We start from the raw sequence: 57,671 nt of genomic DNA on the forward strand, positions 1-57,671 counted from the left end.
TAACCAGATTCTAACCAATAAATATTATTTGATATAAAACCTATGCTACTTACAGCATGTTTGGCTAGGGATTTATAATCCACAGGGGAAAGATAAAACCAGCCAAATATTAACAAAACTATACACAAAATGGCTAAAGCGGGAATGATTCTGTTAGCACGAGCAATGTAGAATTTTATTATTGAGAAGTTTTGTTGTTCTAATCCTTTAAATATTATTCCTGTCATTAAAAAACCAGAGATGACAAAAAAAACATCTACACCAGCAAAACCACCAGGCATCCAACTAGGGTTAAAATGAAATAATACTACAGCTATAACGGCGATGGCTCTTAAGCCGTTAATATCTTCTCTGAAATGCACTTTGACTCTCCATATCAATTTATCTTTTATTGTATATTAATCAATTGTTATTACAACTATGTAGTCTTATTAGCGGCTTCTGATTTTTAAATTTATTTGTAAAAAAGCTTCATATCGTAAAGGTAGGAAATATTTATCCAAACAGAATAATTTCATAAAGAGGTGTAAATTAGAAAACACTAAGAATTCAACTAAAGCTTTTTATTTTGTCATTAGATCACTTTTCTAAAGCGCAGTTCCTATTAACCATTTTGTGAATATTTAATTAATTATTAATAACTTGAGTGAGCAAGCTTCACGCTTACGGTGTGAAATTGACTTTGCTTTGTAGACGTAGAGCTTGCTCACGTTAGAAGCGCAGCTTCTTTTTAAAAGATCATTTGCACAAAGAGAAGTAAATGAGGAGACATTAAAACACAAATTATGATTTCCTTACTTTATCACTAGATCACTAGATCACTTCTCTATAGCGCAGCGTCTCTTAACCTCTTTGTGAATATTTAATTATTTTTTAATAACTTGCGTGAGCAAGCTTCACGCCTACGGTGTAAAGTTTAAGTTAGTTTTGTAGACGTTGAGCTTGCTAACGTTAGAAGCGCAGCTTCTTTTTAAAAGTTCATTTGCACAAAGAGAAGTAATTAGGAGCAAATGAGAAGTCATTAAAACGCTTAATATGGTTTGCTACCTTTATTACTAGATCACTTCTCTAAAGCGCAGCGTCTCTTAACCTCTTTGTGAATTTTTATTTCATTTCACTGGTGAATTAAAGTAGACAAAAAAATGCCCAGAGTGATTTAGGGAAACTACTGGGCTATAACGGGCTCTTTTGAGCCTTGCGCTAACTAAAAACTTTCTAATTCATAGGGAGAAGTTGAAAGTATTTTAAGTATAGCCAAAGCTCTTAAAATTACACATTTTTAGGTTGTTTTTTATACTGCAATTAATACAAACACTTAAGTGTGTTGTACACATTTTATACGTGATTTAAGTATGTTTACTCCCAGTTTATTAACTGGGTATTTTGCACTAGATCGCGCGGTAGTGAGTTTTTGATCTTATTTTTTTGCCATTTACCTAGCCCAATTGGGCAGCCGCATAAAGTTAATACCACTTCGCCTAGCTCTTTTGTGGACTCGGCTAATCGAACATCTTTACCATTAAAGTAGTCGTTTGCTTGTTCGCTATTTAGCGCATACGTGTTGGTTTTACACGCACTGCCTAAAACTGTAGCAAACTCGTGGGTTAGCCTTACGCCATTTTTATGAATAATGCCTATTTGAATACCTAAGCGTGCGTATTTAATTTTGTTTTGAATGGCATCAAACCCCTGCGGGAATAACCACAGTTCTTTGTCGCGCTGCATTAATGTGCCGGGTAAGTTTGTTAAACCAAAGTGTTTTTTAAGCTCGCTCATAAATGCAGTTGTTGGTTTTTTATCAAACTCAACAAACGGAAATGCGCCTTTTTTAACTGTTTGGTTTGGGTTGTTACAACTTGCATGCTTTTTAAACTTAGCAATAAAAAAGCCTTCGCTGTCGTAGGTTTGCGGCCATACATGCAAATAGCCCTCGGCCGTTGTTGCTTTATCGGCGCCCGGAAATAAATCGCTAAGCGACTCGGGCGTTATAAACTCGCCAAATTCAGCAAGCAAATATTCGCATACTTGCTGGTTTTCGAGCGGGGTGAGCGTACAGGTTGAATAAACAAGCGTGCCGCCAGGTTTTAACGCGTAAAATGCGCTTTTTATTAAGTCTTTTTGTACTTGGGCTATTTGAATGTTTGATTCGATTGACCAATTTTTTAATGCGTCTGCGTCTTTACGCACGGTGCCTTCGCCAGAGCAGGGCGCGTCTAGCAATATGCTATCGAAACATTCATACATGTAGTTACCAAATATAACGCCATCAAAGTGTGAAAGCGCACAGTTACCCACACCCATACGTTTTAAGGTGGCACTCAATACTTTTAAACGCGACGACGAAAGCTCATTAGCAACCAACACGCCTTGGTTGTTCATTAGTGCTGCTAGCTGCGATGTTTTAGAACCTGGCGCCGACGCCATATCAAGTACGGTGCTACTTGTTTGTATACTTTGCTTAAGCGCAATAGGCGGCAGCATTGAGCTTGCCTCTTGCACGTACATGGCGCCGCTTAAATGCAAGTCGGTATTACCCAGGGCTAGATTTTGTTCTTCATTACTTGGGCGCTCCAGCCAAAAGCCTTCGCTGCACCAAGGAATTGGCGTAAGTTGCCAATTTTTTTGCTCCGCTTTTTTAATAAAGTCTTCAACGGTTATTTTTAATGTATTAACGCGGATAGATTTTCTGAGTGGGCGACGACACGCATTTATAAAGTCATCTAACTTTAAATGATTAGGCAGGTAGGTTTTTACGTCGTCGATAAAGTGCTCAGGAATAAAAGTATTGGCGTTCACGCGCTAGCTCGTACATTAAAAATAAAGCGCGATTTTAGCATTTAAATAACTAAATTTCAGTGATAAAAACGCGCCACCTAATTAACTGGCGCTGTCGACACTTTGTGGTTTTTAGGTATTTATAAACTATTTTGATCATACTTTAGACTAATAGTGTCGACAATGAGGCTGTTTTTTAGCTTTTATGTTGGGTTTTAGGGTTGACATGTTTTTTTAATGCGCCCATTATGGCGATACAAATTGTCGACAATCTAAAAAATAACTTATGACAGACTCATTTTCAAACGAAGCGCCCGTTACCACAGCATCCGATCAGGTATTTGTAAATATGCGCCGTGAGATTGTTGAGGGCACTATTGCCCAAGGTAGTAAAATTTCGGAGCCTGAGCTTGCAAAGCGTTACGGCGTAAGCCGCGCAACATTGCGTGAGGCGCTAAACCGCCTTGAAAGCTGTTATTTAGTTGAGCGCAAAGCCAATGTAGGTTGCCGTGTTGTAGCGCTAACAGCTGAGCGTTTAATTGAGGTTTACCAAGTACGTAGCTCGCTTGAGGGCTTGGCGTGCCGCTTAGCTGCCGACAATATGGAGCCTGATGAAATTAAAGGCTTAAAGCAATTGCTTAATCAACATTTACAAACGCAGCGCGTTAAAGAAGGCGAGTCGTACTACCAAGAGGCGGGCGATTTAGATTTTCATTATCGCATTATCAAAGGCAGTAAAAACGCGCATTTGATTCACTTGCTTTGTAACGACCTGTATCAATTAATACGCATGTACCGCGTGCAAATGGGCATGGTGGGGCCGCGTGTATCAAAAGCGTTTGACGAACACTTAGCCATTATTAACGCGATTGAAAACCACGACGGCGAACTGGCCGAAATGCTAATGAAGCGCCATATAAGTGCGTCGCAAGCGAATATTCAAACCAAATTTGATTTATACCAATCTGAATAATTGTTTACTCACACAGATTGGTATTGGCCGCTAAAAGCTAAAAGTTAAGCAAAATAGTTAAAGCGTCATATAGAAAGATTAAAAATATAAGTTACTCCATGTAGCCACCGTTCAAAGAGAGGAAATGACATGTCAGCAGGATATAAGTTTAAACAAGCTATTGCTAATAACCGCCCATTACAAGTAGTGGGCACTATTAATGCCTACACAGCGATGATGGCTGAAAAAATGGGTCATCAAGCTATTTACCTTTCGGGTGCGGGTGTTGCTAACGCTTCTTTCGGTATGCCTGATTTAGGTATGACTAGCCTAGACAACGTACTTGAAGATATTCGCCGTATTACCGGTGCAAGCGATTTACCTTTACTTGTTGATGCCGATACCGGTTGGGGCGGGGCGTTTAATATTGCACGTACCGTTAAAGAAATGACCAAAGCAGGCGCGGCGGGTTTTCATATAGAAGATCAAGTGGCGCAAAAGCGTTGTGGCCATCGCCCAAATAAAGAAATTGTAAGCCAGGGCGAAATGGTTGACCGTATTAAAGCCGCGGTAGATGCCAAAACCGATAGCGATTTTTACATTATGGCGCGCACCGATGCGTTTCAAAAAGAAGGCTTAAATGCGGCCATTGACCGCGCAGCAGCCTGTGTTGAAGCTGGTGCCGATGCTATTTTTGCTGAAGCTGTGCACGACCTTGCCGATTACCAAGCATTTGCCAATGCGTTAAATGTGCCTATTTTGGCTAACATTACTGAGTTTGGCCAAACGCCAATTTATACCAAAGAGCAGCTAAGTGATGTGGGCGTTGAAATGGTGCTTTACCCACTCAGTGCGTTTAGAGCGATGAATAAAGCGGCACTTAACGTTTACTCGGCTATTTTAAATGAAGGCTCGCAACAAAGCGAAATTGAAAACATGCAAACCCGAGCTGAGCTTTATGACTTTTTAGATTACCACACATACGAAAACACACTCGATAACCTTTTTTCATCAAAATCTGACAAATAATAATTATTAAATTAGACAACACACAAATTTAAGATAGGAGAAGATCATGGTAGATAAAGCATTAGGTGGCGCAGGTTTACGCGGACAAGTAGCAGGCCAAACGGCATTATGTACAGTTGGCCAAAGTGGCTCGGGCTTAACGTATTGTGGTTACGACATCAGCGAGCTGGCTGAAAAAGCGCAGTTTGAAGAAGTGTCGTTTTTACTTTCACGCGGTGAGTTACCTACATCTAGCGAGTTGGCTGAGTACAAAGCAAAACTAAAAAGCTTACGTGGCTTGCCAGATGCACTTAAAACCGTGCTTGAAAATATTCCTAAAGACGCGCACCCAATGGACGTAATGCGTACAGGTTGCTCTATGTTGGGTAACCTTGAAATGGAACTTGATTTCAGCCAAGCAAACGATGCGATTGACCGCATGGTTGCAGTGTTCCCAAGTATTATTTGTTACTGGTACCGCTTTTCACACGATGGTGTTCGTATTGAAACACAAACAGACGACGATTCAGTAGGCGCACACTTTTTAACGTTATTACACGACAAAGCACCAAGCGAGTTGTTTGCGCAAGTAATGAATGTGTCGCTTATTTTATACGCAGAGCACGAATTTAATGCCTCTACATTTACAGGGCGCGTATGTGCTTCTACCTTGTCTGATATTCATTCGTGTGTAACGGGTGCGATTGGTACGTTACGCGGGCCATTACATGGTGGTGCAAACGAAGCTGCAATGGACATGATTGAAGGCTTTACTAGCGCAGAACATGCTGAGCAAGAAGTAATGGGTATGCTTGAGCGTAAAGATAAAATTATGGGCTTTGGCCATGCTATTTACCGTGAGTCTGACCCGCGTAATGTAATTATTAAAAAGTGGTCTGAAAAATTAGCAGCAGAGGTGGGCGATGATGTACTTTACCCGGTTTCTGTTCGTTGTGAAGAAGTAATGTGGCGCGAGAAAAAGTTATTTTGTAATGCTGATTTTTTCCATGCATCGGCTTATCACTTTATGGATATTCCCACTAAGCTGTTTACGCCAATATTTGTAATGAGCCGCGTTACTGGTTGGACAGCACATGTTAAAGAACAACGTGCTAATAACCGTATTATTCGCCCAAGTGCAGATTACACAGGGCCAGACGCACGCAGCTATACGCCAATTGAATCAAGAGGCTAATTAGTTAGCATGTAAGGTGAGCCTAGCTCACCTTTTTGCCTTTTTATTTCCCGTCACTTATTAGCGAATTTTTATTATGACCATAATTAATAACACTCAGTACCGCAAACCGCTTGCGGGCTCAAATGTAGATTACTACGATACCCAAGCCGCTGTTGATGCCATTAAACCAGGCGCTTATGCTACTCTCCCTTACAGCTCTCGTGTATTTGCAGAAAACTTAGTACGCCGCTGCGACCCTGCCATGCTTACCGATGCACTTAGCCAAATAATTGAGCGTAAACAAGATTTAGATTTTCCGTGGTATCCGGCGCGTGTGGTGTGCCACGATATTTTAGGCCAAACGGCCCTTGTTGATTTAGCAGGCTTGCGCGATGCCATTGCGGCTAAAGGTGGCGATCCGTCTAAAGTTAACCCAGTGGTACCAACGCAGCTAATTGTTGACCATTCGTTAGCGGTTGAACATGCAGGGTTTGATCCTGAGGCATTTGAAAAAAACCGTGCCATTGAAGACCGCCGAAACGATGACCGTTTTCATTTTATAAACTGGACTAAAACCGCGTTTAAAAATATTGATGTGATCCCGCCTGGTAACGGCATTATGCATCAAATTAACCTTGAAAAAATGTCGCCTGTTATTCAAAACCGCGATGGTATTGCATTCCCCGATACGCTAGTAGGTACCGACAGCCACACCCCGCATGTTGATGCATTAGGTGTTATTGCAGTGGGTGTAGGCGGGCTTGAAGCTGAAAGCGTTATGCTTGGCCGCGCGTCGTACATTCGTTTACCCGATATTGTAGGCGTAGAGCTTACGGGTACTCGCCAGCCTGGTATTACCGCTACCGATATTGTGTTGGCGATTACTGAGTTTTTACGCGAGCAGCGTGTTGTATCGACCTATTTAGAATTTTACGGCGAAGGCGCCGATGCTTTAACGCTTGGCGACAGAGCAACTATTTCGAACATGACGCCAGAATTTGGTGCGACTGCGGCGATGTTTTATATCGACGATAAAACAATAGACTATTTACGTTTAACAGGGCGCGATGAAGAGCAAATAGCCCTTGTAGAAAACTACGCTAAAACGGTTGGCCTTTGGAGCGATAGCTTAAAAACCGCAAAATACGAGCGTGTTTTGACTTTTGATTTATCAAGTGTTGGCCGCAATATTGCGGGGCCTTCTAATCCACATCGTCGTGTTTCAACCAGCGATTTAGCGAAAGAAGGTATTTCGGGCGTTATTGAAAACGAAGAAGGCTTAATGCCAGACGGTGCGTGTATTATTGCGGCAATTACCAGTTGTACTAATACCAGCAACCCGCGCAATGTAATAGCTGCAGGTTTGTTAGCGCGTAATGCCAATGCAAAAGGGTTAATGCGCAAACCTTGGGTTAAAACGTCGTTAGCGCCGGGCTCAAAAGCCGTGCAATCGTACCTTGAAGACGCAAACCTATTGCCAGAGCTTGAGCAGCTTGGTTTTGGTATTGTTGGCTTTGCGTGCACTACCTGTAACGGTATGAGTGGGGCGCTTGACCCTGTGATTCAAAAAGAAGTAATAGATCGCGATTTATACACAACGGCTGTGCTTTCGGGTAATCGTAACTTTGACGGGCGTATTCACCCTTATGCAAAACAAGCCTTTTTGGCATCACCGCCTTTGGTTGTAGCTTATGCTATTGCGGGTACGATTCGTTTTGATATTGAAAAAGATATTTTAGGACAAGATCAACAAGGTAATGATGTAACGCTTAAAGATTTATGGCCAACCGATGAAGAAATAGATGCGGTAATTCAGCAAAGCGTTAAGCCTGAGCAATTTAAAAAAGTGTACGAGCCTATGTTTGACTTAACCGTAGATTACGGTGAAGACAACGACCCACTTTACGATTGGCGAGCGCAAAGTACCTATATTCGCCGCCCGCCTTATTGGGAAGGAGCACTTGCTGGTGAGCGTACCATGAGTGGTATGCGTGCATTAGCGGTATTGGGCGACAATATTACAACGGATCATTTATCACCTTCTAACGCAATTATGGCAAGCAGTGCTGCGGGCGAATACCTCACTAAAATGAATGTGCCAGAAGAAGACTTTAACTCGTATGCAACGCACCGCGGCGACCATTTAACGGCCCAGCGTGCCACGTTTGCAAACCCTAAATTACTTAACGAAATGGTACTTGATGAAAACGGTGACGTTAAGCAAGGGTCTTACGCACGTTTAGAGCCCGAGGGTGAAAACACGCGCATGTGGGAAGCAATCGAAACCTACATGCAACGTAAACAACCACTTATTATTGTGGCCGGTGCTGATTACGGGCAAGGATCGTCGCGCGATTGGGCGGCAAAAGGGGTAAGGCTTGCCGGTGTTGAAGTTATAGCTGCTGAAGGCTTTGAGCGTATTCATCGTACTAATTTAATTGGTATGGGCGTTTTACCACTTGAGTTTGCACCAGGCACGACACGTAAAACACTAAATCTTGATGGTAGTGAAAGCTACGATGTAAAAGGCGCACCAGCACCGGGCGCCACTTTAGAGCTTGTGATCACCCGTAAAAATGGTGAAGTGCTAACTGCAGCAATGAAATGCCGATTAGATACGCAAGAAGAGCTTTCTATTTATGCTGCTGGTGGTGTATTACAGCGTTTTGCTCAAGACTTTTTAGAAGCGACAAACGCGTAATAAGGATTTAAAAATATGTTTAAACCACAAATAAAAGTGCCCGCGACTTACATGCGTGGCGGCACGAGTAAAGGTGTGTTTTTTAATTTAACCGATTTGCCAAAGCCTGCCCAAGTGGCAGGTGAGGCGCGCGATAATTTATTACTTCGTGTTATTGGTAGCCCCGATCCATATGGTAAACAAACCGACGGCATGGGCGGTGCAACATCAAGCACCAGCAAAACGGTTATTTTAAGTAAAAGTGAGCAAACAAATCACGATGTAGATTATTTGTTTGGGCAAGTAGCTATTGATAAAGCGTTTGTTGATTGGAGCGGTAACTGCGGTAATTTAACCTCTGCCGTGGGGGCTTTTGCAATTAGTAATGGCTTAGTTGATAAAAACCGTGTGCCCGATAATGGCATAGCTATTGTGCGTGTTTGGCAGGCTAATATTAAAAAAAGCATTTTAGTGCATGTACCTATGACTAATGGCGAAGTGCAAGAAACCGGTGACTTTGAGCTTGACGGCGTGACGTTTCCTGCAGCAGAAGTAAAGCTTGAGTTTGTAGACCCTGCTGATGGGGATGGGGCTTTATTTCCAACGGGTAATGTTGTTGACGATTTAGAGGTGCCAGATGTTGGTACGTTAAAGGCGACGATGATTAATGCGGGTATTCCAACTATTTTTATTAATGCTGAAGATATTGGTTATACCGGCACTGAGCTGCAAGACGACATTAATAACGATGACGCTGCGCTTGAAAAGCTTGAAACAATACGTGCTTATGGCGCTGTTAAAATGGGCTTAATTACTAATATAAATGAAGCACAAGCGCGCCAGCATACACCTAAAGTTGCGTTTGTTGCTAAGCCTGTGGCGTATAACGCATCAAGCGGTAAACACATTGTTGCTGGCAGTATTAATTTATTAGTACGTGCTATGTCGATGGGTAAATTACATCATGCCATGATGGGAACAGCCGCCGTTGCAATTGGCACCGCAGCAGCAATTGACGGTACGTTAGTAAATATGGCTGCTGGTGGTGGCGCATTGAGTGAAGTGAATTTTGGTCACCCCTCGGGCACGTTAAAAGTAGGCGCTGAAGCTAAAAAGATTAATGGAGACTGGCAAGTTACTAAAGCGAGTATGAGCCGAAGCGCCAGAGTATTGATGGAAGGGGTTGTGAGAGTTCCTCAAAGCTAGATAATTACCACCATGGGCTACTTGGTATTTTAAAGGATATAAAAGGCTCTATCTTAAATTAGTTTTTGTTAAAGCTAGGCTATTAATAGCCTAGCTTTTTACTATTTCAGTAGTTCTATTTCAACAGTTTCGCCTTGTGCAATGTTTCCGCTTTGTGCAAGGACTACAATTAAACAGTTAGCTTTACTAAGAGACGACAGTACGCCTGAGCCTTGTTTTTCAACAGGTGCGACAACAAGGTTATTGTTTTCGTCGTTACTGGCAATACCACGTTGAAAGTCTGTTCGGCCTGGGCGCTTTTTAATTTGTTGAGTTGTGACTGCTTTTAAACGAAGTGTGGGTTTAGACTCATTGCCAGATAGTTTAGTCAATGCTGGTTTTACAAGTCGCTCAAGCGTAACGGCTGCAGAAACTGGATTACCAGGTAAACCAAAAAAGTAGCTGTTAGGCAATTTACCAAAGGCAAATGGTTTGCCTGGTTTCATGGCTATTTTCCAGAAGTGTATATCGCCAATGTCGTTTAGTACTTCTTTTGTGAAGTCGGCTTCACCAACCGATACACCACCAGAGCTAATAACGGCATCGGCTTGCTCGTCCGCTTTTAAAAAGGTATTTTGAATAAGTGTTTTGTCATCGGGAATAATACCAAAATCAATCACCTCTATATTTGGATTATTAAGCTCGCTAATAATTACAGCACGATTACTTTCATAAATAGTGCCTGCAGGAAGTGCATTACCCGGCTCTATTAGTTCGTCTCCAGTTGAGAACACGGCTACTTTGAGTGTTTGGTAAACGTTTACTTCGTTAATACCAATAGAGGCTAATAATCCAACGTCTACGCCTTTAAGTTTTCTGCCTGCTTTTAATACCACACTGTTTTTTGCAATATCTTCACCTGCAAAACGGACATTGTTATTGTGCTCAATAGTGCCTGTAAACGTAATTTCATCGTTATTTACAGTGGCGTTTTCTTGCATAACAACCGCGTTAGCACCTGGCGGAAGTGCTGCACCGGTCATGATTCTTACGCATTGACCGGGCGTTAGCGTTTTGTCGAAGGTTTGACCCGCAAATACACTGCCTATTTGCGTGTAGGTGGTTAGGCCGTCGCTAATACACAATGCATAGCCGTCCATCGCAGAGTTGTCATGTGCGGGCACATTAATTGTTGATTGAACATCAGTAGCCAAAATTCGGCCAACACTACTCATTACAGGTATTGTTTCGGGATGCTTATTAAAGCTAATTGCATCTAACATATTACTGATTGCGGTTTCTATTGGTAATAAACCGGGTGCATTGCAAACATCGTTCATATATATTGCTTACTTAATTCATTTTTTAAAACAATACTTACAATGTCAAAGCTTTACAATACATGGCTGGGTTATTTTTTGTTTGGTATTTGCGTGTTTTCAAGCTCGTTAAACGCAAAAGAAACAATACATGTTGCGGTGGCAAGTAATTTTAAAACCGTGTTACAAACTTTACTGCAAGACTCCCCAATACCGGGTATACAAGTAAAAATATCAGCGGCTTCTAGCGGTGTTTTATATTCTCAAATTGTACATGGAGCGCCGTTTGATGTGTTTTTATCGGCTGATAATGTACGCCCGCAAGCTTTAATAAAAGAAGGGTTTGCTAGTCACAGTAGCTTAATTACCTATGCACTTGGTGAACTTGCTGTGTGGCAGCCCAATGCTAATAAAGTAAATAATAAAGTGGCGATAGCTAATCCGCGTTTTTCACCTTATGGGCAGGCGTCTGAGTTTTACGCGAATGCCAATTTTAAAAAGCCAATAAATTATGTGTATGGTAATAATATTACGCAAGCTTTTCAGTTTGTTCAAAGTGGGAATGCATCTGTAGGGGTCGTGGCTGTCTCTACATTAAAAATGGCGTTTAATAATAGTCAGGACCCACAGTATTTGTCGTACAGGTTAATACCACCTAGCGAGTATCCCGAAATTATTCAACAGGGGGTTATTATTAAATCGAGTAAAAAACTGGCAAGCGCTCAAAAGCTTATGGACTTTTTAATGACCAGTGACACTCAACTTAAGCTTGTCGAATTAGGATATAGAACGAAGGACAGCAATGCTTCAAAGTGATTTAACTGCACTGTGGTTAACAATTAAACTAGCCTTTATAACCGCTATATTACTACTGGCTTTTTGTATTCCTGTTGCATATAAACTAGCGGGGTACAAAGGTAAATTTAAACCGTTTTTAGAAGCGCTTATTGCAATGCCTTTAGTATTGCCACCGACCTTACTTGGTTTTTATTTACTTGTTTTATTTTCACCCACACATGCTTTTGGGCAATTTTGGTTTTGGCTAACAGGCACCCAGCTTGCGTTTAGTTTTCAGGGTGTTGTTATTGGTTCGCTTTTTTATTCTTTGCCGTTTGTAATGCAACCCTTAGTGGCAGGGTTTAAGCAGATTAACCACACCTATAACGAGGCTGCAATTGCCTTGGGTTTGAGTCACTTTAAGCGTTTTTTTTACTTAATATTGCCGTTGTTAAAACCTAGTATTGGTAGTGCATTTGCACTGGGGTTTGCGCATACGCTCGGGGAGTTTGGCTTAGTGCTGATGATTGGTGGCAATATACAAGGAGAAACACAGGTTGTTTCTATTGCTTTGTACGACCATGTAGAGTCGTTAAACTATGCAGCGGCGCATCAGCTTTCGCTTATTTTACTCGCTATTTCATTTGCGTGTTTAGTGCTGTTATTTAAATTTAATAAAAGCATAGTGGGGGTTAAGCAATAATATGATTAAGTTAGCCCTTTATAAATCGCTAAATAGCTTTGATTTAGACATAAACCTTCACCTTGAATCTTTTACTATTGCGGGAATTTTTGGCCCATCGGGCTCGGGTAAGTCCACCTTGCTACGTTGTATCAGTGGCCTTGAAGGTGAGCAGAGTGTTTATATAAATGATAAATCGGTACATCATTTACCAACTGAACAACGCGGTGTTACGTTGCAAGTTCAATCTTGCCCATTATTTCCGCATTTGGATGTAGCAGGTAATTTAGCGTTTACACAAAAGCATTGTTTTAATAGGCAAACTGACTTAACTGAACAAAAAGTTATTGATGCTCTTGAGTTACACCCCTTACTTAAACGCAACGTTCAAAGCTTGTCTGGCGGGGAGCGCCAACGGGTGGTGTTTGCACGGACGTTGTTGGCAGGTCAAAAATTAATTATTTTAGATGAGCCATTTAGCGCACTTGATTGGCCGCTGCGCTTTAAAACACTCTCAACATTAAGTGAATTGGCGGCAACGTTTACTATTAAATTTATTATAGTGAGCCACTCGTTAAAAGAACTATTATTTTGTTGCGATACCCTGGTGCAGCTTAATAAGGGTAAAGTAATTAACCATGGCCCGAGTGCGCAGGTGGCTAAAGCTATTTACGCTAATAATAAACAAGCACCGCTGAGCTTAATTAACTTTAAAATCATTACATTTGATGAAAAATACGGTGTGTATTTGCTTAAACTCCACAAAAGCGAGCAGCAGCTGTTTGCATTACCCAGCGCTGTAGAGCAAGGAAATAAACTTATATTAGAGTGTGAGCAAATATCGGTAAGTGCAGAAATGCCATTAAACACAAATAACAGCAATGTTTTAATATCTACGCTGCACAGTGCAGAACTTATAGATAAAACATGGCAACTTACGCTAGATGTAGACGGGCAAAGCTTGTATTGCTTACTTTCACCAAGAGTATGGGATCAAAAAAACTATAAAGTAGGCGATACACTTTATGCGACTATTCATAATCTAGAGTAATGTAAAGTGGGTTTTAGCTGCACGTAGCACAATGACTGTTTTTTGTGATTTTAAAGCGACTAAACTCCATACTTAAACCATCAACCAGCAGTAAATGTTCGCTCAACCCGCTTGGTAATCCAGCAAGCATTTTTAACGCTTCAGTGGCCTGAATACTGCCAATTAATCCTACAATGGGCGATAGCACGCCTGATTCTGAGCAGCTTTGTGTTTGATCAGACATAAACTGCGATAAACACTCATAACAGTGGCTATTTTCTTGCATTGTAAAACAGGCAACTTGGCCTTCCATTCTAATTGCAGCGCCCGATACTAGTGGGGTTTTTGTTTTATAACAGGCTGTGTTTAATACATTACGTGTAGTTAAGTTATCAGAGCAATCAATGACTATATCAATATTTTTTAATAGCTCGTCAAGCTTTGACTTTTCATCTAAAAATACATCGATTGTATGTATATCTATTTCATCATTTAAGCTAGTTAACTGCGCTTTGGCGGCGTGAGTTTTTAAGCACCCTACATCCGTTTGTTTATAAAGCACCTGCCTTTGCAAGTTAGTAGCATCAACCACGTCGTTATCTACAAGCGTTAACGTACCCACACCAGAGGCAGCTAAATACTGAGCAACCGGGCAGCCTAAGCCACCTAAACCGACTATAAGCGCATGAGATTGCCATATTTTTTCTTGTCCCTCTATATCTAATTTAGGAAGCATTATGTGGCGCGAGTAACGTAGTTGTTGTTGGTAAGTCAGGGCTGGTTTAGTCATTAGCGGCTTCTCATTATTTTTATACACAATAGCAATTTTTAGAATATGTGGGCAAGAACGCGGTTAAAAGTAATTGCACTGTTAGTGCTCACTTTGATTACCTTAACAGTGCAAATGAAAATTATAACGAATTAGAAAAAACATAAGTTAATGATTTTTAAATAAATAAATTATTGGCTCACTAATTGCTCAGCATGGTTAACGTGAAATTAACAAATGCAGCGGTTTAATTAATAACAAAGTAGTAACTGCTATAAATAACTACAAACGTAACTAAGGAAAAATAACATGCAACCGAGTACTGGGTTTAATCTCATATCGTTTAGCGGAAAAATGAAAATATTGCATTTAAGCTGGATGGTGTTTTTTATCTCATTTTTTGTCTGGTTTAACCATGCGCCATTATTAGGCGCTATAGCGGGTTCGCTAGGTATTACTATGGCACAAGTAAAAACGCTGCTTATTTTAAATGTGGCACTAACCATTCCTGCTCGCGTGGTTGTGGGCATGTTAACTGATAAATTTGGGCCTCGCATCGTTTATGCATCATTACTGATTTTATGTAGCATCCCATGTTTTATGTTTGCGATGGCCACCACGTTTGAGCAAGCCGCTATCGCGCGTTTTGCACTTGGCTTTATTGGTGCGGGTTTTGTTGTGGGCATTCGCATGGTGAGCGAGTGGTTCCCGGCAAACGAGTTGGGTACAGCAGAAGGTATTTACGGTGGCTGGGGTAACTTTGGCTCGGCAGCTGCTGCAATGCTATTGCCTGTATTAGCGCTTATGTTTGGCGGTGACGATGGCTGGCGTTATGCGATAGGCCTAACCGGTGTATTAAGTGTCATTTTTGGTGTTATTTGGTACATCAGCGTAACTGACACGCCAAAAGGTGGCACTTACTTTAAACCAAAAAAAGTAGGAGCAATGGAAGTAACCAGCAAAGGCGACTTTGTACTACTTCTTATAATGAAGCTACCTATGTACGGTGCTTTAGCACTACTTACTTGGAAGCTTTCTCCTACTGGTGCAAATTTACTTTCTGAAAATTTTGTTATTGGTACATATGTATTTTTGGTGCTGCTTTATCTTTACGAAGTTTATAAAACGTACGACATAAACGGCCATATTTTTAAGCAACCTGTTCCTGAATCACACCGTTACGAATTTAAACAAGTTGCCGTTTTAAATATTCTTTATTTTACAACGTTTGGCTCAGAGCTTGCCGTTGTATCTATGTTGCCATTATTTTTTAGTGAGGTGTTTGGCCTTGATATGGTATACGCAGGCTTACTTGCATCAGCGTATGCGTTCATGAATTTAGCTTCTCGCCCGGGTGGTGGTTGGATCTCAGATAGAATGGGTCGTCGTAAAACACTTATTGTACTTACCACAGGCTTAGCTGTAGGTTATTTTGTTATGGGCTTAGTTGACGCTAGTTGGCCGCTTTGGCTTGCAGTTGCTGCTGCCATGGCGTGTTCGTTTTTTGTGCAAGCGGGGGAAGGCGCTGTATTTGCCGCTGTGCCACTTATTAAACGCCGTTTAACGGGTCAAATTGCAGGTATGACGGGCGCCTACGGCAATGTAGGAGCTGTCGTGTATTTAACGGCGCTCTCATTAGTTGATTACCAAACATTCTTTATGATTATTGCGGCAAGTGCATTATTAGGCTTAGGTGCATTACTTTTCATGAAAGAACCCGATGGCCACATCACAGAAGTAAACGAAGATGGCACCGTTGAACTTATTTCTGTGACTTAAGGCATACATATGTTTGATGAAACCCAAAAAGCCAGCGCACTTACAAACGAACTTAACGTTGAGTTTGGTGGGCACAGTAGCAAAGGTATAAAAACCGAAAACCAAGATGCGTTTGCTGCTCTTAATACTCAAGCGCAAGAAAAAGAGTCAAAAGGGGTTATTGCCTGCTTGGCCGATGGGTGTTCATCAGCAAGAAATGCTAAACAAGCGTCGCAGTTATCGGTAACGCACTTTATAAATGAGTATTTAAATACACCACCAAGTTGGGCCGTTAAAAAGTCGGTATCTAAGGTATTGGCCAGTTTAAATCAGTGGCTTTATTCGCAATCGGTTAACTACAATCACCTTGGCCAGCGCCAAGCAGATTGGATGACCACGTTTACAGCGCTTATTTTAAAATCGGCCACGGGTTATATTTTTCATTTAGGTGATACCCGAATTACGCGGTTACGTGCAAAAAGTATGGAGGCGATAACACGCGACCATAAAGTAAACGATACTCTAACGCGAGCTTTAGGCGCGCAGCTTCATCAAGAAATTGATGTATACGAAGTTGAACTTAAAGCTGATGATATTTATATACTTACCTGCGATGGTGTACACGATGTGTTGCCATACAGTGATATACAAAAGCTAATTGATGAGCATACTAATTTAGAGCACGCAGCAAAAGCAGTCACAGAGCTTGCCATAGCAAGAGGCAGTGACGACAACGTAAGCTGCTTACTTGTAAAAGTTAATAGTATTGCAAAACAAAATTTAGACGAGTTATATCACTCTTTAACTAGGCGAAAAATTCCGCCACCGTTAAAAGTTGGCCAAAAAATTGATGACTTTACTGTTATCCGTGAATTACACGCTAGTAGCCGCTCGCATATTTATTTAGTGCAACAAACACCCGATACGCCGCCGGTTGTATTAAAAGCGCCTTCGGTAAATTTTGAAGACGATGTGCACTACCTACAAGGCTTTATAAGAGAAGGCTGGGTAGGGCAGCGTATTAATCATCCCAATGTAATGAAGGTTTTAAATACGCAATCGCAAAGCCGATTTTTATATCATATTTGCGAATACATGGACGGGCAAACATTGAGTGATTGGAAGCATGATGTGCCGCATCCAGAAATTACCCAAGTGCGTAGTATTATTGAACAAATAGTACAAGCACTCAGAGCATTTCAGCGTTTGGATATGGTGCATCGCGATTTAAAACTCGATAACGTGATGATAGACGCTCACGGCAAAGTAACATTAATCGATTACGGCACGGTAAGTGTTGCGGCTATGGATGAGTCGGTAAAGCAAATTGCAGATGATTGCCCGCAAGGTACGGTAGATTACACCGCACCAGAGACGCTTATCACTATGCACGCCGATTTTAAGAGTGATTTATTTTCGCTAGGCGTTGTTGCGTACGAATTATTATGTTCAAAATTGCCGTATCAGCCACTCGCGCATAATCATGTACCAAAAGATTATAGTCACTGGCAATACACTAGTATTCGTAAACACAGAGCAGATATCCCGTTTTGGTTAGATCAGGCTTTAATGAAAGCATTGGCTCCCAAACCTGAATTCAGATACCACGCATTTTCTGAATTTATAAGCGATATCAATAAACCTAATCCACATTTAAAAAGTACCGCCCCGAAAGACTCAATAATGAAACGCGATCCGGTTTTAGTCTGGAAAAGTATTTCGTTGTGTTTATTTATAGCCTTGGTGTGTGTACTCATAATTAAAAACTAAGAGATAAACATGTTAAATCATAAAAAAAACTTACCTATTATTTTTATACTGGGTAGCTTAACTGCGCCTTCAATTAGTGTTGCAGCGCAAACCGATCTTAACTTTAGACTGCGTTTTGAAAGCGCAGAGCAAGATAACGCGTTAAAAGATGCAAGTAGCTTAACGCTGCGTACACGCCTTACTCATAAAACAGATGAAGTGAATGGTTTTTCTGCACTTATTGAAGTTGAAGACAGCAGAAGCCTGTTAGGTGTAGACGATTACAACAATACACTGGGTAAAAATACTAATTACTCAGTAATAGCCGACCCAGAAACCACAGAAGTAGATCAAGGTTTTATAAAATACGCGAAAGATTCGTTATCATTTAAAGTGGGTAGGCAAGTAATAGCGCTTGATGGACAACGATTTGTGGGCCACGTTGGCTTTAGACAAGACAGGCAAACTTTTGATGCAGCAACAGTCAATTACACGTTTAATGATATTAATTTGCACTATAGCTACATAAGCAAGCGCAACCGTATATTTGCCGAAAGCAAAGATATTGATTCATCCGATCACCTTATCAATGCAAGTTTTAAAACAAGCTTGGGTAAAGTGGTTTTATACAGTTACTTATTAAGTAACGACGCAGTAGATGATGACAGCTTAGATACCTATGGTGTTTCTTTTAATGGTAATAAAACGCTCAGCAATACTAAGGTTTACTATAAAGCAGAGTATGCCACGCAATCTGCATCAACGAGCATGAGTGATTTTGATGCTGATTATTATGCATTTGAAGGCGGCGTTGATTTAGCCGGTTTAGGTATTAAAAACGTGACACTAAAAGCCGGTATTGAGTCACTGGGCTCTGATAATGGCGATTATGGCTTTGCTACGCCACTTGCCACAATGCATAAATTTAATGGTTGGGCTGATACGTTTTTAGCAACGCCTGCACAAGGGCTTGATGACACTTATGTAAGCTTAAATGGTAAAGCCTTTGACGGTAAATGGTTAGTGGCTTATCACAGCTTTGATGCAAACGATAATGCAAACGGTGTTGATGATTTAGGCTCAGAGCTTAATGTGCAATACGTTAAGCCTATTAATAAAACCTATGCCGTAGGCGCTAAATATGCCGATTATTCAGCAGGCGATAGCGCTGCAGGCAAAGTTGATACCCAAAAACTATGGGTGTGGGTGAGCGCTAAATTTTAAGTATTTAACCAGAACTCTGGTTATTTAATTTGAAGCGTTACAAGTTGGTGCAATAGCGCCAGCTTGTGGTGCTTCCACTTCTTTTTTACTGCACCAATTTGGTTAAGTCACTGTAATATATTGATTATATATCTGGCTTGCATATTGCTATAACAACTACATAACAAATTATACGTTTGAAGTACTCATTTATGCATTGAGTACTTTGAACAAAACAGGTGATTTTAATGCCAAGCAAGCAGCGTGTTGTCGTCGTAGGAAACGGGATGGTTGGGCATCATTTTGTACAGCAGCTAGTATCGCAGCAAGGTGATAACAAAAATGTTGATATTACCGTGCTCAGTGGTGAAGACCGCCTCGCTTATGACCGCGTTCAGCTCTCGTCATTTTTTAACGGCAAAACCGAAGACGATTTAGCACTTACCTGCAGTAAAACCTATCAAGATTGGCAAGTGTGTTTCCATACTCATTCTAAAGTGGTTGATATAAACCGAGATGCAAAAACGGTTACTACTGCAAAAGGCGAGTTATTTGAATACGACAAGCTAATACTGGCAACGGGTTCGTTTGCATTTGTGCCACCCATTCCAGGTAAAGATCGTGAGCATTGCCTCGTTTACAGAACCATTAACGATTTACACGCTATAAAAAAATCAGCACAAGATAGTAAAGTAGGCGTTGTTATTGGTGGTGGTTTACTAGGGCTTGAAGCAGCCAACGCATTAAAGCAGCTTGGCTTGCAAACCCATGTAATAGAATTTGCACCACAACTTATGGGCGTACAAATAGATGGGGCTGGTGGGCGATTACTTAAAAATAAAATTACTGAACTTGGCGTTAAAGTGCATACCTCAGTGGCGACAGAGCAAATTATAGAAGGTGAAAACAGCCGTTATAAAATGTGCTTTAAGGGTGGTCAAACCCTAGAAACCGACATGATAGTATTTTCGGCCGGTATTCGCCCATACGATAACCTAGCTCGCGAGTTTAATTTAGAAATAGGTGAGCGCGGCGGCATCGTAATAAACAACCATTGCCAAACGACTGATAAAAATATATACGCTATAGGTGAATGCGCGCTTTGGAATAACTTTATTTTTGGTCTTGTAGCACCGGGCTACGCGATGGCAAAAGTAGCGGCGGGGCATGTTTTAAAACATCTCTCTTCAAGTACAGCTTCAAACACACCTTTAAGCAACTATTCAAACAAAACTGATGAATTTAGCGGCGCCGATATGAGCACTAAGCTTAAATTAATGGGTGTTGAAGTGGGCTCAATTGGTGATGCCCATGCACGCAGTGAAGGCGCAATTAGCTATTACTTTGAAGATCAGCCAAACGGTATTTACAAAAAAGTAGTCACTAATGAGCAAGGCAATAAACTCATAGGTGCTGTACTGGTTGGCGATACCAGTGATTACGATAATTTATTGCAGTATCACTTAAATAGTATAGACCTTAGTGTGCCCGCAGAGTCTTTAATAATGCCGCTTGCAGGTGACGCGGGCGAGCTAAGCGCTGATGATTTACCAAGTGATGCCATTATTTGTGCGTGCCATAAAGTGACAAAACACACTATCGAACAAGCGGTTATACAAGGTTGTAGCGATTTAAATAAAGTGCAGCAAGCTACTAAAGCAAGTACGGGGTGTGGAGGCTGTGAAAAACTAGTGCAAAGCGTTATTAGCAGTGCACTTAATAATAAAATAGCCACGCTAACCCCAGTAGATGAACCTGTATCACAGAGCGCTTAACACTCACAATAAGAGAGCAGTATGGAAACTTTAAACACTTGTTCAAACACGCCTTTGCTTAAACAAACTACCTGCGCTTATTGTGGTGTAGGCTGTGGGGTTGATATTTCATTATTAAATAATACCCCAACAAAACTTGAAGGCACGCGCGAGCACCCCGCTAATTTTGGCCGTTTATGTGTTAAAGGCACGCATTTGCTTGACACAACCGGCAGTGATAACCGCTTAACATTGCCCCTTATTGATAACGAACCCGCTAGCTGGGATATGGCAACTGATTACGTTGCAAATAAATTTAACGCCATTATTAAAGAACATGGGCCGGAATCGGTTGCGTTTTATGTATCGGGGCAGTTACTCACTGAGGATTACTACGTTGCCAATAAATTAATGAAAGGCTACATAGGCTCAGGCAATATAGATACAAACTCAAGGCTGTGTATGTCATCGGCGGTTGCCGGTTATAAACGTGCGTTTGGTGAGGACGTAGTACCATGTACCTACGACGATTTAGAGCAAACTGAGCTACTTATTTTAATTGGCTCAAATGCAGCTTGGACTCATCCGGTGCTTTACCAGCGTATGGAGCGCGCAAAAAAGCTTAATCTAAACATGAAAGTTGTGGTTATCGACCCGCGAAAAACCGATACAGCCGAACTTGCCGATACCTTTTTAAATATAAAACCAGGCAGCGACGCAGCACTTTATAACGGCTTACTTAATTATTTAAGTGAACATAACTATTTAGATACGCAATTTATAAACGAGCATACAAACGGCTTTGAAACAGCGCTTGCAGAGGCTAAAAAGTGGAGTATTAAAGCGGTCAGTGACTTTTGTGATATCGATGCGCAGCTAGTCAGTGACTTTTACGCCTTATTTGCACAAAGCCCAACCGCCATTAGTTTTTATTCAATGGGTATTAACCAATCAAGCTCAGGGGTTGATAAGTGTAATGCCATTATAAATGCGCATTTAGCGTCGGGCAAATTGTTAAAACCTGGATGTGGCCCGTTTTCAATAACTGGGCAACCTAATGCAATGGGTGGGCGTGAAGTAGGTGGCTTGGCAAATCAATTAGCAGCACATTTAGACATTGAAAACGAAGCGCATCAACAGTTAGTGCAGCGTTTTTGGCAATCACCAACAATAGCTAAAAAAGTAGGTTGCAATGCTATTGATATGTTTGATGAAATCGCCAAAGGAAAAATAAAAGCTATTTGGGTAATGGCAACCAATCCAATGGTAAGCCTACCTAATAACGCAGCAATACAACATGCACTTGAGCAATGTGAGCTGGTGGTTGTGTCTGACTGTATAGCCAAAAGTGATACGCTAAAATTTGCTAATGTGGCGTTTCCCTCAACCGGATGGGGCGAAAAAAACGGCACAGTAACTAACTCAGAGCGCAGAATATCGAGGCAGCGCCCGCTAGTTGAGCCATTTTCGGGGGCTAAAAACGATTGGCAAATAATGTGCCTAGTTGCCAAAAAAATGGGCTTTGAAGGATTTGATTTTACAGACCCCAGTGGCATTTTTGAAGAATGGGCACAACTTACTGATTTCGAAAATAACGGTGATAGGCTATTAAACTTATCAGCTTTAGTAGGGCTTTCGCAGCAGCAGTACGATAACTTAAAACCAGTTATGTGGCCGGTACTAAAAAATGAACCATATAAAAACGGGCAGGTTTTTGTTAATAAACAATTTAGCACCGCAGATAAAAAAGCCCGCTTTATACCTATAACGCCTAGGCTTCCTGTGCAGCAAACATCAAGCGATTACCCGTTTGTAATGAACTCAGGGCGAATACGCGACCAATGGCATACAATGAGCCGCACTGGGAAAAGTACAGCGCTTTCTACTCATATAACCCGCCCATACATTGAAATAAACCCCATTGATGCCAGCAGACTAAATATAAAAGCAAACGATTTAATAACTGCCAATGCTAAAACTGGGCAGGTTACAGCTCATGCAAAAATAACGGATGCCGTGCGTAAAGGTGAGTGTTTTATGCCTATTCACTGGAACAAGCAATTTGCCTCATCCGCTACGGTAAGTAGGCTTTATCAATCGGTTGTTGACCCTATTTCGGGCCAGGCTGAGTGTAAGCATGGTGCTGTTGATTTAGTTAAAGCGCAGTTTGCTCAGTACATGCAAGTTTTTAGCAAAACAGAGCTTAAAATAACCAGTGATTTTTGGCTTAAAGTTAACGCAAGTAATTGTGTTAACTATCAGTTAGCGCTCAATGAGCCACAAAATGATTTGCTTTATTATTGCCAAACACTGACAGGGTTACAAGGGCAGTGGTCGGCAATGGGCAGTGCAAAAGCAATGCATGTTCAATGTATTCAAAACCAGCAGTTAGTGTTTGTTGCGGTCATTTCGTCGGCTCAAAAAGACATATCACTTGAGTGGATAAATCATTTATTTGCAAAGCCTTTAATAACCTTTAGCCAATTACAGTCATTGTTGTATGCCACGCCTGATGAAGAATTTACTCAAGGCGCACAAGTATGTAGTTGCTTTAAAGTACGTGAACAACCCATTATAAACGCCATTAAAAGTGGTGAAAATACAGTAGAACAATTGGGGTCTAAACTAAAATGCGGCACTAACTGTGGGTCGTGTAAAACCCAGTTAAGCCAATTAATAAAGCAGCATACTACGCAAAACGCTAACAGTATTGATGTTGCAGTTGAAATGTAAATAAACAAGGAAGCATATGCTTAATGATCAATTTGGTCGGCAGTTTAACTATTTGCGCCTCTCAATTACCGATGTGTGTAATTTTAGTTGCACCTATTGTTTACCAAACGGGTATCAGTGCGATACCCCGCGTAACTTTTTAAATAAAAACGAAATAAACACTTTAGTAAATGCGTTTGCGCAATTAGGCACAAAAAAAGTGCGCATTACGGGCGGTGAGCCGTGTTTACGCAGTGACGTAACCGACATTATAAAGCAATGTAAAAACATTCCAGGCATAGAAAAAGTCGCCATAACAACTAATGGTTTTAACTTATTTAATAAAATTGATGAGTTTTACAGGGCTGGCCTAGATGCCCTAAACATTAGTATAGATAGCTTAAACCCGAGCATGTTTAAATTAATTACAGGACACGACAAGCTAACTCATATTTTAAAAGGAATAGACCGGGCAATTGAGCTGGGTATAAAAGACATAAAAATAAATGCAGTGCTGGCTAAGCAATTTAATAAAAACCAATTAAATGATTTTTTAGACTGGGTAAAACATAAAAAAGTAACGGTACGCTTTATCGAATTAATGGAAACAGGTAATGGTGCCACCTTTTTTGAACAAAACCATTTAAGCGGGCAAAGTGTTAAAACGCAGCTTTTAGCACAAGGTTGGTTACAGGTAGTAAGAGGTAAATTAAACGGCCCTGCAGAGGAGTTTTGTCACCCCGATTTTGAGGGGCGCATTGGCTTAATTATGCCCTACAGTAAAGATTTTTGTAAAAGCTGTAACCGATTAAGAGTATCGCCATTAGGCAAATTACATTTGTGCTTGTTTGCCGAGCAGGGAATAGACTTACGCCCGCATTTAAATGCGCAAGATATGCCAGCCACTGTAAATGCGATTCAAGCGGCAATGGGCAATAAAACCATTAGCCATGAGCTTGATAAGCGCTTAACGGGCGCCACAACCCATTTAGCTATGTTGGGCGGCTAAAATGAGCAATAAAGCCGTGTTTACAGGGGTTGTACTCGCTGGTGGGCAATCATCCAGAATGGGCAGCGACAAAGCCAACCTCATTTTAAAAAATAAAACATTACTGCAAAATGCATGTGAGTTATTAACAGCTGCAGGGGCAAGTGATGTACTTATAAGCCGTAACGTACAAAGTGCTACTGCGCAATACATAGCTGATATATACCCAGGCTCTGGCCCGCTTGGAGGGATTTATTCAACCTTAATGGCAACAGAGCAAGATATACTTGTAACCGCTGTTGATATGCCATTGCTTACTTGCACGTTATTATCGCAAATTGCATCTGCAGCAAGCGATAACCCTTACTTTCAAACAAATCAGCCACAAATACATGCGTGGCACTTTGAAAATGAACCGTTACCCCTGTATATTCGTAACACCCAAAGCGTTAAACGTCATTTAAAACAATTACTCATAAACGTAAATAGTCATAAATCAATTAAACAGTTTACCCGTAGTATTGGTGTGCAAACGTTAAAATGTAATAAAGCGCATGCACTTGTTAATACCAATACACCGGCGCAATTTAAAGCTGTTAACGAACAATTTGACCAACACAAACCTAATTTATTGAGAAGAACCCTATGAGCCACACAACTGAGTCACAAATCGCATTAAACATTGCCGTAATGACAGTAAGCGATACACGCGATGAAATTACGGATACGTCAGGCCATTATTTAATTAAAGCCCTTACTGAAGCAGGCCATCACTTAGCGGATAAAGACATCGTTAAAGATGATGTTTATCAAATGCGAGCAGTTGCATCGCAGTGGATTGCCGATGACACCATTCACGCCATTTTAGTAACCGGTGGTACGGGCTTTACCGAGCGCGACTCAACACCAGAGGCATTTGCACCGCTGTTTGATAAAAGCGTAGATGGATTTGGTGAGCTATTTAGACATATTTCGTACGGTGAAATTGGTAACTCAACTATTCAATCACGTGCGTTGGCGGGCCTTGCCAATAACACCGTTATTTTTTGTATGCCTGGCTCTACGGGCGCATGTAAAACAGCCTGGACAGGTATTATAAAAGATCAGTTAGACTCAATGCATAAGCCATGTAACTTTGCCCCGCATATTACTATTGGTAAAAAATGCGAATCGCGAGAGCAATAATATGCTGAGCCACGTAGATGAAAACGGCCAAGCAAACATGGTTGATGTATCGTTAAAAGAGGTCACTCTGCGCGATGCATCCGCCGAGGCCTACATTAAAATGAGCAAACAGGCTTTTGAGCAAGTGTTGCTTAATCAAAATAAAAAAGGTGACGTGCTAGGCGTTGCCCGAATTGCGGGTATTCAGGGTGCTAAAAAATGCGCCGATTTAATTCCGCTTTGTCATCCGCTGGCACTGAGTAAAGTAGCCGTTGATTTTGAGCTTGATGAAGCACATAGCCAAATTAAAGTCACCAGCTACTGTAAATTAGCAGGTAAAACGGGCGTTGAAATGGAAGCACTCACCGCTGTATCTGTGGCGACCCTAACATTATTTGATATGTGTAAAGCCGCCGACCCGCTTATGGAAATACACGGTATGCGTGTAACGCAAAAAGCAGGGGGCAAGCATGGCAGCTGGCAGCGAGACTAATTTAAATAATACGAATGCAGCTGCAGGGCATGTTATCGTACTGTTTTTTGGCCAACTAAAAGAGCGGCTAAAGTGCGACAAGTTAACCGTTGATATAGCGCATACCCTTAGCATTAAAGCGTTTAAACACATGCTGGTTGAGCAAAATCCACATTGGCAAGCATGGCTTGAAGAGCGTGATGTATTGTGTGCGCTTAATCAAACTATGTCATCAAGCGATGAGCTTGTAAAAGCAGGGGATGAACTTGCTTTTTTCCCACCAGTGACAGGTGGCTAATGAGTATAAGCATTAACGTACAAACGCAGGATTTTTCAGTAGGCAAGCAACATGACGCACTTTGCAGTAATAACAAAAGTGATGGTGCCGTAGTGACGTTTACAGGGCTGGTGCGAGAATTTAGCAGCGGCGATAACGTAATCGCCCTTGAGCTTGAACACTACCCAGGGATGACTGAGCAACTACTGCAATCGATAGCCGAACAAGCACAAACACGCTGGCAACTTGCTCGTATAAGTATTATTCATCGAGTCGGTTATTTAGCCCTTGGTGAGCAGATTGTATTTGTTGGGGTAACCTCCCGCCACCGCCAAGCCGCGTTTGAAGGCGCACAATTTATAATGGATTACTTAAAAAACCACGCTACGTTCTGGAAAAAAGAGCATTTTAAAGACTCATCAAATTGGGTCGAGTTTAAACAGAGCGACAAGCAAGCACTAAATAAATGGCAAAGTATCGAACAGGATGCAATTAAGTAAATGCATATAATCTCTACCAATATTTCTAAAATAAAAACGGTCGTGCATAACGGCAAAGAGGTCAAAACCGGTATATTTAAAACGCCAACCAATGAGCCGGTTATTATTGAAAAACTAAATATAATAGGTGATGAACAAGCCGATTTAGTTAATCACGGCGGTATTGATAAGGCGGTTTATGCGTTTTCGCACAATCATTATGATTACTGGAAACGCACCCTTAAAAAATGATGATTTAGCAGTCGGTGCCTTTGGCGAAAACTTCACAATTTCAGAGCTTGATGAGAAAAATATTCATATAGGCGATCGTATTCGTGTAGGTACAGCACTACTTGAAGTAAGCCAGCCGCGAGTGCCGTGCTTTAAGCTTGCCATTGCACTTAATAATAAACAAAGCCTAAAACTGTTTACCCAGTATTACCACACGGGTGTTTATTTTAGAGTGCTTGAGCAAGGTGTTGCTAAAAGTGGCGATGCCGTGACTATTGAACATAAAGCCAAACACAACATTTCGGTTAAAACGTTGTTTCAGGCGTTTTTTGATAAACAATACCCAGATTATGAAAGCGTATTATTAGCAGCACTTGAACTCCCCGAGCTTGCACTTGAGTGGCAAACTAAAATTAAAAAGAAGCTTTCATTAGAACTTCACCAATAATTTATTTTAAAATTAAAAGGTGACTATGCGTGTTTGGCTCATTAGCCTTTTATTTTTACTCACACTCACTCAATTCAATTATTTTTTTAGCCACTGCATACAGTGAACTATGCGATTCCATTGCCTGTTTTTGAAGCTGTTTATGAGCGTGCTCTTCACTTATTTTTAACTGTTCTATTAAAATATATTTAGCTTGATGAATGACTTTTTGTTCGCTTATTAGCTGTTTGGCATCTAATAAAGCTTGGTTTATTTGTTTTATATGTTGTGCTTGCTCAAGTATTAAATCGTACATTGTTTTATTACTACTCAGCTTACTTACCGCCGAATTTGAAGGCTCACCTATTTTAAGAGCGAGTTGTCCATCTGAAACAGGAATATACTCTTGTTCTAGTGAGCTTAATATTTGCTTGTTTGAGTTAAGCTTTCGTTGAGCGCCAGCAATCCGCATCGCTGCGCTATCAATTAAATGGTCGCTAATATTTTGCTCAATTTTATGCATTATATCGATGCGAGTAGTCGTTACCTCATACCACACTTCACTTAACTGAGATAAAGGTTGTGCATTTTGGTCGTCTAGTTTTTGTAGCAGGCTTCTTAGTTGATCAACTTGTTTATTAACCGGGTGCTCTATAAGTGATGAGTAACATTTTAATAAATGATTGTCGGCGTATTCACTAAAGAAGGAAAAACGGTTTTCTTGTTCTTGCATAAAATGAGCAAGTTGCTGTTTTTGTTCGCATGAAAACTTACTTTCGGCAAAGGCTTGAGCGCCACAGGCACGCTCTTGTCCTGCATACTCTTTGCCTTGCATAAAGTTAAAATAAGCCACTAAAAGGCGAATAACTTGCGGATCGTTTGCACCATCGGCTGCTTCTAAAATTATATTTAACAAGCCGGCAATTAGGTTTGTAAATGACTGGGTAGCATGAACGGGTGTAATGTTTTGATTCGCTATTTGATAACGAAGCGAGGGTAATGCGTCGAGTGATTGCAAGCTATGAGAAATTAAATTATACAGCCTCGAATGACCATTCAAGGAGGTGTCGGTAATAAAAGTTGTTTTTAAAGAGTCATAAAAATAACGTTGGGTCGTTTGCGTTACCGTTATTTGCTCTTTAAGCTCGCAATTAAATTGTAGGCTTTTAGATGCTAAAAATATATTGCTCATAGCACGTTCTTTTTGCAATTGATGAACAAAGTCGCCTAATTTTGTTAACGACGCACAGCTATTTTGTAATTGTTTTAGCGCGTCTATTTCTTGATATTTAGCCGCAAGTAAAAATTGTTTTGTGAGAGGGTTTGCTGTTTGCATGGAGTTATTTCCGCACTTTTTTGTTTATGAAGTGCAACCTCTATTCCATATATGTAAAGATTTTATTATTCAAATTAAAATCAATTTAAAACAGCTGCTTGTGTATTACTTTAAACTAATAAAGTAAAAACAGATTTATTTTAGCAACACGAAAAGCCCCTTTTTGGTGCATTAAAAAAGAGTTTTGCCACACGGTGTACCGGTATTAAAAAACGCGCTTATTCCTGGGGAAGAATAAGCACGGATAGTGCGTTAAGCGTTAACATGTTGCACTAAAAGCGCTGGGTCAATATTCATTGTATGATTAACTACTTCACCAATGATAATGAGCGTTGGCCCCATTAACGTAGCTACTGATTCATTATTCGATATATCGTTAATAGACCCTGTTATTATTTTTTGGTTAGTTGTTGTTGCATTTTCTATTAAGGCAATAGAAGTGTTGTCGGGCCAACCTACTGATTTTAAGCCTTCACATAATTCGTTAAGCCTACTCAGCCCCATGTAAACAACAAGTGTTGGGTTGTTTTTACCTTGCATAAATGTGTAATTTTGCCAATTAGGTAACTTTTTAGGATCGGCAAATTGAGCGGTTAAAAAAGTTACACTGCGAGCTACATCACGAGCAGTTAAGGGAATACCTGTATATGCCGATGCAGCGCAAGCGGTTGTCACACCAGGAACAATTGCAAAACTAATATTATTTTGTGTTAGCGCGTCAGCTTCTTCATTTATACGAGCAAAAATGCTCGGGTCGCCGCCTTTTAAGCGCACTACATTTAACCCTTGTTGAGCATACTTAACTAAAAGATCACAAATATTCGCTTGCGACATAGAGTGTTTACCAGCGCGTTTGCCTACGAATACTCGCTGTGCTTTTTTAGGTAGTGTGTTTAGTAAATCTTCACTTACTAGCCAGTCATACAAAATAATATCGGCAGATTGAATTAATCGCTGAGCCTTAACCGTAATGAGTTCGGCATCGCCTGGGCCCGCACCAATAATATAAACATGGCCATTTTTAGCTTTTTTGTCGGTAAACTTAACCACACTGGTTAGCTTGTTAATTACTTTGTTTAACCAGATGTTTTCAACATCCGAAAAATAAGAGAGCACACTCATAATTATTCCTCTAAGCTACAGCTGCTATTGCTTTAGGCTCAGCGTTTATAAATACGTTGCCGTCTTCAATTTTAATATCAAACACGGGGACTTGAATTGACTCATCTTCAAGACATTGGCCTGTTTCTAAACAAAAATGCTGTTTATATAAAGGTGAAGCCACAACAAATTTATTACTGAAAGAGCCTATAATTCCGCGCGATAACACATTCGCTTTACCGATAGGATCATAGTTACCGACTGCGAATAAAGGGCATTCATTTTGTGGTAGGTAAAAAATAGCCACTTGTTGGTTTTTAACTAGTGCGCATACGCCGCTGTTAGCAACAAGGCAATCGGTTGCTCCAATATTATGCCAAGACATCAGCTTGCTCCTCTTGTATTTCTGTTACTGCAATTCGGTTTTGAGTTATCTGTTGTTCGCGTTTTTCAGCGTCTGTGGCTGGGCGAATTTGATTACGTTCTTGCACAAACAAAATGTTGTCATCGGTTTGTGGGCTATTAACAAATTGGCGAAAGCGTTTTGTTGCTTCTGGATTGTCTACTGTTTTTTTCCACTCACATGCGTATGTATTCGCTACCAAATCCATTTGTTCTTCAAGCTCTTGGCAAATACCTAAACTGTCGTCAATCACTACACTTTTGAGATAATCAAGGCCGCCCTCTAAGTTCTCCATCCATACTGAAGTACGCTGTAACTTGTCGGCGGTTTTTATGTAAAACATCAATACACGGTCAATGTATTTTATAAGCGTGGTTGTATCTAAGTCGGTAGCAAATAAGTCTGCATGGCGAGGGCGCATGCCACCGTTACCACACACGTATAAGTTCCATCCATTTTCAGTTGCTATGATACCAATGTCTTTACTTTGTGCTTCAGCACATTCGCGGGTACAGCCTGACACTGCCATTTTTATTTTATGAGGAGAGCGCAATCCTTTATAACGGTTTTCGATATCGATGGCATGACCTACACTGTCTTGTACGCCATAACGACACCATGTACTTCCTACGCAAGACTTAACCGTTCTCAGAGATTTACCATAAGCGTGACCTGTCTCAAAGCCAGCATCAATCAGTCTTTCCCAAATAACAGGCAGCTCTTCTAAACGTGCACCAAATAAATCGATGCGTTGTCCGCCAGTCACTTTACAATAAAGATTAAAGTCTTTAGCTACTTGACCGATGACAATGAGTTTGTCGGGTGTAATTTCACCACCAGCAATACGCGGTACAACAGAGTAAGAGCCGTCTTTTTGCATATTGGCAAGGAAGGTGTCGTTTGTATCTTGAAGACCTACATGTGTTGGCTCTAGGATAAAATCGTTCCATGTTGAGGCTAAAATAGAGGCCACTGCGGGTTTACATATTTCACAGCCATGGCCGCTGCCATGTTTAGCTATTAAATCATCAAAAGTTTTGATGCTTTCTACTTTAACCACATGGAGTAATTCTTGACGCGAATACGCGAAGTGCTCACAGAGGTGATTATTTACTTCAACGCCTCGACTTGCCAGTTCGTCGTCAACTACCGATTTAAGTAACGCTGCACAACCACCGCAACCGCTGGCAGCTTTGGTGCATGATTTAACTGAGGCTAAATCGCATGAGCCACCATCAATAGCTCCAACAATGTCGCCTTTACTCACGTTATGACACGAACAAATAGTGGCTGTATCGGGTAGGGCGCTGCCCGCAAGAGAAGGGGCGCCGGCGCTATCTGGTAAAATTAAACATTCAGGGTGCTCTGGTAAGTCCATGTCGTTTAACATGTATTGAAGTAGCGTATCGTAATCACTGGTATCGCCAACAAGGACAGCGCCTAAAAGCTTATCGCCAGTTTCATTTAATATAATTTTTTTGTAGCAATCTCTAATTGGATCTTGATAAATGAGCTCTTTGCAGTTGGGCGTTTTTGCATGCGCATCACCAATAGATCCTACTTCTACACCTAATAGTTTTAATTTAGTGCTCATATCTGCACCTAAAAACTCAAGCTCGCCGCCACTTAGCTGGCTTGCTGCAACGCGAGCCATGTTGTAACCCGGCGCCACTAAGCCAAATAACTTTTTGTCCCATAGGGCACATTCGCCAATAGCCAAAATATCAGGGTCTGATGTTTGGCACTGGTTATTGATAACTATACCGCCACGCTCCCCAAGCTCTAGATCAGCCACTTTACCTAGCTGATCATAAGGACGAATACCGGCAGAGAATAGAATTAAGTCGGTTTCTAAATAAGTGTCGTCTGAAAAGTTTAATCTAAAGCGGCTAGTTTCACCTTTAACTATTTCGCTGGTCGCTTTTGATGTATGAACAGTCACACCCAGTTTTTCTATTTTATTTTTTAATAGCGTGCCGCCTTGCTCGTCTAGCTGGACAGCCATAAGCTGCGGCGCAAATTCAACAACATGTGTATCAAGTCCTAATTGTTTAATGGCGTTCGCGGCTTCAAGTCCTAATAAACCACCACCAATAACTACACCACTTTTACTGGCTGCGGCACTGGCTTTTATTTGCTCTAAATCCTCTAGGGTGCGATAAACTAAACAATGTGGTTGATCGTTTCCCTTAATTGGCGGGACAAACGGGAACGAGCCCGTAGCAAGTACAAGCTTATCGTACGGGTATTGATCGCCTGTTTGAGTATTAACAACTTTGTTTACTCTATCTATGCCTTCAACCCATTGGTTAGTGAATACATTAATATTGAGTTGTTGATAATTTTCTAAAGTTGTTAGCGCTAAATCGTTTGCTGTTTTACCATCAAATACGCTTGATAAATAAACACGGTCGTAAGCTAAATTTGCTTCACCACACAAAACGGTGATGTTTGCGTTAGCATCGCTTTGGCGCATTTTTTCTACAAAATGATGTCCGACCATACCATTGCCAATTATTAGTATTTTTTGCGCGGTTTGCATTAGGCATTCCTTCAGTGACGGTTTAAATTTTACACACAAAAAAGCCCGTCACAATTGTAATTAAATACAATTGTGTACGGGCCTCTTTGCCTCTGGTTGCTTTTTCAACCAATATGTATGCCGTTAATTAACGTGCTTAGTGTTCAATAAAGCAATAACCTAGCCATAACTTTAAGCTGTTGATTAATAGTTATATTAATGTGCTTTTAGGATTTAGAGATTTAAAAACGAACACTTTAGGTGCAAGGTTAGTACTAATTAGTGCAGTAAAAAATATATTTAATGTTTTGAAAATGAGTGAGAGTTATCCCCATTGTTTTGTTAAATTGTGGGAGCTACTCATATGGGTGTGTTGCGTGCAACATCCATTTAACCAGTGATAAGCGCTAACGTGTTTTTTAGCTATGTAGTTAACTATTAATGAAAGCGAGCAGGGTAATCATAGTTATATAGAAGCCAACGCCTAGCGCAATAACCGGCACTACTTTATTGGATTTCCTTTGTTTAAAACTAGCATAATCTTTAAATTCCATTTTATAGCTTCCAAACGTTGTCACTTTTAACAGCATACAACCTGTTGCATAAAACAAGAAACCGAAGGCTGTTTCAATTAAAAGCCATAAAAATATATCTGTAACAATGCTCATTTTTCCCCCTTAATCAAAAGCTCAGCTAATTAGCGTAAACCAATAATAGTAAAGCATAGTTATTGGTAAAAAATAATACTTAAATTGTAAGTAAACATGCGAGTGTATTCTCTCACATTTTGCAAAATGCAAACTTGTCAATTGCAAACTGCATTAGGATTATACTGAATTTATTTTATTTATAATAAATTCATAAAGTTAAGTTTTGGAATAGACCCTGCAACAGTTTAATTACTTAACTTTTTAAGGGCTAAATTATGAAACTAAATAAACTTGCAACAGCATGCTTAGTTATATTTCCATGCGCTGTGCTCAGTCAACCATTCGAGTCCTGCCCTAGCCAGGCATTTTTAATGCAAGATGCTAACGCGCAACTATACGGAATAGATTTAGTTTCAGCTAAACCTACCGTTTTAGCATCGCAGCTAACGTTCGCTAACGAATTAAATACTAACAGCGTTAATGCAGTCGGTTTTAATTATAAAGATCAATACATGTACGGTTACAGTAAGCAAACGCCTGGTAGCGTAGTGCAGCTTGGCAGCAACTACGAAATGAAGCGGCTAAACGTACAAGGTTTACCTGCCACTAATTTTTATGTAGGTGATATACAAGTTGTAGGTGAGGGCAATGACCAACGAGCTACCTATTATGTTTATCATCCTAACTTTGGCCTATATGGTATTAATTTAGATGGTGACTTAGATGCATCTATTACGGCAAGTTTGTTAACCAATACAAATACTTGGAAATTGTCTATTTATGACTTTGCCTTTCACCCAACTAGTAACCTTTTATACGCGGTTGAGCCAAATGGCAATTTATACGAAATAGATATTGCAGCAAATACCCATACGTTAATTACTCAAGTTGATGTAGGCGATGATACTGGCGCATTTGGCGCGGCTTATTTTGATGTGAAGGGCCAGTTTTATTTTAGTAACAATAAAAGCGGTAAAATCCATAAAGTTGATTTAAGTGTTAGCCCAGTCGTTGGCTACACCCCGGTGGCAAATGTGTTTACATCGGGGCCTAAATCAAGTCAAAACGACGGTGCGCGCTGTGCCATTGCCGAAGTAAAAGTAACTGATAGCTCAATTGATTTTGGTGACGCGCCAGCGCCTTACAACACAAGCCTTGAGCAAAGTGGCGCAAGGCATTTATTTGACCCGAATAGTACCGGCTCAGATTTAATTTATTTGGGAAGCTCGGTGGATGGTGAAAACATTAATACCAATTCCGATTTACTATTGTCTCCTATTGACGATTCAGACGATGGCGTAAGTTTTGTAACGGCGATTTCGGCAGGGCAAGACTCGCAAATTATTGTTAACGCGTCTACTTCTGGCTTTTTATATGCGTGGTTTGATTGGGACCAAAATGGCCGTTTTACTGAAGACGAAAGAATGGTAACTAAACGTGCCATAAATGAAGGCGATAACAGCATTTTAATCACGGTGCCAAGTAACACTAAAGCGGGCCAAACATGGGCTCGATTCAGAGTCACCGATGGCACAGAGGCGTCGCTGATCACGGCAACAGGCGGTGTGCTGGGCGGCGAAGTAGAAGATTACGAAATTACCACTTATGCAAGCGCTGTTTACCCTGGCGAAAATGACTGGGTAACCCTTGCATTTGAGGATAGATGGCCGTTTGCAGGTGATTACGACTTTAATGATCTAGTGCTCAATTACAGAACCACACAGCTTATGGAAGGGAGTAATGTGGTTGGCTATAAAATAGATGGTCAACTAATTGGTATTGGAGCCACATACCATAATGGCTTTGCTGTGAGATTAAAAGAAACTGTCAATAATACCACTCACACTATTTTACGAGACGAAGTAGATGAAGATGCAATTAGCTTTATTATTGACGGGCAACCGCAAACAGCGAGTCCTTTGGAGGCAGGTAGAAACGAAGCCATCCTCATTTTCATGCAAGATACCTGGGCTCACGTTTCAAAAGAGTCGGGCTGTAGTTACTTTAGAACAGAAGATAATTGCGATGAAAACGTTAAAGTTACCTTTAGCATGAGTATTCCTTTAAAAGAACCAAAAGCGAAAAGTGCATCTCCCGGTACGCTGCTTGATCCGTTTATTTTTGCAACTGATGGCTTTTACCACGGCGATTTTTTAGTCGGTAAAAACGCCCGAGGCTGGGAAGTACACATTAAAAACCAAGCACCAACTGAAGCGTTTGATACATCACTCTACAGCGTTACAAACGCAGATGATGCCAGCGTACAAAGCAATGGCTTGTATTTTCTTAACGAAAACGGTTTACCGTGGGCAATGGAGGTCGGTATGCAATGGCTGCATCCCCTTGAAGGGGTAGACATAACCGACGCTTACGGAAGTTTTGCAGAGTTTGCTCAATCATCGGGTAAACAAAAGCCAACGTGGTTTAACGATTACAGTATTAGTAATGTTGTTGTAAGAGGGGAACAATAATGAAAAATACACTATTAATTTTATCACTATCAATAGGGTTAACAGCATGTGGCGGCGGTGGTTCAGAAGAGACAAAAGCACCAGCAGTCGCGACGGTATCTTCTACCTCTACACCAGCAAATAATCCAACTGGGATTAACGCAATTACTGTTGATAACGAATTTAATTTATCTACTAAATATTCACTTGATGTTGATGTTGACCTGGGGATGGGCGATGTAAGAGCTTACTTAAATGTGTGCCAAACAAAGATGGCATCTCAACGAGCAGATTATAACAACTGTATTTACAGAGGGCCTCTTAGTAATACCGCTCTCGATACGCAATTAGTGTTAAGCAATCAAGATATTGAACTGATTGCTGAAATTTGGTTTTACGATGAGTCGACCGAGCCGCTTTTATTCACTTGGCAGTACGAACCTGCTCAAGCACAACAACAGTTTGTTATCCGATAATAATTATTAAAATGGTTAGGTTTAAAAAGTAATGTCAAATATCCCAGAAAGTAATAATCCGCACTATTTAGTTTTGCGGATTATTTTTATATGTGCAGCAGCCGTATTTATCTTACTCGCGTTTAATCCCTTCACTAGCTTTTATGCCGATGTGTTTTCATCTTTACGAATACAGATGTTAATTGCGGCGTTGATGTGTGGGTGCGCACTTATGTTGTTAAAGCTGTACAAATTATCTGCAGTGGTGATCCTACTTTGCGCGCTGGGGCTAGGCCCTATTTTGGTGTCTTTTCCCGTAACATCGCCTGTTAATTCAGAGGCTTTATCAATCAAGCAAATTAATGTTAATTATAGTAATAAATACCTTTCAACACATTTACTGAGTTTGCGTGATGAAAATTGGGATGTGCTTATTTTACAGGAGTTTAGTGATAAAAATCGCCACCTGTTAACTCAATTTATAACCACTACCGACATGTTTGGCTATGAGGAGGTTGAGGGAATACCCTATGGTATGGTTGTTTTATCGCGAATACCTATGGTTTATAAGCAACAAGTTAAATTAGATGGCGACAAGTTAGGGTATTTAAAACTAAAGTTTATGGTGGGTAATACGGTGTTGACTACGTTTATTGCGCACCCGCCTTCACCGCGCTCTAAACGTCATTGGCAAAATAGAAATACGCTATTAGCGGCTTTAAAGCTTTCAACACAAAATGAAAAGGGCGCATGGCTCGTTGCAGGGGATTTAAATGTAGTACCTTGGTCTTCATATTTTGAGTGGCAGCAAGCTCAAACCTGCTTTGGGCAACATCGATACTCAAGCTTTATGCCTTTTAAAAAAGGGCACTCTATTTTGACTGGCTTACCTATAGATCACTGTGTAATGAGCGAACAAGTTTTATTACAAAGCCTATTAGTCACGGACTTTAAAGGCAGTGATCACAAAATGTTAAGCTATAAAATAAGTCTAAAATAAAAGGCGCTCAATATAATAAGCGCCTTTTTAACCTTAGTGTTTTACATGTATTTTAAATTTATTTAATAGACTGTTTTATGTCATGTACTAAGTGTTGAAGATTTCGCCTATGGGGAAACAATAAAAATGCAGCAGTGGCTAAGCAAAAAGCTTTAAACTTATAACCTATTTCTCGGTAGTATTCGCTATAACATTCGAGCATTCTGGCTTTGGCTTTAAACCGAGAAACCACGCCAATATCGTTTTTACAGCGATCTATTATTATTTGCATCGCAGTTAAACGGTTTTGTCTGTTGGCAGTAATAGAGCCTGCTCTCATTAAATAGCCCATTGATACCTGATTCGTAAAAGCCACATTACCAATACGTGCTAATTTAAGCCAACAATCCCAATCGCTTGCGCTATTGAGTGATTTATCAAACTTACCTACATAACAAATGGCTGATTTTTTCACCACAACAGACGAGGTACCTATAACGTTTGCAAACAGCAGTAAATCCATTGGTGATTTAAGGTTTTGGTAACCCTCAGTGTTCCAATTAATAAATTTTGTAAACTCAGGCCAATAGGAAAAACAATCAATAATGGGTTCGTACTGCTCATTAACATGCATGTAATTGGTAAAGCTCAGCACACAATCACGATTATTTTGCATGTAGGTAACCTGGTTAAATAATTTATCTTCAGTCCAGTAATCGTCAGCATCTAAAAAAGCAATATAGTCGCCTTTGGCAAGTTCAATGGCTTTATTTCTGACACTAACAACCCCGCAGTTTTGCTGCTTTATAACACGCATATTAGGAAGTGATTGTTGTAACTTATTTAACCATTCAACGCTTCCATCAGTTGACCCATCATCAATAATAAGTATTTCACACTCAATATTATGCTGCCTAACAACGCTTGAAATAGCCTTTGCCAAATACTGCTTACAGTTAAAGTTAGGAATAATAACGCTTACCTGAATACTCATAGTACTCACCTTTTGTGTTTTTCATTAACGTTAACTACGCAAGATAAGCGCCAACCGTTAATAGGCATTTGCGGGCTGTTTTTTGTTTTATGATTTGCAAATTGCGATAAGCCTTCGCAAATTGACTTTTTATAAGGGGTTTTTAGCGTTTTATGCCGGGCACAGATTTTGCGATGTAATCGTTAAGTTTATTAGGAGTTTTAACTATGAAACATATTGGTATCGTTGTCCCTAGCTTCCACATACCTTCAGAAACGTTTGTTGTAACTGAAATTAACGCGCTGGTGAATGCAGGGCATAGAGTGACCGTACTGACGTTTGAAAATTTAAATTACTGTGTTCATTTAAATAAAAATGTGCAGGTGATTGTTATTAAAAAATCAACACCATCGGCAGTTAATACACTACTTAAAAGCCCACTAATGGCGGTAAAAGGCGGTGTTATTGCAAGTCGTTTTAAGTCTATTTCGGTCATGTCTTTAATGGGCTATGGGTTAAATATTGCTGAAATTATTCGTACAAAAAAAATCTCTCATATCCATTGTCATTTTATGCATGCACCACTGGCTTACTCCATTATCGCTAGCAAAATAGCCGGCGTGAGTGTGTCATCCATTGGCCACGGTCACGATGTTTATGTGAATGATGATGATTTAAAGCTTAAATTATCGTTGTGCGACTTTTCAGTTGCGGTATGTAAAGACATGGCTGTAAAACTCAGTAAATACAGCGCAGGAAAAATACAGCTACTGCATTGTGGTATTGATTTGAGCTTGTTTAATAATAAACCAAATCGATTAACAGAATCGGTTAACCTATTTTTGTTGGTCGGTTAATTGAGAAAAAAGGGATTACAATTTTTTACTTCCGGCAATCAAAAAAAATTAGCAAAAAAACATTCAATCACACTGGATATAGTAGGCGATGGCCCTTTACTTAATGACCTAAAATATTTTTGCGAACAGCTAGGCATTACGAATGAGGTCAACTTTTTAGGCTCGAAAAGTCCACAGTGGTTAGCAATAAACACCAGCAATTATTCGGCTTTAATTGCGCCGTTTTGCGTGTCTAAAAATGGCGATCGCGACACGGGGCCGGTTGTACTTAAAGAAGCCATGGCCAGCGGTATACCTGTTTTAACTACTGAGCTAATGGGTGCAAAAGAAATTGTAAATGACGATGTTGGCGCTAAATGTGCGCCTTCAAGCATTACTGGTATTGAGCAAATGCTTAATGACTTTTGTGCACTAACGCCTTACCAGCGCTACGAAAAAGGGCTAAATGCAAAAAGGTTAGCGACAAAACGCTTTAATGCAAATTCGCAAGCCAAAAAGTTATCTCACTGGGTTCAAGGGATATAGGTGTTGCTATGAATGGGATTAAGCAAATTGCATACTTTGGTATATCCACTTTATTTCTTAAAGTATTAGGGTTTGCTTTATTACCTATAACTACGCGTATTTTAAGTCAGGCAGAATTTGGTGAGCTAAATTTTTTGGTGTCTATTTCGGCAGTTATGTCGTTGTTATTGTGTTTAGGTTTACCCGATTTATTGTTCAAGCAACAAATGAACAACCCACAACATAAACGTGCCTTATTCAGAGATGCATTACTGGTGTGTGCCATTGTTAGTGGTGTATTTGTGTGCTTGGTTTTTTACTGTATTGATTATTTAAGCGCGTTATTACCGGTAACACTAAATACACTAGATATTAAATTGTTAGCTATTAACTTAGCGCTCTCGTCTCTACTTTCTATTTTATTTTGTTATTTTAGATATTACGAAATGGCAAAACAATTTTGTATATTGGCTGTGCTTCAAGGTATGGGGCAAACACTTCTAACCGTTGTTTTACTTTACTTAGGCCATGGTGTTAATGGGGTAATGGCATCGGGAGTGGTGTCGAGCGCTTTAGTGTTATGCATTGCTATCGTTTTGGTATTGAAGCCGCTGGGTATCAGTTTTAAACATATTTCATGGAAAATAAGTTATAAAAACGGGCTTTTTTTAATCAGTATTGTTACCTCGTCTTTATTTGTGTATGCAAATAATGGGGCCGAAAACTGGTTTATAGTTGCCAGTGAGGGCAAAGAAAAACTGGCTCAATATTATGTCGCTTTACAGTTTGCCGTTATGACCTCGTTCGCTTTTGAACCTATTAGAATGTGGTGGTTCTCACGTCGTTTTGATGAATTGGCTAAAAACCGAGAACGTTATGTAGACCTGTGCACGCTGTGTTTAGATTCGGCCATTTTACTGTGCGCGTTAATGCTTATCATCACCCCGTCTATTTTTAGTTTAGTGTTATCACAAAATTATCAGTTGCATACTTGGTTGTTACCAAGCCTTATTTTTATTGTGGTTATTAAGCACCATAGTGATTTACTCAATATAGGGTGTTATATCCATTACAATGGTGTGTTTGTTACCGTGGTAAATGCAATTAGCGCATTTGCTGTACTGGTTTTGTTAGCCGTTTTAGTTCCTCGGTATAACGTATACGGCGTAGTGGTTGCACTTTGCATTGCGCAGTTAATTAAAACCAGTTTACTTATTGTTATTAGCCAACAATTAGAAAGTTTAGCGTTTAGTGTTACGCGTTTGCTGCCCAGCTGGGTGTGTTTTTCTTTAATATACTTTTTAAGCATTACACAAACTGCCTATTTTGAGCTTATTCAATGCATTGTTTTTATCTGCTTTTTAATTGCTTTGTTTTATAAATACAAATCCGCAATTTTAGCACTGACCCAGCAAACAATGCGGGGTAAAGTGTATGATTAGTTGGTATAAAAAATATTGTCTGATGATCAACGGGTTATTTGTAATGACATTAACATTAATGCTTTACATGCGCTTTGGTCCAATTGCAGCCTTTGCCTTATTACTGTTACCTTTTGCAGGGTTTTTAGCCGTTAAAATAAGCACAGTATTTATTATTCTTTTTATACTGTTTAGCTACTTTAGGCTACATGAAGTCTTTGTTGTATTAATGCCCCTTAAAATTCCTAAAATGTTGGCCTTAGCTTCATTACTAGCTATTGCATGGCATTTATTCATTTCAAAATCGTTAAAACCTCATTGGAGCTCAACACACTTAGTGTTTGTAATTTGGTTTGTTTGGCTTACCGTTTGCGTATTTAGTGCCTCCAATAAAGGTATGGCCATAGAGTATTGGACCGGTGTGCTGGTAAAAGTATTTATTATGGTATTTGCCATTAGCTGGTGGTTAACCCGATTTTCGCATTTTAGTTTAGTGCGAATGGGCATAATGATTTCGGGTATTTCGGTGGCGTTGGTTGCATTAAGTAACAAAATGAATGGTATTGGCTTAGTTGAGGGCACGCGTGTCACTATTTCTCGTGAGTACCGCTCGCAATTAGGAGACCCTAACGCTCTATCTTAGTGTTGATGTTTCCGGTGTCTTTTTTGGCAGCAGAGTTATTTGATAAAGGTGCGAATAAATATCGTCGTCTATTTGCAGCCGTAGGATTGTTGTTAGCTATTTCTGGTGTGATAGCTACACAAAGCCGAGGTGGTTTATTGGGTATTGCTGCTATTTTAAGTTTCTTTTTATATCAAAAAGTAAAAAATACCTTTAGTAGTCGGGCTGTGTGCAGCTGTTGCCATGCTAGCAATGATGGTGTTTGCAGGTATTGGTGATAGGCAAAGTGGAGGCGCAGCAGAAGACGGGGTTGATGCGTCTGCAATGGGGCGAATATATGCATGGCAAGTGGCAATTAATATGGCGCTTTCTAATCCGCTAACGGGTGTGGGAGTCGATAACTTTTACGTAAATTATTATTTTTACAGTCCGCATTGGGATGGCAAGAATCATGCAGTACACAGTACATGGTTTCAGGTATTAGGCGAAACAGGCTTTGTAGGTATAGGTATATTTGTATTATTAATTGCCAGTATATATCGCAGCCTATCACGCGTTTATTGCATCAATGCACTTAACCCTAACGACCAAGTTGCAGTTAATGCAAATGCATTAAAAGCAGGTTTAATAGGCTTTATGGTTGCAGGTACTTTCCTAACACAGGCTTTTACTTGGCCGCTTTACATTATTTTAGCGCTAACAATCGCACTCGAAAAAATCACTGTTGAGAGCAATAAGGAATAAAACTATGATCATACACGTTAAACATTGGCTTAAATGTAGCCCTCATCCTTTTGCAAAATCACTTTTTCAATTTGCAAAAACGATTCGCAATCCACAAATGATTGTTATCCCGTTTTTTCTATTCATTGCTTTATTTTGTTCATCAATTTTTAAAACAATTTATACACGAATTTTTACGTATCACTTATTTTACGCCCCTTTTCAAAAGCCAAATTAAAGGCAGTAAAAAGCAGCTTTATTTATATTCAGGTATGCCGCAAGTGTTGGGGGAGCTTAATGTTGTGTGCAAAGACAACGTGAGAATGTCGGGTATTTCTACTTTTTGCGGGCGGGTAGGAGGGCAAACAACACCCACTTTAACCATTGGTAACAATGTTGATATTGGTTGGCAAAATGCGTTTTCGGTAGGACGTACCATAACCCTTGAAGACGACGTTAGGTTAGCAGGGCGTGTATTTTTAGCGGGTTTTCCTGGGCACCCGATTGATTGTGAACGAAGAGCACAGGGGCAAAGTGATGATGAAAACCAAATTGGCGACATTATTATAAAGCGCGGAGCATGGCTTGGCACCGGAGTGACTGTGCTTGGGGGCGTTACCATAGGTGAAGGGGCGATTATTGGCGCAGGTAGTGTTGTGACTAAAAACATACCCGCCTTTAGTATTGCTGCGGGCAATCCAGCAAAAGTAGTTAAATACATAAAGGAATCATAATATGAGATTTGTTGTTTTTGCAGAGGATTGGGCAAGCCACCCGAGTAGCACACAGCACTTATTTGCTGAACTGGCTAAAAATCATGAAGTACATTGGGTTAATTCAATTGGTATGCGAAAGCCAAGCCTTAAATTAAACGATTTAAAACGTCTATTTAATAAATTAAAACAATTATTTAGCGAATCAAATAGCGCAACGATTGAAACGCCAGAAGCACTGCACGTTTATAAGCTCCCCGTATTGCCTTGGCATGACAACGCATTAGTAAAACGTTTCAATAAGTGGGTGTATTCTCAATACTTTAAAAATATTGATGATGAGCCTGTTACTTACTGGTTAAGCGTGCCCACAGCCGAATATTTAATTACAAAACAAAAACGCGATAGGTTAATTTATTACTGCGGTGACGATTTTAGTGCATTGGCCGGCGTTGATGCGTCACTTGTTGCCCCTTGTGAAAATAGCTTGATACAAAACGCTGATTTAATTTATGTCATTAGCGCGTTTTTAATGAACAAAATGCCTAACCACAAAACAAAAATGTTAAGCCATGGTGTTAGTTACGATTTGTTCACCTCTAAAAGTGAAATTGCACCAGAGATAAATCACTTAAATGGCCCCATTATTGGTTTCTATGGCAGTATTAATGCCTGGTTAGATATCGCATTACTCACTGCGTTAGTCGCGCAGCGACCCAGTTATCAGTTAGTGCTTGTTGGCGATATTGTGGGGCCTACAGCGCATTTGCTGCAATTTAAAAATGTAACGCACATTCCTGCAATTGAGCATGCTCGGTTAGCGAGTTTTTCCACACATTGGAACGTGTCTGTTTTACCGTTTGTTAATAACGAGCAAATTAGAGCATGTGACCCATTAAAGCTTAAAGAATATTTAGCGGCAGGTAAGCCTATTGTTGCTACCGATTTTCCCGCAGTAAAACAATATAAAACTGAAATTTTTATTGGCAAAACGCATGATCAATTTATTAATAAAATTGATGAAGCCGTTAGTTTAAACACCATTCAACGTAGCACCCTAAAATTATCGCAACAACAATTAGCAAAGAACCACAGTTGGGAGTCAAAAGCGCTAAAAGTGCAACAAGACTTATTTATTTTAAATCACGCTGTGTAGCGTGATTTTTTAAACCAAAACCCTCTAACATGTCATTTAATTAGGCCTTTGAGAGCTGAGTCTCAAAAGCCTGATCCCCGCTAATAAACTGCTTATTTTTATTAAATTCACAACAGTTGGCGCACCCTGTGCAACACCTTATGTATAGCGCGATATTTGCAGTTTAAATTATTAATTTGCAAACAAACGCCACATTTCGCATAGCAATATGCAAATAGATAGGTAGGGATTATGTTAGTTAGAGAGCAAATAAAACGATTACTTTACTTAACCTTGTACGCTGTATACACACGTGCAAAGTTATTTGTGATCCCACTTTTAGTGGTGCCTTTTGTCATTATATTGCTCACAGTGACTGCACAAAAAAAATATATCAATCATGCCACTATTTTAATAGAGGAGTCTGCATTACTTAACCCGTATCTTGATGATTTATCTTTTTCATTTGATTTATCTAATCGGATGGCAGCACTTCGTACACTCGTTATAAGCAGGAAGGTACTTATTGCAGTAGCAAAAGAAACGCAATTAGTGCCAGAAAATGCGACGCCTGCGCAAATAGAAAAAATTCACCAAGAGTTATCTCAGGCATTGTCTTTGTCGTTGGTAGGGGATGAGCTGGTACGGGTTAATTTTATATGGCATGAGCAAAGTAAAATGAAACTGGTGCTTGAAAAAGTAGTCGAGAAGTTTATTGAACGTTTACTTGCGCCCACCCGAGCATCGCTTGATAGCTCTGAGCAGTTTTTTTATCAGCAGCTGAACAGCATTCGTGATGAGCTTGAATTATCTGAAGAGGCACTTGCTGCCTTTAAATCAACAAACAGCAATACCTTGCCGGCTGTGCTGCACAGTAACCGTCAAACGTTTGATAAATTACTGAGCGATCAACAACAAAAAACAATTGTGTTATCTGGTGCGCAAGCAAAATTAAAAGCACTGGCTACTAAAATGGGCCAAGCAAACCCAATTTTAGGGCGCATTGAAGAAAAAATTATTGTTGCGGAGTCAGAGTTAAGCTTTTTAAAAACACGATATACCGAAAAACACAGTAAGGTTATTTCAAAAAAACGAGAGCTACAAAGTATACGTAATCGCCAGCAATCACTATTAGAGAGCGCAGAAGACTTAGACCCTACCAATATTGAACAGCTATGGCAAATGGCAAACACACTGCCTAGTGGTAAAGACAATGAAAGCAGTGTTCTGGTTTCGCAAATTCTAAAATTAGAAGAGGCCAAAAATGAAGTAGCTCAACACCAACAAGAGTACGACATGCTAGAGCAACAAGTAAAACTCGTTGGTGAAAGGCTATTAGTAACCAGTGATGTAGAAAAGCAGTTAAGAAAACTAGAGCGAGATTACGATGTTAAACAATCGCTTTATAAAGATATGTTAAGCCGTTATGAAATGGCAAAAGTGACAGGCAAATTGGTTAAGTACGAAGGGCCAGATAAAGTAAAAACCATTGAACGCGCATACAGTCCAACGCAGCCAATTAATACGTCGTTAGTCGCATCCATTATTGTGGGTATTATTTTAGGTGTGTTTACAAGTAGCACGATAGTGTTTGTAGCGACCTTGTTTGACAGCCACTTAAAAGATATTCAAACCATAGAAAAACTATCTTCTTTAGAGGTAGTTACCATTTTACCTATTGTTAAAAATACACCTGTAGATTTGGTGTTTAGCTCAGCGATTAACTCTATTGAACAGGGGAAATAATATGAACGTTTTACATCTAGTTCAGCACTTTAAAATAGGTGGTCTTGAAAAAATGGCCGTCACGCTAATGCAAAAAAGTCAATTTGCAGACTCAAGTGTGGTTGTATCACTTGAAGGAACGTTGGACGAGGCTGTTGAAGGTTGGCCACAATTAGCGTTGTTTGAAGGGCGGTTAATTTGTCTAAATAAGCCTGCAAAATTTGATATGAATACGGTAAGTAAACTGACCGAGGTTATTAAAAAGTTCAATATTGATGTAATACACAGCCATCACATAGGGCCAATGCTTTATGCAAGTATGGCATGTATACGCAATAGACGCGTTAAGCATGTATCGACTATTCATGACGCCTGGTATTTAAAAAGTTTTAAGCAGCGTTTAATTACTAAAGTGCTTAACAAATTGACAAAAATTAGTTGGGTTGCTGATGCACAGGTAGTCGCTAACGATTTTTATAACGAAACAGCTATTCAAACCGATAAAACAATACTCAATGGTATCGATTTTAAACAATTTGTTTGCGGGGATGAACCAAACGCCCGTAAAGAACTGCACTTACCGCAAGATATTAACTTAATTGGCTGTTCAGCACGGCTAGAGCCAGGTAAAGGGCACTTTGCATTATTAAGAATTCTTAATTCATTGCCCATTTATACAGAACTTGTATTTGCTGGTAGCGGTAGTTTACATACTGAATTGCTGGATTATGCCACTAAGCTTGGCATTAAAGATCGCGTTCATTTTTTAGGTAATGTACAAAATATGCCGCTATTTTATTCAGCAATTAATGTGATGTGTCTGTATTCGCAGCGTGAAGGGTTACCGCTATCTATTTTGGAATCAATGGCGTGCGGAAAAAGCATTGTTGCCACCGATGTTGGCGGAATTAAAGAGGTACTAACCAGCGAGCAAGGCGTGCTCGTAAAGCCTGGTGATGAGGTTGGGCTCAAAAAAGCGCTGATTGAAGCCATTTATATAAAACATGGAGAGTGCATTCGTCAGCACGTATTTTCAATCGCAAGTGCTACAAAAATGAGTGCAGAGTACGACCACTTTTACAACGTTATTACATCGTGAGGAAAATATAATGACTTATTTATTAATAATATTAGCGGTGTTAATTGCGTTAGTTATATACCACCACGTGGGCTATGTAGCACTTTTAAAGTTATTTAGTCATGGTAAGCGTAAGCGATTAATTAGTGCAAAAAATACCAAAGCAACCACCCATTTTGGTATTTTGATTTGTGCCTACAATGAGCAAGATCACATTAAAGAAAAGTTACATAATTTGGGCGCCATGCTTTACAACACTGATATGTATGCGATTCATGTATACCTTGATGGTTGTACAGACAAAACATACGAAGAGGCGATGCTTGCCCAGGCTCATTTAGCAACACAACACGTTGAGTGCCATTTACACTTTAATAAGTATAATCGTGGCAAAGCACATGGTATTAACGAATTAATTAAGCTAACCAAAACGAATTACGATGTTTTATTGTTTACTGATGTAAGCGCGTTATTAAGTATTGATGTACTGACTAATATTGATGCTGATTTTAAAGATAAAAAAATTAATGTGATTACCGGGGTGTATGTTTTAGACGAGAAAGCCACACAAGCGCAAAAGCATTACTGGCACTATCAAAACAACGTTAAAAGTATGGAGTCATCTTTAGGGGCGGTGATTGGTGTGCCAGGTGCGATGTTTGCCATTCGTTCACAGTACACAGATTTACTGGATGAAAGTGCCATTAACGATGACTTTATTTTATCAATGAACGCATTAAAAAATGGCGGTAAAGCAATTGTAGATAAAAACATTAATATTGTTGAAAGAGAGTGTGATGAACAAAGTCACGACTATGCAAGACGCGTAAGGTTAGGCGCAGGTAATTGGCAGCAAATAAAGGTGCTGTTAACGCTTTTTAACCCTAAGTTGGGCTGGGTGAGTTTTAACTTTATTTCGCACAAAGTACTACGCGGTATTATGCCGTTGTTGCTGGCTTTAATTTATGTTTTGCTTTTTTCAATGGCGCTGTTTTCAAATGTTATGCTGGCAAAGTTAGGTTGTGGGGCTATTGCGTTATTTCATGGTATTGAACTGACTAAAAGGGTTTTTAATATCACGGCTACAATACCTGTTGTAGATAAGGTTAACTATATTCTTAATGCCTACTTTTTAGCGTTATGGGGCATTATTAAATATGAAAAAGGCGATTACAAAAGCCACTGGCAGCGGGTGCATACAGGCAATAGCGAACAAAATGGTGCCATTAAGTGTGTTAAACGCGGTATTGATATAATTGGCTCCGCTTTAGGTTTAATTGTGTTGTCGCCTGTTATGTTAATAGTTGCACTAACAATAAAACTAACTTCACGCGGGCCTGTGTTATTTAATCAGCTAAGAGTGGGTGAGAGCAGTGACAGCTTTGTTGCATTGTTTAATGTGCTTAAATTTCGTTCTATGGTTGTCGATGCTGAAGTAAAAAGCGGTGCAGTATGGGCATCTAAGGACGATCCTAGAATAACGCCAGTGGGTAGGTTTATTCGTAAAACACGGCTAGATGAATTACCGCAGCTGTGGAATGTGTTAGTAGGGGATATGTCACTGATTGGGCCGCGCCCAGAACGCCCCGTATTTTATTCAAAACTAGAAAAAGATATTCCTTATTTTTCACAACGCACTTATGGCATAAAACCCGGCATTTCAGGGCTTGCACAAGTAATGAATGGTTACGATGAAAGCATTGATGATGCAAGAAACAAAATAGGCTGGGATTATGCCTATATGCTAAGTACGTCATCACCTCGTAGCTGGTGTTACATGGAATTGACCATACTATTTAAAACCCTTGTTGTTATTTTTACTGGTAAAGGCCAGTAATCATGCATTGCATAATGCAATAGGATGTTTCAGTCTTAATTGCATTATGCTCTAACTTCCCTTTCAACTATATACTTCCCATTAAAACCTATTAATTATCAGTGATTTAAAGTTGGTTCATTTCTTGTATTAGTAATAGAGAACTTTACTGATTAATAGGTAACTACCATGACTAATTTAGCCAATTCACAAGAACAAACCGTAATTTCGCTTCCTGCTGATTTTTCAGGCTTTACTGTTGACGGATTTAAAGATGAATTTGAAGGGTTGGTGGGAACAGACACTAATTTTATTATTTTAGACTTTTCAAAAACAGAGTTTATAGATTCGTCTGGTATTGGCGCAATTGTGTTTTTATACAAACGAATTGAAAAGAAAAACCATCAACTTTCTTTACTTAATGTGACGGGTCAGCCTTTCAAGTTAATGAACTTGTTAAGAGTAGATAAAACAATTCCATTTATTGATTCAATCTAACAGTTTAAGGAGAGGGATATGAAAGCACACATTTTTATTATCATTACTTTATTTTTAAGTGGGTGTGCTTCTTGGCCTGATGAAGGACAAGGAGGTTGGGCAGAAAAGTACCAAAACTACCCGTTAGATGATGAGCAAAAAGATTTAAATTACACACAGCCCGAAGAGGTGGTTCGCAGTGAATTTGAGCATTTAGTGCTAAAGCTTGAGCTGTTAAAGTCTCAAGACATTAAAGCCTGTATGCCAGCACAATTGTTAAAGGCACAAATATACGAAAACCGTATTCGCAGACTTATTGCAGCTCAAATGTGGGAAGATGCAGAGCACGACTTACTTATTCATTATCATGGGCTTAACCAGTTAACGCAGCATTTTGATACTGTACAGCAGTTAACTCAATGTGCGGTGGTTAAAGAAGATAAACCTGCTTTATTTAGCGTTAAAAAGCAAATTACCGATTTACTCAATAGTGATAATCAATTTGCGTTCAAGGCGTTTGAGATCACACCTAAATACGCAGTCAGGCTTGCTCAAGCAGCTGATTTAGTTAAAGAGCTTGAAAGCATTTCTATATTGCTCGTAGGTCATACCGACTCGATGGGAGAAATGGCCAGCAATTATGAACTTGCTTTAAAACGCGCTGAAACGGTTAAGCATTGGTTAGTGGTTTATGGTGTGCCAGTGCAAAGTATTACAACGCTTACTCAGGGCAGCTTAAAACCTTACAGCGATGAGCCACAAACCGACTCAGTGCGTCATTCAGACCGCCGCGTAGAGGCCATAGTACTTGACGCCAACACCAATAATTTACAGGACAATAAAGCTAAATCGTTAGTGAGTTGGACCAAAATTATTAAAAGTAAGCAGGAGTAAGTTATGAGATATTTACTAACAATCGCATTATTACTTTTTTCGTTTCATGCTTTCTCAGCGACTAACGCTGATGACGATACGGTGCAGGTAGGCAATAAATTATTTTTGTATATTCCTGGTGAAGTCGATTTTGATAAAACCTTTGAAGTTGACAACAAAGGGCAAATTAATTTGCCCGAGGTTGGGCAATTTGTTGTAGCTAACAAAACGATATCACAAGTTGAGCTAGAGCTTACTCCAGTGTTAGGTGGCTTATTTGTAGCAATGGATGACTTTTATGTAGAGATACGTAGCAGAGATATTTTTATTAATGTTATGGGCTACGTTAATACGCCATCGCAAGTGAGCATTCCTGCAAATGGTAATATTCAAATGGTGATTTCGAAAGCAGACGGTTTAAGGCCAGGGGCTCAGCTAGATAGATTGCAAATAAGACGTGGCGAAGAAATTATTGAGTTTGATTACAAAGCGTACCTAGATTCGGGCAATATTAGCTTATTACCTGCGCTTAAAAGCCAAGATACCGTATTTGTGCCCGTTTCACCGTTACTGGGTAATGTACAAATAGACTTTGATGCCCAAACACTCAGTGCAACTGGAGATGCCAACGACGGTAATGCAGTGACTATTTTAGGCGAAGTACATAACCCGGGAAGTTTTTCATACAAAGAAGAAATGACTATTTTAGATGCGCTTATGCGCGCTGAAGGGGTTACGCGTTATGCCGATGTTACTAAAATTAGGGTGATTGTAGATAAATCGCCGGTTATTTTTGATTTAAAAGCGTATTTAGATAAACCATCAGGTAGCACTATGCAGTTATTGCAGCCGGGTTCGACAGTCTATGTGCCTATTATGGTTGATGATGTAAACACGACTTCTCGTACCGTTTATATTATGGGTGAGGTTCAAAAACCAGGTGCTTATGAAGCGGCAGACAGTACCAACTTTTTGGATATTTTAGCGAATGCTGGTGGCCCAACTCGATTTGCTGAAACCCGCCATATAAAAATATTAACACCAGAAGGGGAAAGCATTTTATTTGATTTACAAGGCTACAGTGAAGGCACAGTCACCTCAAAAGTACCTGACTTAAACCCAGGTGATGTTATTTTTGTTCCAGAAAAAACAGACGTCAATGAAAAAAGCTGGCTTAAAATTCCGACCAAACGCGCCATTAAAATAATTGGTGCTATTACTTCTCCGGGCAGGTATGAATGGAGTGATGAAATGGACTTTACCGATTTATTAGCACACGCTGGCGGACCTACCAAAGGCGCTAATATCAACGATATAAAAATACTTAGAAACGGTGATGTAACCCAGCGTTTCGACCTTGAAAAATACACCATAACAGACGGTGAAACACCATTGCCAAACCTTGTGGCCGGAGACACTGTCATTGTAGAGGAACTCCCCGTTGACCCTGCTGATAATAAATCGCAGTGGATACGCCAAGAGTCAAGCAAGTCTATTTATATTATGGGGCAGGTTGGTTCACCTGGGCGCTATTCGTTCAATGAAAACATGCATTTTATCGATATTTTAGCGGCTGCTGATGGCCCAACAGGGACTGCAGATATTCGTAATATTAGAGTAACTCACAGAAACGGTAATAGAAAAGTGAGTAAGTTAGATTTAGCGATGTACTTTGAAACCGGTGACGAAACATTATTTCCTAATGTATTACCAGGAGACACTATTTTTGTTCCAGAAAAAAATAAAGACTGGCTACGCACACCTAAAGAACGCGTAGTACGCATTATGGGAGCGGTGCAAAAGCCTGGTAGATATAACTTTGACGACACAATGAGTATTTTAGATGTATTAGCTGAGGCCGGCGGCCCTTCAAACTCTGCACTCATTGATAAAATAGTTGTGGTTAATCATTCTTGTTGTAAAGAGCAATCAAGAGTGTTTGATTTAGAAGCCTTTATTAAATCGCCAAACTCAGCAAATATTCCAGTACTTAGAGCAGGGGATACCTTATATGTTCCTGATAAAGGGCAAGATTTATTAAGCCAGTTTAAAGAAAATTTCCTGGATGTAATTACCATACTTGCGCTAGTGGTGGGCTTATGAAATTAATACCAAGTCAATATCATGAGTTAGAAGTGATATGTAATACCATGATTGATAACGATGCGCGATGCGTAACGTTTATATCTTTATGTGGGTCTGAGGGGGCGTCTACCGCATGTGTGAGTGTTGCAAAACGCTTACAAAGCCAAAATAAGTCGGTGCTTATCATTGATTTAAACCCAATTAATACATTTAACTCAGACGATAAGTTACCCGATACGTGCAGCCCGTGGCGCTTTGATGATATTTCGTGCCAATTAGGTGTTACAAATTACCAAGAGGTAAATTTGCTTACAATTAAACATTTAACAGCCATTGAGCCAGCTAAAAACAAGCATGTGTTAAATGACGCGATTGCTCGCTTAAAACAAGAGTATGACTATATTTTAATAGATATGTCGCCGGCATTAAAACTAAACAGAAACAATGTACCGCTTCATTCACTCAGTTTGTGCAGTGAATTAACCTTTGTAGCCGTGGCACTTGGTGTAAATGACGAGGAGTCATTATGCAAAGGTATAAAAGAGCTAAAGCAAGCCGGTCATAGCAATATTAAATTACTAATAAGCCAACATAACTTTGCTCCACTGGGGGAGCGTATTATTAGTGTTTTAAATAAGCATAAAAACAAATGGCCTAAATTATGTAACAACCTTAAGTCGAAAATTAATAAACAAAGGTGGTTGTTCGAACACCATTGAGGGCAATATGGATATTTTATTTGAAAGACGTTTTGAATTGCTTTGGCCAACGCTTAGCGAGATCAGATTGGTTCTTAAACATGTTTTAAGAGCACTTAACGTAAAAAAAGATGAAGTAGATGCTGCGGGTTTAGTTGCAACTGAATATTTAACTAATTTGATAAGGCACAACGAGGGATCAGAACAGCATATTTTCTTGCGCATAAGCCAAGCGCATAACGATGGTTATACACTCACATTTATTGATGAGCTTACGCCTTACAATTTATTTGAAAAAAATAACTCTCAGTGGAAACTAGGCTCAGGTACTCTGGTTGAAGGTGGTATGGGAGTTGAACTGATTCGCCACTACTTCAAAGAGGCAGAGTACGTATCAGATAAAGGTAAAAACTATTTTACTTTCCCACTAGAGCACATAGATAAACGACCCACAGTTATATACGTTGACGATGATGTTACCCAGCTCGCACTTATGAGCGCCTATTTAAAAGATCACTTTCAAGTTGTTCCTTGCGAAAGTATTGAAGCCGGCTGGCAAGCAATTTTAACTGCCGATGCACGAATATTGCTGCTTGACCACAAGCTAAAAAATGGAACGTGTGAGCCACTTTTAGAAAAGCTCAACCAGTCGAATTTAAAGTCACAGTTATCGGTTGTTATGCTAACAGGTGACGATAGCGAAGAAGTAATAAGTAAAATTAATCGGTTAGGTGTAGATGACTATTTAATTAAGCCAGTTAAAAAAAATAAATTGCTGCAGAGCATTGAACGAGTAACACACCGTTTTGCCTACTTATCGTATCAAACAACATTTGAATCTACGCCGTCTAAAATTCATTTACAAAATGATAAAAGCGCGCACCTTTTTGGGTCTATTAGCTTGGGAAACGGTGGTGACTTTTTTATGCCAATTAACGATGAGTGCAGTGCATTTGTGCTTGGCGATATGATGGGGCATGGTTTGCAAGCGCTTAAAGAAAGTTTTGCAATTAAAGGGTTTATAAGTGGTTTTTTGGCCACCGGTTTGCCTTATCAAAATATGTTAGCAGCACTTAATAACGCTTTGTATAAGCAGCAACTTTGTAAGTCTAGTTTAGTCACGCTTGTTATTTGTTTTATTGAAGACAATAAATTATTTTGGTTAAATGCCGGACACCCGCCGCCAGTTGTAATACTCAATAATGGCAAAGTACGCCAATTAACAGGCACAGGACCATTGTTAGGCCTGTCAAAAGAGCATAACTACACACTATACGAAGCAGGGCTTGACGATGTTGAACATATTTTGTTGTACACCGATGGCTGGACTGAAAATCGTTTCACCGATAAAGATGAGATAGGTGAACTAACTAAAATTATTCCTCAAGATTGTAAAACGTCTGAAGAGTTTGCACATTGCTTGTGGAAAAACTCACAAGTTACCCTTTCTAAAGAAATTGACGACGCCTCATTAATTATAATTAACTGAGTTTGCATTACTTGACGCTTTATAGCTATATTAAAGGCATATATTCTATCTGTTTGAATTTATGGCAACTTGCCAACTGAGACGACTTTATGCCACCTACAGTTCTAATCGTTGAAGATACGCAGTCTTTAGCAATGATGTACCAATCCTACTTATTACCAACGGGTGTTAATACACTTGTGGCAAGTGATGGCCAAACGGCCATGGATATAATTAATAAGGTTCACCCCGATTTAATTGTACTTGATGTTATGCTGCCTGATATGAATGGGCTTGATATTTTAGCGACATTAGAACCCGATAACTCGCCTCAAGTTGTTGTATTAACTGGTCATGCAACAAAAGAAATGGCTATTCAGGCAATAAAACTAGGCGCGAGTGACTTTTTAGAAAAGCCAATAGAAGCAGACCGCTTTAGAATAACGGTTAACAACGCGCTTAAAATTAAAAATTTAAAGCAAACCGTTACTCAATACAAAAACAAATACGAAAACGGGAAGTACTTTGATTTGATTGGCAGCTCAAAGCAAATGCAGTCTGTTTATCAAATAATAAGTTCGGCGTCTGCCAGTAAGGCCACTGTTTTTATAACAGGTGAAAGTGGCACGGGCAAAGAATTGTGCGCACGAGCTGTTCATCAAGCGTCTAATAGAGCGAATAAGCCCTTTGTCGCCTTAAATTGTGCAGCAATACCAAAGGATTTAATTGAAAGTGAAATTTTTGGGCATTTAAAAGGGGCGTTTACTGGCGCCATTGCTAATAGAGTCGGTGCTGCAGGGCAGGCTAACGGCGGGACGCTGTTTTTAGATGAATTGTGTGAGATGGACATTAATTTGCAAAGTAAACTTCTGCGATTTATTCAAACAGGGAGCTACCAGCAAGTGGGTAGTGAAAAAGAAGTAAAAGTTGATGTTAGATTTGTTTGTGCAACTAATAAAGACCCGCTTATTGAAGTTGAAAACGGCCGTTTTAGAGAAGATTTATATTACCGACTCCATGTTATTCCTATCGAGCTGCCACCTCTGAGAGCGCGTGGAACAGATATTATTGAAATTGCCGAAGCCTTATTTGTAAAATTAGCTTTAGAAGAAAATCATCCTTATAAAAGTATTTCAGAAGGCGTAAAACAGTTGCTTATGCAGTACAGTTGGCCAGGCAATGTAAGGCAGCTCGAAAATGTGATCCGTAATGTATTGGTACTTCATCCTGAACAATATATTGATACCGATATGATCCCCGCATTACCGGTCAGTACAAAAACGCAGACGCAACACACGCCAATTATCAGCGAGCAGCCAGTAAGTACTGAAACACCCGCCTTTGATATGGCAACATCACAAAGCGAAGTTAAACCCCTATGGCTTGCAGAAAAGAATACATTGAGCACGTTATAAAAATATGCGTGTCGAATGTGCCTAAGGCTGCATCACTGCTCGATGTCAGCCCATCGACACTGTACAGAAAAATTAAAAGCTGGGAAGAGCTCGAGTAACTTTATGTACCTGTGTAAGCTTTTTGCAAGAGCAATAATTGTTGTTTTCCCGAAAATCGCTCCTCAAGGATGTTATACGCGTTATTGATAATTCTTTTAGTCTGTTCTTCAGGAAGTAAAAGCAGCTTTTCGACCTGATATTGGCAGTGCTGTGCATTTGCCTCCAACATTAAAAAACCTGTTTCATCGTGTTTGATAATACTAGGAATTGCACCAACAGCACTGCTAATTATAAACTTTTGCTCAGAAATAGCCTCAAGCAATGCCATTGGAAGTCCTTCTTCCCTAGAGCAAATGAGCAACACATCAATTTTGCTCCATATATCATTACGTTCAACAAGGCCATGATACTGAAGATTGTGTAAATTCGGGACTTCACCTTTTAATGGGCCATCTCCAAAAATATGAAACTTAATGTCTAAATCTTGCTGCATGTTTTCAGCTAATCTACAAAATATATCCGGTCCTTTTTCAAAAGATAGTCGCCCCACAAAACCAATATTTAAGGTTTTATTATCACACCGATTAAAGTGACTGTTAGAAGAGTTTATTGCGATGAAGTTTTCGAGCAAAGTGGCGTTTTTTAATGATGCTTTTATTTGCTCTGATACGGCAAAATTGGTCGATAATGGAGAAAGTAATTTATCTAGCTTATTGTAAATTTTTAACTTACCGGTACCCGCTTCGCCAGCATGATAGGTACTAATACAGCGATGCTTTGTTACTTTACATGCTAAACGGCCAAATATTCCTGCTTTGTAGCCGTGGGTGTGAACAACCGTTTTTGAGTCAAACGTTTTTAACTTTTTAAGTAAGCTGCTTAAGTTTCCTTTTAAAAATTCATACCTTATATTTTCTTTATTAAGCAGAGCATAAAATGCTTGATTTTTATGATCCTCATAAAACATAATGTTATTGCTAATGCGGTTTTGAGTAAGAAGCTTTGAAAGTTCAACGAGGTGTGTTTCTATACCACCGAGCATCGAAGAGTCGACAAATAAAACAACGTTGTAATCCATAACTGACCCCAAAAGATATATATGATTAATTACCCAACAATTGAACAGCTCAAAAGTGATGTAGGCAACGAGTTAGCAGTAGAGCTGCTAAAAACGTTTATAAACGAATCTAAAAAAACAATTGATATTTTGATCAATACACAAAACCTCAGTGAAATTGAAATTAGCGCGCATAGTCTTAAAAGCAGCGCGTACAGTTTTGGCGCTTCGGGTCTTGGAGACACGTGTACTTCAATCGAGTCCATTGTAAAAATTGAGCATAGCGCTGAGGATCTCAACAGTTTGTTAAAAATAGCTGATGAGCAAAGCGCAGAGACGTTTAAACAGCTAGAATCCATTATCCAAAATATTTAAAAATGATTACTCAATTGAATGGGCATTTTTAGTAATCCAGAAAACACATTGTTTAGCTCATCTATGTCATGCAAATGAGCCCTGTTCTTAATGATGTTTTTGCTGCCCTGTAATATTTCTTCAATTGCAGAAGGCGGAATGCTCAAGTCGTACA

49 protein-coding genes and 3 pseudogenes (1 of these 52 running past the window's edge) are annotated in these 57,671 nt (G+C 39.8%); 40 read left to right on the top strand and 12 right to left on the bottom strand.

Annotated features, from left to right (window positions below):
- Together P20480_RS18475 and rsmF are read right to left on the bottom strand one after the other, a co-directional pair.
- Positions 1–362: acyltransferase family protein (locus P20480_RS18475; protein WP_033025683.1), on the bottom strand; the 362-nt coding region annotated here is incomplete at its 3' end.
- Positions 363–1,356: 994 nt separating this feature from the next.
- Complete coding sequence (gene rsmF, locus P20480_RS05575; protein WP_008131238.1) at positions 1,357–2,796, bottom strand: 16S rRNA (cytosine(1407)-C(5))-methyltransferase RsmF; 1,440 nt, start codon at positions 2,794–2,796, stop codon at positions 1,357–1,359.
- Positions 2,797–3,061: 265 nt separating this feature from the next.
- Here rsmF and P20480_RS05570 point away from each other — a divergent pair, with 265 nt between their 5' ends.
- The 5 genes from P20480_RS05570 to prpF all read left to right on the top strand — a co-directional run bounded on the left by P20480_RS05570 (position 3,062) and on the right by prpF (position 9,798).
- Complete coding sequence (locus P20480_RS05570) at positions 3,062–3,748, top strand: GntR family transcriptional regulator (protein ID WP_010556308.1); 687 nt, start codon at positions 3,062–3,064, stop codon at positions 3,746–3,748.
- Between the two features lie 129 nt (positions 3,749–3,877).
- A complete protein-coding gene (prpB, locus tag P20480_RS05565) occupies positions 3,878–4,756 on the top strand; it encodes a methylisocitrate lyase (protein WP_006794390.1) in 879 nt (292 codons plus the stop codon).
- A gap of 46 nt (positions 4,757–4,802) precedes the next feature.
- Positions 4,803–5,930: a bifunctional 2-methylcitrate synthase/citrate synthase gene (prpC, locus tag P20480_RS05560; protein ID WP_006794389.1), complete on the top strand. Its 1,128-nt coding sequence runs from the start codon at positions 4,803–4,805 to the stop codon at positions 5,928–5,930.
- A 76-nt stretch (positions 5,931–6,006) separates the two neighbouring features.
- Positions 6,007–8,613, top strand: a complete 2,607-nt coding sequence (gene acnD / locus P20480_RS05555) for a Fe/S-dependent 2-methylisocitrate dehydratase AcnD (protein WP_008131244.1) — start codon at positions 6,007–6,009, stop codon at positions 8,611–8,613.
- 15 nt (positions 8,614–8,628) lie between these two features.
- The gene (prpF, locus tag P20480_RS05550; protein WP_008131246.1) at positions 8,629–9,798 is read left to right on the top strand and encodes a 2-methylaconitate cis-trans isomerase PrpF; all 1,170 of its coding nucleotides are present in this window, start codon (positions 8,629–8,631) and stop codon (positions 9,796–9,798) included.
- Between the two features lie 101 nt (positions 9,799–9,899).
- Here prpF and moeA read toward each other — a convergent pair whose 3' ends face one another.
- Positions 9,900–11,117, bottom strand: a complete 1,218-nt coding sequence (moeA, locus tag P20480_RS05545; RefSeq protein ID WP_008131248.1) for a molybdopterin molybdotransferase MoeA — start codon at positions 11,115–11,117, stop codon at positions 9,900–9,902.
- Between the two features lie 42 nt (positions 11,118–11,159).
- Here moeA and modA point away from each other — a divergent pair, with 42 nt between their 5' ends.
- From modA to P20480_RS05530, 3 genes are read left to right on the top strand one after another with little or no spacing between them, the layout of a single operon-like run.
- The gene (modA, locus tag P20480_RS05540; RefSeq protein WP_008131251.1) at positions 11,160–11,912 is read left to right on the top strand and encodes a molybdate ABC transporter substrate-binding protein; all 753 of its coding nucleotides are present in this window, start codon (positions 11,160–11,162) and stop codon (positions 11,910–11,912) included.
- Entirely contained in the window at positions 11,899–12,576 is a 678-nt protein-coding gene (gene modB, locus P20480_RS05535) for a molybdate ABC transporter permease subunit (protein ID WP_008131252.1), read from the top strand. The genes modA and modB overlap by 14 nt, the downstream gene beginning before the upstream one ends.
- A gap of 1 nt (position 12,577) precedes the next feature.
- The gene (locus tag P20480_RS05530) at positions 12,578–13,606 is read left to right on the top strand and encodes an ATP-binding cassette domain-containing protein (protein ID WP_008131254.1); all 1,029 of its coding nucleotides are present in this window, start codon (positions 12,578–12,580) and stop codon (positions 13,604–13,606) included.
- A 13-nt stretch (positions 13,607–13,619) separates the two neighbouring features.
- Here the strand turns inward: P20480_RS05530 and P20480_RS05525 are convergent, their stop codons facing one another.
- Positions 13,620–14,375, bottom strand: a complete 756-nt coding sequence (locus P20480_RS05525; RefSeq protein WP_008131256.1) for a HesA/MoeB/ThiF family protein — start codon at positions 14,373–14,375, stop codon at positions 13,620–13,622.
- A 288-nt stretch (positions 14,376–14,663) separates the two neighbouring features.
- On the opposite strand from P20480_RS05525, the gene P20480_RS05520 reads away from it, so the two are divergent.
- The 12 genes and pseudogenes from P20480_RS05520 (at position 14,664) to P20480_RS18480 (ending at position 27,589) form a co-directional block, all read left to right on the top strand.
- Complete coding sequence (locus P20480_RS05520) at positions 14,664–16,133, top strand: NarK family nitrate/nitrite MFS transporter (protein WP_008131258.1); 1,470 nt, start codon at positions 14,664–14,666, stop codon at positions 16,131–16,133.
- Positions 16,134–16,142: 9 nt separating this feature from the next.
- Positions 16,143–17,882 (top strand): bifunctional protein-serine/threonine kinase/phosphatase, encoded by a 1,740-nt coding sequence (locus tag P20480_RS05515; RefSeq protein WP_008131259.1) that lies wholly within the window; start codon positions 16,143–16,145, stop codon positions 17,880–17,882.
- Between the two features lie 9 nt (positions 17,883–17,891).
- Positions 17,892–19,085 carry an alginate export family protein gene (locus P20480_RS05510; RefSeq protein ID WP_008131261.1) on the top strand — a complete coding sequence of 398 codons (1,194 nt, stop codon included), beginning with the start codon at positions 17,892–17,894 and terminating at the stop codon, positions 19,083–19,085.
- Between the two features lie 227 nt (positions 19,086–19,312).
- On the top strand, positions 19,313–20,839 hold the full coding sequence (locus P20480_RS05505; RefSeq protein ID WP_083830916.1) for an FAD-dependent oxidoreductase: 1,527 nt from the start codon (positions 19,313–19,315) through the stop codon (positions 20,837–20,839).
- 21 nt (positions 20,840–20,860) lie between these two features.
- Positions 20,861–23,551, top strand: coding sequence for a nitrate reductase (locus tag P20480_RS05500; RefSeq protein WP_008131265.1), 2,691 nt, complete (start codon positions 20,861–20,863; stop codon positions 23,549–23,551).
- 16 nt (positions 23,552–23,567) lie between these two features.
- Positions 23,568–24,539 carry a GTP 3',8-cyclase MoaA gene (gene moaA, locus P20480_RS05495; protein WP_004587751.1) on the top strand — a complete coding sequence of 324 codons (972 nt, stop codon included), beginning with the start codon at positions 23,568–23,570 and terminating at the stop codon, positions 24,537–24,539.
- A 1-nt stretch (position 24,540) separates the two neighbouring features.
- Positions 24,541–25,167 carry a molybdenum cofactor guanylyltransferase gene (locus P20480_RS05490; protein ID WP_008131267.1) on the top strand — a complete coding sequence of 209 codons (627 nt, stop codon included), beginning with the start codon at positions 24,541–24,543 and terminating at the stop codon, positions 25,165–25,167.
- Positions 25,164–25,703, top strand: a complete 540-nt coding sequence (moaB, locus tag P20480_RS05485; protein WP_004587753.1) for a molybdenum cofactor biosynthesis protein B — start codon at positions 25,164–25,166, stop codon at positions 25,701–25,703. Before P20480_RS05490 ends, moaB begins: the two co-directional genes overlap by 4 nt.
- 1 nt (position 25,704) lies before the next feature.
- A complete protein-coding gene (moaC, locus tag P20480_RS05480; protein WP_006794371.1) occupies positions 25,705–26,175 on the top strand; it encodes a cyclic pyranopterin monophosphate synthase MoaC in 471 nt (156 codons plus the stop codon).
- A complete protein-coding gene (locus P20480_RS05475) occupies positions 26,153–26,452 on the top strand; it encodes a MoaD/ThiS family protein (RefSeq protein WP_006794370.1) in 300 nt (99 codons plus the stop codon). Before moaC ends, P20480_RS05475 begins: the two co-directional genes overlap by 23 nt.
- Complete coding sequence (moaE, locus tag P20480_RS05470) at positions 26,452–26,931, top strand: molybdopterin synthase catalytic subunit MoaE (RefSeq protein ID WP_008131271.1); 480 nt, start codon at positions 26,452–26,454, stop codon at positions 26,929–26,931. Before P20480_RS05475 ends, moaE begins: the two co-directional genes overlap by 1 nt.
- Positions 26,932–27,589 (top strand): annotated as a pseudogene (locus P20480_RS18480) (MOSC domain-containing protein).
- Between the two features lie 55 nt (positions 27,590–27,644).
- On the opposite strand, the gene P20480_RS05465 reads toward P20480_RS18480, so the two are convergent.
- From P20480_RS05465 to P20480_RS05445, 5 genes are all read right to left on the bottom strand, one after another.
- Positions 27,645–28,904, bottom strand: a complete 1,260-nt coding sequence (locus P20480_RS05465; RefSeq protein ID WP_008131277.1) for a nitrate- and nitrite sensing domain-containing protein — start codon at positions 28,902–28,904, stop codon at positions 27,645–27,647.
- A 252-nt stretch (positions 28,905–29,156) separates the two neighbouring features.
- Positions 29,157–30,026, bottom strand: a complete 870-nt coding sequence (cobA, locus tag P20480_RS05460; RefSeq protein ID WP_008131279.1) for a uroporphyrinogen-III C-methyltransferase — start codon at positions 30,024–30,026, stop codon at positions 29,157–29,159.
- 10 nt (positions 30,027–30,036) lie between these two features.
- Complete coding sequence (gene nirD / locus P20480_RS05455) at positions 30,037–30,390, bottom strand: nitrite reductase small subunit NirD (RefSeq protein ID WP_008131280.1); 354 nt, start codon at positions 30,388–30,390, stop codon at positions 30,037–30,039.
- Positions 30,377–32,950 carry a nitrite reductase large subunit NirB gene (nirB, locus tag P20480_RS05450; RefSeq protein WP_008131281.1) on the bottom strand — a complete coding sequence of 858 codons (2,574 nt, stop codon included), beginning with the start codon at positions 32,948–32,950 and terminating at the stop codon, positions 30,377–30,379. Before nirB ends, nirD begins: the two co-directional genes overlap by 14 nt.
- Positions 32,951–33,360: 410 nt before the next feature.
- Positions 33,361–33,597: a hypothetical protein gene (locus tag P20480_RS05445; RefSeq protein WP_008131282.1), complete on the bottom strand. Its 237-nt coding sequence runs from the start codon at positions 33,595–33,597 to the stop codon at positions 33,361–33,363.
- Positions 33,598–33,854: 257 nt separating this feature from the next.
- On the opposite strand from P20480_RS05445, the gene P20480_RS05440 reads away from it, so the two are divergent.
- From P20480_RS05440 to P20480_RS05430, 3 genes are read left to right on the top strand one after another with little or no spacing between them, the layout of a single operon-like run.
- Positions 33,855–36,050, top strand: a complete 2,196-nt coding sequence (locus tag P20480_RS05440) for an LruC domain-containing protein (protein WP_008131283.1) — start codon at positions 33,855–33,857, stop codon at positions 36,048–36,050.
- Entirely contained in the window at positions 36,050–36,505 is a 456-nt protein-coding gene (locus P20480_RS05435) for a hypothetical protein (RefSeq protein ID WP_008131284.1), read from the top strand. Before P20480_RS05440 ends, P20480_RS05435 begins: the two co-directional genes overlap by 1 nt.
- Positions 36,506–36,536: 31 nt before the next feature.
- Positions 36,537–37,484 carry an endonuclease/exonuclease/phosphatase family protein gene (locus tag P20480_RS05430; protein ID WP_008131285.1) on the top strand — a complete coding sequence of 316 codons (948 nt, stop codon included), beginning with the start codon at positions 36,537–36,539 and terminating at the stop codon, positions 37,482–37,484.
- A 58-nt stretch (positions 37,485–37,542) separates the two neighbouring features.
- Here the strand turns inward: P20480_RS05430 and P20480_RS05425 are convergent, their stop codons facing one another.
- On the bottom strand, positions 37,543–38,457 hold the full coding sequence (locus tag P20480_RS05425; protein WP_008131286.1) for a glycosyltransferase family 2 protein: 915 nt from the start codon (positions 38,455–38,457) through the stop codon (positions 37,543–37,545).
- 206 nt (positions 38,458–38,663) lie between these two features.
- On the opposite strand from P20480_RS05425, the gene P20480_RS19870 reads away from it, so the two are divergent.
- The 16 genes and pseudogenes from P20480_RS19870 (at position 38,664) to P20480_RS20115 (ending at position 56,144) form a co-directional block, all read left to right on the top strand.
- Positions 38,664–39,293: a glycosyltransferase gene (locus P20480_RS19870; RefSeq protein WP_008131288.1), complete on the top strand. Its 630-nt coding sequence runs from the start codon at positions 38,664–38,666 to the stop codon at positions 39,291–39,293.
- On the top strand, positions 39,294–39,818 hold the full coding sequence (locus P20480_RS19875) for a glycosyltransferase (protein WP_008131290.1): 525 nt from the start codon (positions 39,294–39,296) through the stop codon (positions 39,816–39,818).
- Positions 39,819–39,826: 8 nt separating this feature from the next.
- Positions 39,827–41,239, top strand: a complete 1,413-nt coding sequence (locus P20480_RS05420) for a lipopolysaccharide biosynthesis protein (RefSeq protein WP_008131293.1) — start codon at positions 39,827–39,829, stop codon at positions 41,237–41,239.
- Positions 41,232–42,584: pseudogene (locus P20480_RS20105) on the top strand (O-antigen ligase family protein). Before P20480_RS05420 ends, P20480_RS20105 begins: the two are co-directional and overlap by 8 nt.
- A gap of 4 nt (positions 42,585–42,588) precedes the next feature.
- Positions 42,589–43,297 (top strand): annotated as a pseudogene (locus tag P20480_RS20110) (acyltransferase).
- Position 43,298: 1 nt separating this feature from the next.
- Positions 43,299–44,432: a glycosyltransferase gene (locus P20480_RS05410; protein WP_008131303.1), complete on the top strand. Its 1,134-nt coding sequence runs from the start codon at positions 43,299–43,301 to the stop codon at positions 44,430–44,432.
- Positions 44,433–44,663: 231 nt separating this feature from the next.
- Positions 44,664–46,157, top strand: a complete 1,494-nt coding sequence (locus tag P20480_RS05405) for a GumC family protein (RefSeq protein WP_008131305.1) — start codon at positions 44,664–44,666, stop codon at positions 46,155–46,157.
- Position 46,158: 1 nt separating this feature from the next.
- Entirely contained in the window at positions 46,159–47,235 is a 1,077-nt protein-coding gene (locus P20480_RS05400) for a glycosyltransferase (RefSeq protein WP_008131307.1), read from the top strand.
- Positions 47,236–47,245: 10 nt separating this feature from the next.
- Positions 47,246–49,051: a sugar transferase gene (locus tag P20480_RS05395; RefSeq protein WP_008131308.1), complete on the top strand. Its 1,806-nt coding sequence runs from the start codon at positions 47,246–47,248 to the stop codon at positions 49,049–49,051.
- 168 nt (positions 49,052–49,219) lie between these two features.
- Positions 49,220–49,528, top strand: coding sequence for an STAS domain-containing protein (locus P20480_RS05390; protein WP_006792900.1), 309 nt, complete (start codon positions 49,220–49,222; stop codon positions 49,526–49,528).
- A gap of 18 nt (positions 49,529–49,546) precedes the next feature.
- The gene (locus P20480_RS05385) at positions 49,547–50,401 is read left to right on the top strand and encodes an OmpA family protein (protein WP_008131311.1); all 855 of its coding nucleotides are present in this window, start codon (positions 49,547–49,549) and stop codon (positions 50,399–50,401) included.
- A 3-nt stretch (positions 50,402–50,404) separates the two neighbouring features.
- A complete protein-coding gene (locus P20480_RS05380; protein ID WP_008131313.1) occupies positions 50,405–52,483 on the top strand; it encodes an SLBB domain-containing protein in 2,079 nt (692 codons plus the stop codon).
- Entirely contained in the window at positions 52,480–53,184 is a 705-nt protein-coding gene (locus P20480_RS05375) for a P-loop NTPase family protein (RefSeq protein ID WP_008131314.1), read from the top strand. Before P20480_RS05380 ends, P20480_RS05375 begins: the two co-directional genes overlap by 4 nt.
- Positions 53,185–53,191: 7 nt before the next feature.
- Positions 53,192–54,652 (top strand): SpoIIE family protein phosphatase, encoded by a 1,461-nt coding sequence (locus P20480_RS05370; protein WP_008131315.1) that lies wholly within the window; start codon positions 53,192–53,194, stop codon positions 54,650–54,652.
- An 89-nt stretch (positions 54,653–54,741) separates the two neighbouring features.
- On the top strand, positions 54,742–56,046 hold the full coding sequence (locus P20480_RS05365; protein WP_008131318.1) for a sigma-54-dependent transcriptional regulator: 1,305 nt from the start codon (positions 54,742–54,744) through the stop codon (positions 56,044–56,046).
- On the top strand, positions 56,010–56,144 hold the full coding sequence (locus P20480_RS20115) for a helix-turn-helix domain-containing protein (protein WP_008131320.1): 135 nt from the start codon (positions 56,010–56,012) through the stop codon (positions 56,142–56,144). The genes P20480_RS05365 and P20480_RS20115 overlap by 37 nt, the downstream gene beginning before the upstream one ends.
- Before the next feature lie 2 nt (positions 56,145–56,146).
- On the opposite strand, the gene P20480_RS05360 is transcribed toward P20480_RS20115, so the two are convergent.
- Positions 56,147–57,163 carry a glycosyltransferase family 4 protein gene (locus P20480_RS05360; RefSeq protein ID WP_008131321.1) on the bottom strand — a complete coding sequence of 339 codons (1,017 nt, stop codon included), beginning with the start codon at positions 57,161–57,163 and terminating at the stop codon, positions 56,147–56,149.
- A 21-nt stretch (positions 57,164–57,184) separates the two neighbouring features.
- Between P20480_RS05360 and P20480_RS05355 the strand changes: the two genes are divergently transcribed.
- Positions 57,185–57,517, top strand: coding sequence for an Hpt domain-containing protein (locus tag P20480_RS05355; RefSeq protein ID WP_008131323.1), 333 nt, complete (start codon positions 57,185–57,187; stop codon positions 57,515–57,517).
- Here P20480_RS05355 and P20480_RS05350 read toward each other — a convergent pair.
- Positions 57,514–57,671, bottom strand: the 3' portion of a protein-coding gene (locus tag P20480_RS05350; protein WP_008131324.1) for a gluconeogenesis factor YvcK family protein. It continues 715 nt past the right edge of the window; the window shows 158 of its 873 coding nt (coding positions 716–873); its start codon lies off the right edge, out of view; it ends in the stop codon at positions 57,514–57,516. The two genes, P20480_RS05355 and P20480_RS05350, sit on opposite strands and share 4 nt — an antisense overlap.

Origin of the sequence: Pseudoalteromonas sp. BSi20480 (assembly GCF_000241365.1) — a bacterium.
Classification (GTDB): Bacteria; Pseudomonadota; Gammaproteobacteria; order Enterobacterales; family Alteromonadaceae; genus Pseudoalteromonas; species Pseudoalteromonas marina.

Excerpts from the sequence above, each read along its gene's own strand:
- P20480_RS05570 (WP_010556308.1), top strand. The coding sequence starts at position 3,062 with ATGACAGACTCATTTTCAAACGAAGCGCCCGTTACCACAGCATCCGAT.
- prpB (WP_006794390.1), top strand. The coding sequence starts at position 3,878 with ATGTCAGCAGGATATAAGTTTAAACAAGCTATTGCTAATAACCGCCCA.
- prpC (WP_006794389.1), top strand. The coding sequence starts at position 4,803 with ATGGTAGATAAAGCATTAGGTGGCGCAGGTTTACGCGGACAAGTAGCA.
- acnD (WP_008131244.1), top strand. The coding sequence starts at position 6,007 with ATGACCATAATTAATAACACTCAGTACCGCAAACCGCTTGCGGGCTCA.
- prpF (WP_008131246.1), top strand. The coding sequence starts at position 8,629 with ATGTTTAAACCACAAATAAAAGTGCCCGCGACTTACATGCGTGGCGGC.
- moeA (WP_008131248.1), bottom strand. The coding sequence starts at position 11,117 with ATGAACGATGTTTGCAATGCACCCGGTTTATTACCAATAGAAACCGCA.
- modA (WP_008131251.1), top strand. The coding sequence starts at position 11,160 with ATGTCAAAGCTTTACAATACATGGCTGGGTTATTTTTTGTTTGGTATT.
- modB (WP_008131252.1), top strand. The coding sequence starts at position 11,899 with ATGCTTCAAAGTGATTTAACTGCACTGTGGTTAACAATTAAACTAGCC.
- P20480_RS05530 (WP_008131254.1), top strand. The coding sequence starts at position 12,578 with ATGATTAAGTTAGCCCTTTATAAATCGCTAAATAGCTTTGATTTAGAC.
- P20480_RS05525 (WP_008131256.1), bottom strand. The coding sequence starts at position 14,375 with ATGACTAAACCAGCCCTGACTTACCAACAACAACTACGTTACTCGCGC.
- P20480_RS05520 (WP_008131258.1), top strand. The coding sequence starts at position 14,664 with ATGCAACCGAGTACTGGGTTTAATCTCATATCGTTTAGCGGAAAAATG.
- P20480_RS05515 (WP_008131259.1), top strand. The coding sequence starts at position 16,143 with ATGTTTGATGAAACCCAAAAAGCCAGCGCACTTACAAACGAACTTAAC.
- P20480_RS05510 (WP_008131261.1), top strand. The coding sequence starts at position 17,892 with ATGTTAAATCATAAAAAAAACTTACCTATTATTTTTATACTGGGTAGC.
- P20480_RS05505 (WP_083830916.1), top strand. The coding sequence starts at position 19,313 with ATGCCAAGCAAGCAGCGTGTTGTCGTCGTAGGAAACGGGATGGTTGGG.
- P20480_RS05500 (WP_008131265.1), top strand. The coding sequence starts at position 20,861 with ATGGAAACTTTAAACACTTGTTCAAACACGCCTTTGCTTAAACAAACT.
- moaA (WP_004587751.1), top strand. The coding sequence starts at position 23,568 with ATGCTTAATGATCAATTTGGTCGGCAGTTTAACTATTTGCGCCTCTCA.
- P20480_RS05490 (WP_008131267.1), top strand. The coding sequence starts at position 24,541 with ATGAGCAATAAAGCCGTGTTTACAGGGGTTGTACTCGCTGGTGGGCAA.
- moaB (WP_004587753.1), top strand. The coding sequence starts at position 25,164 with ATGAGCCACACAACTGAGTCACAAATCGCATTAAACATTGCCGTAATG.
- moaC (WP_006794371.1), top strand. The coding sequence starts at position 25,705 with ATGCTGAGCCACGTAGATGAAAACGGCCAAGCAAACATGGTTGATGTA.
- P20480_RS05475 (WP_006794370.1), top strand. The coding sequence starts at position 26,153 with ATGGCAGCTGGCAGCGAGACTAATTTAAATAATACGAATGCAGCTGCA.
- moaE (WP_008131271.1), top strand. The coding sequence starts at position 26,452 with ATGAGTATAAGCATTAACGTACAAACGCAGGATTTTTCAGTAGGCAAG.
- P20480_RS05465 (WP_008131277.1), bottom strand. The coding sequence starts at position 28,904 with ATGCAAACAGCAAACCCTCTCACAAAACAATTTTTACTTGCGGCTAAA.
- cobA (WP_008131279.1), bottom strand. The coding sequence starts at position 30,026 with ATGAGTGTGCTCTCTTATTTTTCGGATGTTGAAAACATCTGGTTAAAC.
- nirD (WP_008131280.1), bottom strand. The coding sequence starts at position 30,390 with ATGTCTTGGCATAATATTGGAGCAACCGATTGCCTTGTTGCTAACAGC.
- nirB (WP_008131281.1), bottom strand. The coding sequence starts at position 32,950 with ATGCAAACCGCGCAAAAAATACTAATAATTGGCAATGGTATGGTCGGA.
- P20480_RS05445 (WP_008131282.1), bottom strand. The coding sequence starts at position 33,597 with ATGAGCATTGTTACAGATATATTTTTATGGCTTTTAATTGAAACAGCC.
- P20480_RS05440 (WP_008131283.1), top strand. The coding sequence starts at position 33,855 with ATGAAACTAAATAAACTTGCAACAGCATGCTTAGTTATATTTCCATGC.
- P20480_RS05435 (WP_008131284.1), top strand. The coding sequence starts at position 36,050 with ATGAAAAATACACTATTAATTTTATCACTATCAATAGGGTTAACAGCA.
- P20480_RS05430 (WP_008131285.1), top strand. The coding sequence starts at position 36,537 with ATGTCAAATATCCCAGAAAGTAATAATCCGCACTATTTAGTTTTGCGG.
- P20480_RS05425 (WP_008131286.1), bottom strand. The coding sequence starts at position 38,457 with ATGAGTATTCAGGTAAGCGTTATTATTCCTAACTTTAACTGTAAGCAG.
- P20480_RS19870 (WP_008131288.1), top strand. The coding sequence starts at position 38,664 with ATGAAACATATTGGTATCGTTGTCCCTAGCTTCCACATACCTTCAGAA.
- P20480_RS05420 (WP_008131293.1), top strand. The coding sequence starts at position 39,827 with ATGAATGGGATTAAGCAAATTGCATACTTTGGTATATCCACTTTATTT.
- P20480_RS05410 (WP_008131303.1), top strand. The coding sequence starts at position 43,299 with ATGAGATTTGTTGTTTTTGCAGAGGATTGGGCAAGCCACCCGAGTAGC.
- P20480_RS05405 (WP_008131305.1), top strand. The coding sequence starts at position 44,664 with ATGTTAGTTAGAGAGCAAATAAAACGATTACTTTACTTAACCTTGTAC.
- P20480_RS05400 (WP_008131307.1), top strand. The coding sequence starts at position 46,159 with ATGAACGTTTTACATCTAGTTCAGCACTTTAAAATAGGTGGTCTTGAA.
- P20480_RS05395 (WP_008131308.1), top strand. The coding sequence starts at position 47,246 with ATGACTTATTTATTAATAATATTAGCGGTGTTAATTGCGTTAGTTATA.
- P20480_RS05390 (WP_006792900.1), top strand. The coding sequence starts at position 49,220 with ATGACTAATTTAGCCAATTCACAAGAACAAACCGTAATTTCGCTTCCT.
- P20480_RS05385 (WP_008131311.1), top strand. The coding sequence starts at position 49,547 with ATGAAAGCACACATTTTTATTATCATTACTTTATTTTTAAGTGGGTGT.
- P20480_RS05380 (WP_008131313.1), top strand. The coding sequence starts at position 50,405 with ATGAGATATTTACTAACAATCGCATTATTACTTTTTTCGTTTCATGCT.
- P20480_RS05375 (WP_008131314.1), top strand. The coding sequence starts at position 52,480 with ATGAAATTAATACCAAGTCAATATCATGAGTTAGAAGTGATATGTAAT.
- P20480_RS05370 (WP_008131315.1), top strand. The coding sequence starts at position 53,192 with ATGGATATTTTATTTGAAAGACGTTTTGAATTGCTTTGGCCAACGCTT.
- P20480_RS05365 (WP_008131318.1), top strand. The coding sequence starts at position 54,742 with ATGCCACCTACAGTTCTAATCGTTGAAGATACGCAGTCTTTAGCAATG.
- P20480_RS20115 (WP_008131320.1), top strand. The coding sequence starts at position 56,010 with ATGGCTTGCAGAAAAGAATACATTGAGCACGTTATAAAAATATGCGTG.
- P20480_RS05360 (WP_008131321.1), bottom strand. The coding sequence starts at position 57,163 with ATGGATTACAACGTTGTTTTATTTGTCGACTCTTCGATGCTCGGTGGT.
- P20480_RS05355 (WP_008131323.1), top strand. The coding sequence starts at position 57,185 with ATGATTAATTACCCAACAATTGAACAGCTCAAAAGTGATGTAGGCAAC.